The following is a 53384-nucleotide window of genomic DNA, read 5'->3' on the forward strand; positions in this document are numbered from 1 at the left end:
CGCAGGCGCGGCAGGTCTTCGGCGATGGCGGACCGACCGGCCCGCCCCATCACGTCTCCGAGAAAGAGTAGTCTCATGGGGCCACCGTTAGGCCTCTGGCGGCCCCGGTGCAAGCGCGCTTATGCGCGCCCCGGCCCTAGAGGCGCAGGAGCCTGGTCTCGGTCACCAGCCCGTCCAGCGGTTGGTCCGTTGCCTCCCGGGGCAAGGGCTCGGGCGATTCCTGCGCCGCGTAGGCCAGACCGATGGCCCGCACCGGCCCCGCCGCCCGCAAAAGCGCCAGCGTCCGGTCATAGAACCCGCCGCCATAGCCCAGACGCCCGCCCGCGCGATCAAAGGCCACGAGCGGCACGATCACCACGGCTGGCTGCACGGGGTCGGGCACGCTGGGCACCTGCGCCCCGAAGGATCCGGCCACCATGGGCATCTCCGGCGTCCAGCGGTGAAAGGCGAGCGGTTGCCCCTTGCCCCGGATCACCGGCACACAGAGCGTCCGGGTCGCGGCCAGAGCGGCCATGGTCGGCAGCGGCGACATCTCACTGCGGATTGGCATATAGCCCGAGACCGCGCCTTCGGGCGCATCGCCCAGTACCGCCAGCAACGCCTCGGTGGCCGCGGCGACCGCCGGAAACCCCTTGGCGCGATCTGCTTCGAAAGCCGCCTTGCGCCGGGCAAAGGCGGCCTTGCGCGCGGCCGATTTGGCCTCGGCCATCGGGTCGGCGGGCGTGGTCACAACAGGATCATCGACGCAAAGCCAAGGAAGACGAAGAAGCCCACCACATCCGTGACAGTCGTCACGAAGGTGCCGGAGGCCAGCGCGGGATCGATCCCCAGCTTGTCCAGTGCCAGGGGGATGAGCAGCCCTGCAAACCCGGCCACGGCAAGGTTCACGACCATCGCCACCGCGATCACCAGCGCCAGAACCGGCGTGCCGAACCAGACCAGACTGACCGCCCCCATTACCGCCGCAAAGACCACCCCGTTCAGCGTGCTGGCCATGACCTCGCGCCTGAGCACCCGCCAGGCGTTCGAGCCCGTCAGGTCCTTGGTGGCAATCGCGCGCACCGCTACGGTCAGGGATTGCGTACCCGCATTGCCGCCCATGGAGGCCACGATGGGCATCAGAACTGCAAGGGCGACGACCTGCGAAATCACATCCTCGAAGAGCGAGATCACCAGCGAGGCGATGATCGCCGTCAGAAGGTTCACGCCGAGCCAGGGGAAACGCTGCTTGGTGATATCCCATGTGGTGTCCGACACCGACTCATCCCCCACACCGGCCAGACGCAGGATATCCTCGTTATGCTCTTCATCGAGCACGACCATGGCGTCATCAATGGTGATCACCCCCACCAGCCGGTCATCCGCATCGACCACCGGCGCCGAGATCAGGTGATACTGGTTGAACGCATAAGCCACGTCGCTTTCGGGCTGGGTCACCGGGATCGTGCGGAACGTATCCTCGGTCAGATCCAGAAGCGGCACCTCGCGCCGCGCGCCAAGCATCCGGCCCAGGGTAACATAGGCCGTGGGGCGCATGCGCGGGTCCACCAGAATGATGTGATAGAACTGCTCGGGCAGATCCTCTTCGGCGCGGATATGGTCGATAGCCTGCCCGACGGTCCAATGCTCGGGCGTCATGACAAGCTCGCGCTGCATCAGGCGGCCCGCGGAATACTCGGGGTATTGCAGCGATTGTTCGACCGCGACCCGGTCCGGCGCCTCCAGCACATCGAGGATCGCGCTCTGCTGTTCGGCGTCGAGATCCTCGAGCAGGTCGACCACATCGTCGCTCTCGAGATCGCGCACCGCATCGGCCAGAACGGTCTTGGGCAAGGCGTCGATCACCTCTTCGCGCAGACCCTCGTCCAGCTCCGACAGAACCGCGCCCACCTCATCCGAGGTCCAGATCTCCAGCAGGGCGCGCAGGCGCTGCGAGCCGATCTGCTCGAAGAGGTCGGCGATATCGGCGGGGTGCATGGGCTCGAGGATCTCGGCGACCAGCGCCGGATCATCGGCATCAAGCGCGTCATAGAGGGTCGTGACCACGTCCCGGTCGAGGGCGTAGTCCTCCTCTTGCATCTCTTCGATGAGTTGCGGGCCGTCCGCCATGCCTGCCTCCAGACCTGCGCGGGCAGAAGCGGTCCCGCGCTGCCCGGACCATAGACAGCGCGCGCCGCGAAGGCGAGCGGGTCTGAGCGGAAATTCGACATTTACCCCGCCGGTGGCCATGCCTACGGTGCTGCACATGCAGCATCATCTCGTGACCGGGCAAACGCTCGAATTTTTGGACAATCCCTTGCGCGCCCCCTGGCAGGACTGCGTGCGGATCGACAGCGCCGGCGCGCTGCGGATCGAGGGCGGCAAGATCGCCGAGATCGGCCCCGCCGCGGCCCTGCGCGCGGCCCATCCCGTCCTGCCCGTGACCGATATGGGCGATGCGCTGCTGCTGCCCGGGTTCGTGGATGCCCATGCCCACTATCCGCAGACCGCGATGATCGCGAGCTGGGGCAAGCGGCTGATCGACTGGCTCAACAGCTACACCTTCCCCGAGGAGTTGCGCTTTGCCGATCCGGCCTATGCGGCGCGGATAGCGGCGCGCTATTTCGACCTGACCCTCGCCCATGGCACGACCACGATCTGCGCCTATTCCACGGTTCATCCCGAGAGTGTCACCGCATTTTTCACCGAGGCGCAGGCGCGTGGGCTGCGAGCACTGACCGGCAAGACCTGCATGGACCGCAACGCGCCCGAAGGGCTGACCGACACCGCCCAGAGCGCCTATGACGACAGCAAGCGCCTGCTGGAGACCTGGCACGGGGTCGACCGGCTATCCTATGTGATCACGCCCCGGTTCTCGCCCACCTCGACCCGCGCGCAGCTCTCGGCGCTCGGGGCGCTTTACGCCGAGCATCCCGATTGCCTGATGCAGACGCATATCTCCGAGCAGACCGACGAGATCGCTTGGGTCGCCGAGCTCTTTCCCGAGGCGCGCGACTATCTGGATACCTACGAGGTCGCCGGGCTGCTGGGGCCCACGGGGCTTTTTGGCCATGCGATCCACCTGACCCCGCGCGAGAGTGACCGGCTGGCCGAGACCGGCGCGGCGGTGGTGCATTGCCCGACCTCGAACACCTTCATCGGCTCGGGCCTGTTCGACATGGCGGGCCTTGCGCCGCGCTTGCCCGTGGGACTGGCCACGGATACGGGCGGCGGGTCGAGCTTTTCCATGCTGCGCACCATGGCCGCCGCCTATGAAATCGCGCAGCTGCGGGGCACCGCGCTGCATCCGGCACAGCTTTTGTGGCTGGCCACGTCGGGTTCGGCAGAGGCGCTCCATCAGGGGGACAGGATCGGGCGGCTCGCCCCGGGAATGGAGGCGGATCTGATCGCCCTCGATCTGGCCTCGACCCCCGCGATCTCCCAAAGGGCCGCCGAGGCGGATGATCTCTGGGAAGCCGTGTTCCCGACCATCATGATGGGCGATGACCGCGCCATTTCAGGGGTCTGGATTACCGGGGATCGCCGGATCTAGCGCACGGGGTCAGCAGGCCCGCGCATAGGTCATCACCCAGATATCGCCCGTCCCGCGCGCGGTTCCAGCCGCCTTGGGGTCGGGGCTAAGAAGGTTGCGGCGATGCCCGTCCGACCCCATCCAGTCGCGCAGCACCGTGGCCGCGTCGCGCTGGCCTTTGGCGATGTTCTCAGCCGCGTAGCAGGCGTCAAACCCGGCGGCGCGCATCCGGCGCAGCGGGGTCGATCCATCCGGGGCCACATGATCGAAATAGCCCTTGGCGGCCATATCTTCCGCATGGGCCATGGCCGCGCGGTCCAGCGCCGGATCAGCGCGCAGGGCCGCAAGGCCCCCTGCACCGCGCTCGGCATTCACCGCCGCAAGCAGGTCCGGCGCGGGGCGGGCCACCACATCGCCCTGCGGCGCGATGTCGGGGCCGGTGGTCGCGCAGCCCGCAAGGATCAATGCGGCCACGCACAGCGCCCGCTTCATGCCATCAACCGTGCGAGGCAGCGCGACTGTTCCGCGATCAGCGCGGCGGCATCCCGGCGGACCAGACGGCTCTCGCGTACCACCGGGCGCCCCTCAACAAAGAGGTCCCGCACCTGGCTCGGCCCCGACAGCAGAAGCGCCGCCACCGGATCCCAGGCCCCGGCCGCCTCGAGCCCCGAGACATCCCAGACCGCGATATCCGCGCGCATGCCCACCGCCAGTTGGCCCAGATCATCGCGTCCCAGCACCTGGGCCCCGCCCCGCGTCGCGATCTCGAGCATCTCGCGCACGCTCATGGCGTCGGCGCCGTTCTGGACCCGCTGCAGCAGCAAGGCCATACGCGCCTCGGCGATCATCCCGTTGCCATCATTGGAGGCCGAGCCATCGACACCCAGCGCCACATGGACGCCCGCATCCCGCATGGCCCGCACGGGGGCGATGCCCGATCCGAGCCGGCAGTTGGAACAGGGACAATGGGCCACGCCCGTGCGACTGCGCGCAAACAGGTCGATCTCGCTCTCGTCGAGCTTGACGCAATGGGCGTGCCAAACATCCTCGCCGGTCCAGCCCAGCTCTTCGGCATATTGCCCGGGCCGGCAGCCGAATTGCGCCTCGGAATAGGCGATATCCTCGTCATTCTCTGCCAGATGGGTGTGCAGCATCACGCCCTTGTCCCGCGCCAGAAGCGCCGCATCGCGCATCAGCCCGCGGCTGACAGAGAACGGGGAACAGGGCGCGACCCCCACCCGCACCATGGCGCCGGGGGTCGGGTCGTGGAACGCGTCGATCACCCGGATCGCATCGTCGAGGATCGCCGCCTCATCCTCCACCAGACTGTCCGGCGGCAGGCCGCCATCGCTCTCTCCGATACTCATGGCGCCGCGCGTTGGGTGAAAGCGCAGCCCGATCGCCGCCGCAGCCTCGATCGTATCCTCGAGCCGCACGCCATTTGGGTAGAGATAGAGATGATCCGAGCTCAGGCTGCAGCCCGACAGCGCCAGCTCCGCAAGCCCGACCTCGGCCGAGACGCGCATATCCTCGGGCGTCATGCGCGCCCAGATCGGATAGAGCGTCTGCAACCACCCAAAGAGCAGCGCGTCCTGCGCGGCAGGCACCGTGCGGGTCAGGGTCTGGTAGAGATGGTGGTGGGTGTTCACGAGCCCGGGCGTGACCACGCAGCCCGAGACATCCAGCGTCTCGGCCCCGTCAAGGGCCAGGTCCGGGCCGATCGCCGTGATCACCCCGCCCTCGATCCGCAGATCGCAATCGGCGATCTCGCGGCGCGTGTCATCCATGGTGACCAGCACCCGGGCCTTGCGGAGGATCAGCGCGCTCATGCGGGCACCTGCCGCAGGATTTCGAGGGCTGCGGCGTGGATCTCGGGGCTGCCTGCGGCCAGCGCGCGTCCGCCGCCATGGGCCGGTCCGCCCTGCCAGTCGGTGACGATGCCGCCGGCGGCCTCGATCACCGCAATGGGGGCGCAGATGTCATAGGATTGCAGCCCGGCCTCGATCACCAGATCGACCTGCCCCGCCGCGAGCAGGCCGTAAGCGTAGCAATCCATGCCGTAGCGGGTCAGACGGCACTGGCGCGCGACCTCCTGAAAGCCGCGCTGTTCCTCTGCGCTGCCCAGTTCGGGAAAGGTCGTGAAAATCGTGGCCTCGGCCAGGGTCGCGCAGGCACGGGTCCGCAGAGGTGCTGTGCCATGGGGGCCGTCGACCCGCGCACGGCCCGGGCCACCGGAAAAGCGTTCGGCAATATAGGGCTGGTCGATCAGGCCCAGACGGGGACCCTGCACGTCATTCACCGAGATCAGCACGCCCCAGGTGGGCGTGCCGGACATGTAGGCGCGTGTGCCGTCAATGGGGTCGAGCACCCATGTCAGGCCGGAGGTTCCTGACACGGGGCCGAATTCTTCGCCGAGAATACCATCCTGCGGACGACGCTCCGCCAGAACGGCGCGCATGGCCTGCTCGCTTTCGCGATCCGCCTCGGTGACGGGATCGAACGCGGCCACCCCAGCCTTGTTTTCGATCCCGAGCCCCTGTTGACGAAACCGCGACAGGGTCGGCGCGCGTGCCGCATCGGCCAGCGCATCCGCCACAGCCCAAAGTTCTTGCGCGGGGAAATCCCCGTCCTCAACTGACCTGTTCATCGGGTCTCTCCCGCGGTTACGAAACCGCGCTACAGACCCCGATGGCTCAGGTCAAGATCAGGCCGCGTCGCTCAGAACGCGTGCAAGGTCGAACAGTCGGCGGCGTTGGGTCTCGGGGATCGCGTAGTAGGAGCGCACAAGCTCCAGCGCTTCCTTGTCCGAGAGCAGATCGCCGGGCATGTCCATGTCATGGGCATCCGCAACCTGCGCTGCACCGAGACCTTCGAAAAAGAAGCTGACCGGAACCCCGAGGGCCGACGCGATTTCCCAAAGACGGGACGCGCTGACGCGGTTCATGCCGGTCTCGTATTTCTGGATTTGTTGAAACTTGATTCCAACCTTGTCGGCCAATTGCTGCTGGGTCATACCCACCATCCAGCGGCGGTGACGCACGCGTTTGCCCACATGGACATCAACGGGATGTTTCATAGAACGCTCCTTTTCTCCTGTGGGTTTATCAAGCTAGTTTCGTGCCAAGTGGATCATATGCGGACAAAGAATCTGCGGACACATCACAAAAAACCGACTCGCCTTTGGAAAACCTAGCAAGTTCCTAAACATGAAGTGCTAACGCATATTTCCCCAAGCGGGTTATTGCCGGTGGCAGCGAGTCTCCTTATAGGTGTTTTGCATTTTGCAACGCATTTTGCAATACATCCCTCGGTAGATTCCTATTTTGCACTGCATTCCGCCAAGATCCGCGTCAGCCCCGGCCTGACACAGGCCACGGGACTCTGCTGGTCGTCCCCGCGCGCGCCCGCTAGAATCGCAACACCAGTCAGATCCGGGCCCCTTGGCCCCAGCCGGAGAGTTTCATGCGCGCGTTCCGTATCCAATCCTACGATCAGCCCCCTCAGATCGAGGAGACGCCCCTGCCGGAGCCGACGACCGGTGAGGTGCGCCTGAAGATAGAGGCCTGCGGTCTCAACTTCGCGGATCTGCTCATGTCGAAGGGCAAGTACCAAGAAAAGCCCGCGCTGCCGACGACCCTCGGGATGGAGGTCGCGGGGACCATCGACGCCATAGGCCCCGAGACTTCGGCCCCACCGGTCGGGACGCGGGTCGCGCTTTTTGGCGGGCGCGGCGGGCTGGCGGAGTATGGCTGTTTTCCTGCCGATCGCTGCGTGCCCCTGCCCGAGGGGATGCCGGCCGCCGATGCTGCCGGGTTCCAGATCGCCTATGGCACCTCCCATCTGGCGCTGGAACACACGGCCGGGCTGAAACCCGGCGAGACCCTTCTGGTGCTCGGCGCGGCCGGGGGCGTCGGCCTGACGGCGGTCGAGATCGGCAAGCTCATGGGAGCCACGGTCATTGCCAGCGCGCGCGGCGCCGAAAAGCTGCAAAAGGCCAAGGAGGCCGGGGCCGATCACCTGATCGACAGCGATGCGGGCGACCTCCGCGACGCGGTCAAGGCGCTCGGCGGGGCGGATGTGGTCTATGACCCGGTGGGCGGCGATGCCTTCACCGAGGCCATGCGCGCCTGCAATCCCGAGGCACGGATGCTGATCATCGGCTTCGCTTCGGGGGATCTGCCGCAGATCAAGCCGAACCACCTGCTGGTCAAGAACATCTCGGTGCAGGGCTTCTACTGGGGCGGGTTTCTGACCTTCAACCCCAAGGCCCTGACCGATAGCCTCGCGACCCTGTTCGACTGGTACCGCGAGGGGAAGATCACGCCCCATGTGAGCCATGTCCTGCCCCTGGATCAGGCGGCGGACGGGCTGGAGCTGCTGCGCTCCCGCGCCTCCACCGGCAAGGTCGTGATCGAAATCTGAGGCTCAGAGCTGCGCGTAGGCCTGCCGCAGCAGATCCGCAAGCGCGTCCCGCACCGGGTCCCCGCCCGTGCGGTGACCATAGAGCACGATCTGCTTGGTGGTGAGCTTGGGCAGCTCGCCCCCATGGGAGATCCGCTCCAGATGGGCGGGCTCTGTCCCCTCGATCACCGCATGCACGGCCATATCGGCGGCCACGATGGGCTCGATGGTGCGGGCAGATTCGGCCTGCACCGTCATGGACCAGTCGATCCCTTCGGCATCCAGCGTCTGCTGGACGGTGTCCTTGAACAGGCAGCTTTGCTCAAAGGCCAGCGGCAGGGGGCGGCGACGCCAGGCCTGCCCGCCAATCGCGCCGATCCAGACCAGCGGCAAGGTGACGAGCGTCTCGCCACCGCGCTCGGGATGATCCTCGGTGGTCAGGATCAGGTCGCATTCGCCATTGGCCAGAAACTCCTTCAGCCGCATGGTGAAACTTGAGATCAGATCGACCTTCACCCGCGGATAGTCCTGCGTAAACCGGGCGAGCACCTGCGGAATAGCCGGGTAGACGATGTCATGGGGCACACCGAGGGCGATCTTTCCCTCGAAGGCCTGATCGGTCATCCGCGCATAAATCTCGTCATTGAGCGCCAGCATCCGCTTGGCATAGGACAGAAGCTGGTCCCCCGTGGGCGTCAGCGCAATCCCCCGCCCGGAGCGGTCCAGCAGCGCAAGCCCGAGGCTGTCCTCCAACCGCTTGAGCTGCATCGAGACTGCCGATTGCGTCAGGTTGAGAAGCCCGGCCGCCTTGGTCACGCCCCCCGCCTCGGCAACCGAGACAAAGGACCGAAGCGCCGTCAGATCGAGATTTCGGGGCATACATCACCATTCATGATTCCGGACATCACAATCATTCGTTTTCAAAATGTGTCAAGAGGCAGCATATACATCAGCAAGGGTGATGAAACCTAGCCCACTCATCTCAGATCAGAAAGGATTGACCCATGCGTGCCTCCTTCCCCATGTCCATACCCCTTGATGAGCCCCGCAAATCCCGCTTTGCAGGCACGCGCCTTGTTGACCTGCTGACACTGGGTCGTTCGCGCAAGCAGTTGCGGGATCTCGACGCGCGGATGCTGCGCGATATCGGCTTGACCCGCATCGCAGCCGAGCGCGAATCCGAGCGTCCGTTCTGGGACGTGCCGACAACCTGGCGCAGATAATATGCGTCAAAAAAACAGGTTTCGCGATCTGCCATTAAAATGAAGGGGAAACTCGGTCCGTCCGGGCCGGTTTCCCGGCCACTTGCCCTTGAAAACCGCGCCATGTTCGCCAATATCAGTGGCAATCCGGGCCGCGCCATCGGCTCGTCTTTTTTCAAGGAGGGTTCAATGGCACAATACGATACGATCCGCACTGCTGGCGTTGGCGCCCGCTCTGCGCAGATCGACGAAGGGCTCCGCGCCCATTTCAACAAGGTCTATGGCCTGATGTCCGTCGCCATGGTGCTTACCGGCGCTGTGGCTTGGGCTGTTGGCACGAATGAGCAGATGCTGGCCGCGATCTTTGCGACGCCGCTGAAATGGGTCGTGATGTTCGCCCCGCTGATCATGGTCTTTGCCTTCAGCGCGATGATCAACAAGATGTCCTCGGGCGCCGCACAGGTGTTCTTCTACGCCTTTGCCGCCGCGATGGGCCTCTCGATCAGCTATATCTTCGCGATCTATACCGGCGTCTCCATCGCGACCACGTTCCTCGTGACCGCCATCGCCTTCGCGTCGCTCAGCCTCTTCGGTTACACGACCAAGAAGGATCTGAGCAGCTGGGGCCGCTTCCTCTTCATGGGGGTGATCGGCCTGATCGTTGCCTCGATCGTGAATATCTTCCTCGGCTCCCCGGCGATTGCCTTCGCCGTGTCCAGCCTCGGGGTTCTGATCTTCGCGGCTCTGACCGCCTATGACACTCAGCGCATCAAGACCGAGTATATCGAGCATGCGCAGTATGGCGATCAGGAGTGGTTGGCAAAGTCGGCGATCATGGGCGCACTGAGCCTCTACATCAACTTCATCAACATGTTCATGTTCCTGCTGCAGTTCCTCGGCAACCGCGAGTGATCGCAGGACCATCGACAGACAGGAAAGGCCGGCCTCGCGCCGGCCTTTTTCTTTGCGCTCAGAGCACCGCCTCCATCCGCACGGCCCGAAAGGGCAGCCCCGCCGGGCCGATCGGTACATCCACGGCCTCCCGCGCCTCGAAGCCCATGGCGGCATAGAACGGCTCCGCTGTCAGGGTCGACAGAGCCTCGAGGCGGCGCATCCCCGCCGCGCGTGCCTCGGAGATGATATCCCCCATCAGACGCCGCCCCAGCCCCTCTCGCGTGCGGGTATGATCGGTCACCACGTGGCGGATATGCCCGAGCCCCGGCGTCACCGCCCCGCCCCTGGGCGCGCCACGGGTCCACCCTCCGGCGGCGAGGATCGCCCCGCCCTCCTCCACCACGTGATAGGTCCCACAGGTCACCAGAGACGGCTGGGCCCGCGAGATCAGCGGCAGGATCGTGACCAGAACCGAGGGCGGGTAATCGGGCTTCAAAAGCACCGGATAGCTGCGCGCGAGCAGGGCATCCACCGCTGCAACATCCCGCGCGGTCGCGACACGTCTGATCAGGGTCATCCGGAACCTCCTGCGCCATGGGGATTGGACAAAGAAAAAGCCGCGCTCGAAGGCGCGGCTTGGATCGTAACGTCGGAAGGGGCAGATTACTTGATCTTGCCTTCCTTGTACTCGACATGCTTGCGCGCAACCGGGTCATACTTCCGGACGACCATTTTCTCGGTCATGGTCCGGGCGTTTTTCTTGGTCACGTAGAAATGGCCGGTATCCGCGGTCGAGTTGAGGCGGATCTTGATGGTCGTCGGCTTCGCCATGTTGCGGTCTCCTGGCAGATTGCGGGCGAGAGTCGCGTCAGACCCTCGATCAACTTTGAACCCCGGCTTTTACTGGGACCTGCGCCCCTGTCAACCGCGATTCGACACGGAATGCGCGGCAAGCACGTCGCGGCCCGGCACCGATGCTCGCAGCACGGGCCGAGCACCGGTCAGGATCACCGGGCGCGCTGTTTCATCCCGGCCACGCGCGTCGCCGATGTCACATCCTGCAGCGACAGCAGGACCAGCCTGCGGGACAGGGCCAGAGGGACATCCCGGGGGCTTGCGGGTTGCAGGGGCGTGATCGTCGCCTCCCAGGTCTGGGGCCCGACCTCTCCGGGAACGCAAGCCACCACGAAGCTGAGCTCGCGTGCATCGGTCAGCGCGGCATCGAGCGCGCCCTGAGCGAGGCTACGGCTCTCGCGCGGCCAGAGGGCCGCGAAACTGCCGCCGACGCAGGCCTGGGCTGTGCCGAACTGGCGTCCGGCGGCCACGAGGATCTGCCCCGTGGCGGTCACCACGAAAAGGGACTGATCCAGCTTGCCCGCAAGCGTGCCCAGCAGATGTTCGAGGATGTCCGTGCTGAATAGAGCCGCCTTTGAATTGGCGGTTTGATCAAAGGAGAACGCGCTTGTTCCAGCGCTGAACGTATTTGGAAGGTCTTCCATAAAAATCACTATGGCGGTTACCGATCTCCCAATGTGTAACACAATCTAGACAGTTTTACAGTCACAAAATAATTACAGAAACGCGCGGAGAGCCTGTAAGCCGGATTTTGTCCGAGACGGCACGCCGTCTCTGGATGACCATTCCTCTGGGCGCCCTGTTGCCAGAGCACTCTAGCTGCCAACCCGGATCCCTGGGTTGAAGCCACCCTGCCCCCGAAGGCGCAGCGGGATCCCTATTTGGCATTGCTCCCGGTGGGGCTTGCCGTGCCGGTCCTGTTGCCAGTCCCGCGGTGGGCTCTTACTCCACCGTTTCACCCTGACCCGTCCAGAGACGGGCGGTCTGATCTCTGTGGCGCTTTCCGTCGGGTTGCCCCGCCCGGGCGTTACCCGGCACCGTTGCTTCGTGGAGTCCGGACTTTCCTCCCGGACAGACAGGTCTGTCCAAGCGGCCATCCAGCCCTCCGCGCGACTGCGCTGTTATCCTTGCCCAAGGGTCGGGTCAACGGGCCACCTGCGCGCGAGCGTGGCGGCGAGGCACATATCCTGTTCCGCAAGCGGTCCGGTTGCTCCGGGCCGGAACCGGGCGCGCAGGGCCGCAAGCCGGGTTTCGGGGTCTACCGGATGGGTCATCCCGAACGTGGCCAGATCAGAGGCGAAGCGCGCGGCATCCACGGGCACCGCGCCCGTAGCGGCCAGATCTTCGGCCGAGGGCCAGATCGCATGCCCGCCACGGGCGAGACGCCGCCAGTCAAACCGCGGCCCGGGATCGATCTTGCGCCCGGGGGCGAGGTCGGAATGCCCGATCACCTGTGCCGGACCGAGAGCCCAGCGGGTCATCATCTCGGCCAGGAGGGCTTCGAGCGACGCCATCAGAGGGGCGGCAAAGGGGCTGACCCCGTCATTGTCGAGCTCGATCCCGATCGAGGCGCTGTTCACATCCCAACAGCCACCCCATTGCCCCCGCCCCGCATGCCAGGCGCGCAGGTCTTCGGGGACAAGCTGGGTGACGGCGCCATCGCGCGCGATGACGTAATGGGCCGAGACCTGCGCCTCGGGCGCGCAGAGCCAGTCAATGGCCCCGGTCGCGCTCTGCATGGCTGTGTAGTGCAGCACGATCAGGCGCGGCGTCAGACCGTTCTTGCGCGGCCCGCAATTGGGCGAGCGCTGCTCATGGATCGGGATCAGTTGCGCACCGCGAGGCGGAACGGGCTCGGATCCCAGCGGCAGGCATAGCCGTCGCCATCGGGATCGAGGCCGCTGCGGTCACGCTCGGGCCCGCCGGCATTGAGAAAGGCCTGCTGGGCGGCATTGGCGTCGCTGTAGCGATCGCAGGCCCGCGAGCTCAGCCGGATCGGGCTGCGCGAATAGACCGGCTGGCCCACCGGGTGCGAGGTCGACAAGGCAAACTCGACGATCGAGGCCAGATCCCCGGAGGGTCGGTCCGGCAGGGCGGTGGGTTCGATCACCTGAAAGGCCTCGCGCTGTGCGGCGAGCCGCTGCCGGTCGCTTTCAATGGTCACCCGCTCGGAGACCGCGTCAAAGCTGTTCTCATCCGAAATGCCCGGACCGCGGCGCAGAAGGTTCGGATCTGGATCCTCACCGGCGGCCACGGCCTCGGCCACGGCCAGATCGGTCGGGTCCGCGCCTTCGGGCAGAATGATCGACTCGCCGCTGGAGAGCGCTGCATCGCGCGCCTGCTGCTCGGCCCCGTAGGCACCATAGCTGGTGCCAAACCCCGGACCGGCCCCGGCGACGTCATTGGGCGGCACGGATGTGCAGGCCGCAAGGATACTTGCGAGACCTAATGCTCCGACTGTCGAAACGAGACGCATACCAAACCTCTTCACTGCCCCTGGGGGCGAGCCTACCACCAGCGCTGCGGCTTGGCCACAAAGCCCGCAGCCTCTTCAAGCGCATAGGCGGTGTTGAGCAAATCGCCCTCTTCCCAGGGACGCCCGATCAGCTGCAGCCCCAGGGGCAGGCCCTGCCGGTCGAGCCCGGTGGGCACGGCGATCCCCGGCAGCCCGGCGAGGTTCACGGTGACCGTGAAAACGTCGTTGAGATACATCTGCACCGGATCCGCGTCGATCATCTCGCCCAGACCGAACGCCGCCGAGGGCGTGGCCGGGGTCAGGATCGCATCGACCCCATCGGCAAAGACCGTTTCGAAGTCGCGCTTGATCAGGGCGCGCACCTTGCGGGCCCGGTTGTAATAGGCGTCGTAGAACCCGGCGGAGAGCACATAGGTCCCGACCATCACCCGGCGCTGCACCTCGGGGCCGAAACCCTCGGCGCGGGTTTTTTCGTACATCTCGGTGATGCCGTCGCCCTGCCCGAGCTGCGCCCGGTGGCCAAAGCGCACACCGTCATAGCGCGCGAGGTTCGAGGACGCCTCGGCGGGCGCGATCACGTAATAGGCCGGCAGGGCGTATTTTGTGTGGGGCAGTGTAATATCGCGCAGCTCCGCCCCGGCGGCCTTGAGCATTGCGGCACCTTCGGACCAGAGCGTCTCGATCTCTTCGGGCATGCCGTCCATGCGGTATTCCTTGGGGATCCCGATGACCTTGCCGCGAATGTCCCCGGTGAGCATGGCTTCGAAATCCGGCACGGCGAGATCCGCGCTGGTGCTGTCTTTGGGATCATGCCCGGCCATGGTGCCCAGCATGATCGCCGCGTCGCGGACATCCTTGGTCATCGGGCCCGCCTGATCGAGCGAGGAGGCAAAGGCCACGATGCCCCAGCGCGAGCAGCGCCCATAGGTGGGCTTCAGCCCGGTGATCCCCACAAAGGCCGCAGGCTGGCGGATCGAGCCGCCCGTATCGGTGCCGGTCGCCGCGAGGCAGAGATCTGCCGCCACGGCACTGGCCGAGCCGCCCGAGGACCCGCCCGGCGTGAGCGCCGTGTCCTCATTGCCGCGCCGCCAGGGGTTCACCGCGTTGCCATAGGTCGAGGTCTCGTTCGAGGACCCCATGGCAAACTCGTCCATGTTCAGCTTGCCGAGCATCACCGCGCCCGCATCGAACAGGTTCTGGCTGACGGTCGATTCGTATTCCGGCTTGAACCCTTCGAGGATCGCCGAGGCCGCCTGGGACGGTACGCCCTTCGTGCAGAAGAGATCCTTGATCCCCAGCGGGATGCCGCACATGTCGGGGGCATCGCCCTCGGCAAGCCGTGCGTCTGCGTGGCCGGCTTGCGTCAGCGCCAGCTCGGGGGTTTTGTGCACAAAGGCGCCAAGCGCGTCAGCGCCTTCCACAGCGGAGAGGCATGCCTCGGTCAGCTCGGTGGCGGTGATCTCCTTGCGGCGCAGCTTGTCGCGCGCGGCCGCAATGGTCAGGGAGGACAGGTCAGACATGGGTTACTCCACAACCTTGGGCACGGCGAAAAAGCCCTCGCGGGCGTCGGGGGCATTGCTCAAGACCGCGCCCTGCTGATCGCCATCGGTGACCACATCCGCGCGTCGCTTGAGCCGCTGAGGCGTCACGGAGGTCATCGGCTCGACCCCCTCCACATCCACTTCATTGAGCTGCTCGATGAAGCCCAGGATCGTGTTGAACTCACCTGCCAGGGCAGGCAGCGCGTCGTCTTCGACCTTGATCCGGGCGAGTTTGGCGACCCGGCGTGCAGTCTCGGTATCAATGGACATCCGTAAGGGCTCCGCTCAGCGTGGTTTTGCCGGGTTTAGCCTTGGCGCACGGGGCCTGCAAGCATGTGACGGCGGTAAAGCTCGATCATCCAGCCCAGCATGAGCGCGTTGAGAATATGCCACAGGAAATGGGTGCCCAGCGGCAGCGCACCGCAGACCGGCATGTCGAGAGAGCGCGCAACCAGCGACAGGCACAGCATGCCCGCGCCAATCGTCAGACCCCGCGCCGTCGCGGGCGCGCGCCGGCTCAGCAGAACCGCATAGCCGAAGATCAGCACCGGAAGCGGCCAGTAAAAGCTCGAGATCCCGAAGAACGGCAAACCGGCAAAGACCGGCGTCAGCAGCGCCGAATATGGCAGATAGGCCAGCGCCCCCAGCGCCGCGGCCCAACCCGGCCAGCCCCAGAAGTGCCGGTTGGCGACATAGATATAGAGCAACGAGAACCCGACAATCGGCACCACATCCGCGATCGCCGCCCAGACCTGCGCATGGGTGTGAAACAGAAAACTCCCCATCCCGATCAGGGCCAGCACCAGGCACAGCAACTCCGCCAATGGCAGGCCCTGCCCCCGCACCCGACGCCACATGACCCAGGCCACCAGCACGAAGGCCGCATTGGTCACCGCATTGACCGGCTCGGCCCAATACCCCGGATCCAGCCGCTCGCAATAGCCGTCGATCTGCCGCCACAACCCTTCCATTTCACCCTGCCCTTGCTACTCTTGCCCGCGATCATGCGGCGAAAGGGAGAGCAGATGAAGATCACATGGATGGGACATTCCGGCTTTCGGATCGAAATTGGCGACCAGGTCTTGCTCATCGACCCCTGGATCACCGGCAATCCCGTCTTCCCCTCAGATCAGCGCGCTGCGGCAATCGCCGGGGCCACCCATATCCTGATCACCCATGGCCATGGCGATCACAGCCCGGACGCGGTGGCCCTGTCCCAAGAGCTCGGCGCGCCCATCGTGGGGATCTATGACCTGATGACCTACTGGGCCGAAAGCGCCGGGGTCGAGGTCGTGGGCTTCAACAAGGGCGGCACGGTGCAGCTCGGCAATGTGGCCGTGACCATGGTGAACGCGGCGCATTCCTCCTCCATCGGGACGGATCATGGGCCGCTCTATGCCGGGGCTGAGGCGGGTTACATGATCTCGGGCGAGGATCGGGTGATCTATGTCTCGGGCGACACGGACGTCATGGCCGACATGAAGATCTTCAACGACCTGCACCAGCCCGAGATCGGCATCCTCGCCTGCGGTGGCCACTTTACCATGGATATGGAACGGGCCGCCTATGCCGCCCGCAGCTTCTTTGACTTCAAGACGGTGATCCCCTGTCACTATAAAACCTTCCCGCTACTGGCCCAATCGGCGCAGCCGCTGATCGACGCCCTGCCCGGCACGGATGTGCGCACCCCCGAGATCATGGAGACGATCACACTCTGACACCCGCGCGACCCGCGCCCCGGGGCGCGCAACAGCTCATCTTAAGTCTGCAAATATCCTCGCCGAAGGCATCCCGCCCCCGCCACAGGCGCGCCACCCGATCAGGGGCGCCGCGCGGCAAAGAAGGTCTTGAGCAAGGCCTCGGCCTCCACCGCGCCGATCCCGTCCACCACCTCGGGCGCGTGGTGGGATTGCGGCTGGGCAAAGACCCGCGCCCCATGGGCCACGCCACCGGATTTCGGATCCGCCGCGCCATAGACCACCCGCGCCACCCGGGCCGCGGCAATCGCGGCGGCGCACATGGCACATGGCTCCAGCGTCACATAAAGCACCGCCCCCGGCAGCCGTTCTGACCTGGCCGTGGCACAGGCCGCCCGCAGCACGAGGATCTCCGCATGGGCGGTGGGGTCCGACAGCTCCCGCGTGCGATTGCCTGCCCGGGCCAGCTCGGTCCCATCGGGCCCCAACAGCACCGCCCCCACAGGCACCTCGCCCCGCGCAGCGGCGGCGCGAGCCTCGGAAAGGGCGATATCCATATGGCGAGCAAAGGGGCGCATGCCCTCTCATGCCGCGCCCCATGGCCCGAGGGCAAGGGCGCAAAGGGCTTTCCCGCCGCCCCCGTCTTCGCTAAGCCCGGGTCATGAACACCACCCCTCCTCCCGGCGACCGCATCGCCAAGGTCCTCGCCCGCGCGGGCATCGCCTCGCGCCGCGAGGCCGAACGCCTGATCGCCGAGGGCCGGGTCACCGTGAACGGCAAGACCGTCGAGAGCCCCGCGCTCAACGTCACCGAGACCGACAAGATTACCTTTGACGGCAAACCGCTGGAGCCTCCGGCGCCGCCGCGCCTCTGGCGCTATCACAAGCCCACGGGGCTGGTGACGACTGCCAAGGACGAGAAAGGGCGCGAGACCGTGTTCGACGCCCTGCCCCCGACCCTGCCCCGGGTGATGAGTGTCGGACGGCTCGACCTCAACTCCGAGGGTCTGCTGCTGCTGACCAATGATGGCGGGCTCAAGCGCAAGCTGGAACTGCCATCAACGGGCTGGCTGCGCCGCTACCGGGTCCGGGTCAAGGGCGCGCCCGAAGACACGGATCTCGCCCCGCTGCGGACGGGAATCGAGGTCGAGGGCGAGCGGTTTCAGCCGATGGAAGCCCGGATCGACCGCCAGCAGGGCGCGAATGCCTGGCTGACCATTGGGCTGCGCGAGGGAAAGAACCGCGAGATCCGCCGCGCCATGGGCGCGCTGGGTCTCACGGTGAACCGGCTCATCCGGATCAGCTACGGCCCTTTCCGCCTCGGCGAGTTGAAGGCGGGCGAGGTCGAAGAGATCAAGGGCCGGATCCTGCGGGACCAGCTCGGGATGGAGGACGAGACCCCACCGCCCGCGCCCAAACCCCGCCCGCGCCGCCGCCGCAATCCGCCCCGGCGCTAACCCCGGCAGAGCCCGCCCGAAATCGGCAATAATCCTGATAGTTGCGCCTGCGCCCTAGGCTAGACCCGCGGAACACCATATATTGGGGCGAGGAACGGTGTGGGGATCCCGGATGAGTGGAAGTGGCCTGAGACTTTTGGCGTTTTGCCTGCTGGCGGCGCTGATCCTCTATGCGGGCTTTGGCGGAGGGCTGTCATGAGCCGCCGCTACGGGGGCAAATACAGCCCCGACGCCTCCGGGTCGGGCCCCGATGCCGAGCCCACCGCCGCCCCGCGTCCGCGCATGCCCGCAAAACGCAGCCGCACCGGCGCGCGGGTCAATGCGATGTTCTTTCTGCCCCTGCCCCTCGCCCTGACAGCCTTCGGCAAGGATGCCACGGGCATGGTGCTGAGCCTTGTCGCGCTCGGCCTGCTTCTGGGCGGGGCGTGGATGCTGCGCGAGGGGCTTCTGGCCGAGGAAGCCTATGACGCGCGCAAGGTCGCAAAGCGCCCCGCCCTGCCGCGCAAGATCTTTGCCGCTGTGCTCGCCGGCGCGGGCCTCGCCTTGGCGGGCCTGTCGAACGAGATCGGCGTGCTGGGCGCAGGTCTTCTGGCCGTCGCGGGGGCGGGCCTGCATCTGGCCGCCTTCGGGATCGACCCGCTGAGCGACAAGGGTGCGGAGGGGGTCGACGCCTTCCAGACCGAGCGCGTGGCCCGGGTCGTGGATGAGGCCGAGGCGTATCTCAAGGCGATGTCGGACGCGATCCTGCGGGCGGGCGACCGGGCGCTGGAGCTGCAGGTCGACCAGTTCGCTGCCACCGCGCGCGACATGTGCCGCCGGGTCGAGGAAGACCCGCGCGACCTGACCGCGGCACGCAAGTATCTGGGCGTCTACCTGATGGGCGCCCGGGACGCGACGGTGAAGTTTGCCGATCTCTATGGCCGGACCCGCGATGCCGGGGCGCGGCAGGATTACGTGGCGCTGCTCAAGGATCTGGAGGCCAATTTCGCCTCCAAGACCGATGCGCTGCTTCTCGAAGACCGCACCGATCTCGATGTCGAGATCGAAGTGCTGCGCGACCGGTTGGCGCGCGAAGGCGTCCGCGCCTGAACCCGCAACACCAGACGATTGAAGGGATACACCCATGTCAGACACCGTTCGCGCCAAGGCTGAAGCCGCGCTGGCAGAGGTTACCGAAGTGACCGAGACCCTGTTGCCCACGCCCAGCAACGCCCTTGTGCCTCTGGCCGAGGCCGACGCCCCGGTCGCCGAGAATATCCGGCGCGCCATGGACGAGATCGATATGGGCGACACCCAGTCCATCGTCCGGTTTGGCTCGGGCGCGCAGGCCGAGTTGCAAGAGATCAGCCAATCCATGCTGGACGGTGTGCGCAACAAGGATGTGGGTCCGGCGGGCGACAGCCTGCGCAATATCGTCACCACGATCCGCGGCTTCTCGATCTCGGAGCTCGATGTGCGCCGCGACCGCAGCTGGTGGGAAAAGCTGACGGGCAAGATGGCCCCCATGGCCAAGTTCGCGGCCCGCTACGAAGAGGTGCAGGGCCAGATCGACAAGATCACCGATGACCTGCTGAACCACGAGCATGTGCTGCTCAAGGACATCAAGTCCCTCGACAAGCTCTATGGCAAGACGCTGGATTTCTACGACGAGCTGGCCGTCTACATCGCCGCCGGCGAGGAGAAGATCGCCCAGCTCGATGCCACGACCATCCCCGAGAAGGTCGCCGAGGTCGATGCCGCCCCCGAAGAGCAGCAGGTGATGAAGGCCCAGGAACTGCGCGATCTGCGCTCGGCCCGGGATGATCTGGAACGCCGGGTCCATGACCTGAAGCTGACGCGGCAGGTGACCATGCAATCCCTGCCTTCGATCCGGCTGGTGCAGGAAAACGACAAGTCGCTGGTCACCAAGATCAACTCGACCCTGGTGAACACCGTGCCCCTCTGGGAGACCCAGCTCGCCCAGGCGGTGACGATCCAGCGCTCGCGCGAAGCGGCAGAGGCCGTGCGCGGGGCCAATGACCTGACCAACGAGTTGCTGACGGCCAATGCCGACAACCTGCGTCAGGCCAACCAGATCGTGCGCGAAGAGATGGAGCGCGGCGTGTTCGACATCGAGGCCGTCAAGCAGGCCAACGCCACCCTGATCGCCACGATCGAGGACAGCCTGCGCATCGCCGATGAGGGCAAGTCCAAGCGCGCTGCCGCCGAAGAGGATCTCGAAAAGATGGAAGCCGAGCTGCGCGACACGCTGGCCGCGGCCAGCTCGCGGGGTGACGGCACAGGCTACAATGCCGGGAGCGCTGTGCCGAAGGGATGACGACACCGGGCATCAGACGGGGACGCGCCACCGGGGCGCTGGCCGGGCTTTGCCTGGTCCTGTTGGGCTGCGTTCCGCTGGACGTGGCCGACCCGGGCGCGACCTCGCCCCAGCCCACGCCCCGGGCCGCGGCGCCCGAACCCTCGCAGGCCTCGCGCGATCTGATGACCTTCTATGCCCGCTACGAGCAGCGCCAGCTGACCTCGGGCCTGTTGCGAACCGATGGCGGTGGGGTGGACACGCCCTATTCCGCCCGACAGCTGGCGGAAAACTTCGAGCGGATCGCGCTTTACGACGAATACACCCTGCGTGGTGGACGGTTCATCGCCCAGCAGAGCGAGAGCCGCCTGCGCCGCTGGAAAGAGCCGGTGCGGATCCGCCCGGTCTTTGGCCGCTCGGTTTCCGAAGAGCAAAAGACCGGCGACCGGGCCGATCTCGACGCCTATGTGGCGCGACTGGCACGGGTGACGGGGGCGGATATCAAAACCTCCGTCAGGGGGGCGAATTACCATGTGCTCTTTCTCAACACGGATGAACTGCGGGCTGCGGGGCCCATCCTGCGGGATTTGGTTCCCGGGATCGACGATGCGATCGTGCGCGACATCACCGAGATGGACCGGCTGACTTTCTGCTCGGTCTATGCGATCTCGGACCCGGAGACGCCGAATGACTACGAGACCGCCGTGGCGATCATCCGCGCCGAGCATCCGGACCTGCTGCGCCTCGGCTGCATCCACGAAGAGATTGCCCAGGGCCTCGGGCTTGCAAATGACAGCCGCGATGCGCGGCCCTCGATCTTCAACGATGATGACGAGTTCGCCCTGCTCACCAGCCATGACGAACAGCTGCTCCGCATCCTCTATGACCCGCGCCTGACCCCCGGGCTCACCCCGGACGAGGCACGCCCCCTTGTCCAGCAAATCGCCGCCGAACGCATGGGCGGCGGCAGCTGACGCCTGCCAAAAGGACCGATTTCATGAGTATCCTCGACTTTCTCTCCGGCCAGTTCATCGATGTCATCCACTGGGTGGATGACAGCCGGGACACCATGGTCTCGCGGTTCGAACGGCAGGGGCACGAGATCAAATACGGCGCCAAGCTGACCGTGCGCGAAGGCCAAGCGGCGGTGTTTGTCCATGAGGGGCAGCTGGCGGATGTATTCACACCGGGGCTCTATTTCCTCGAGACGAACAACATGCCGGTGATGACCTCGCTGCAGCACTGGGATCATGGCTTCAAGAGCCCGTTCAAGTCCGAGATCTATTTCGTCAACACGACCCGGTTCAACGACCTCAAATGGGGCACGAAGAACCCGATCATGCTGCGCGATCCGGAGTTCGGGCCGACGCGGATCCGGGCCTTTGGCACCTATTCGGTGCGGGTGACGGATCCGGCACGCTTCCTGTCCGAGATCGTCGGGACCGATGGCGAGTTCACCATGGACGAGATCAGCTTCCAGATCCGCAACATCATCGTGCAGGAATTCAGCCGCGTGATCGCCGGATCCGGGATCCCGGTGCTCGACATGGCGGCCAACACCGCCGAGCTGGGCAAGGGGATCGCCACGGCGATCTCGGGCACGATCGCGGAATACGGGCTCAGCCTGCCGGAGCTTTACATCGAGAACATCTCGCTGCCCCCGGCGGTCGAGGCCGCGCTCGACAAACGGACCTCCATGGGGCTGGTGGGCGATCTGGGCAAGTTCACCCAGTATTCTGCCGCCGAGGCCATGACCGCCGCCGCGCAGGCGGGCGGGGATAGCGGCATGGGTGCCGGTCTCGGCGCGGGCATGGGCATGGCCATGGGCGCGCAGATGGCGGCGGGGCCTTGGGGCGCCCGCCCTGTGGCGGCGGCCACTGGCCCGGTCGCAGCCGCGCCGCTCGCGCCGCCCCCTCCGCCGGTCGAGCATGTCTGGCACATCGCCGAGAATGGTCAGACCAAGGGGCCCTTCTCGAAGGCCGCACTTGGTCGAATGGCCAGCGAAGGCTCCCTGACCCGCGAGACCTATGTCTGGACGCCCGGGCAGGATGGCTGGATGCGCGCCGAGGACGTGACAGAGCTCGCACAGCTTTTCACCATCCTGCCGCCGCCCCCGCCGCCGCCGCCCATGGGCTAAGCCAGACCGATGACCGACACGCCCCCCCCAGCCCCCGCGCTGGAAGAGCACCGCTTTCCCTGCAACAATTGCGGCGCGGATTTTCGATTTGACCCGGCGGGCAACCGGCTGGTCTGCGACCATTGCGGCACGGTGGAGGAGATCGAGGGGCTGGCCCCGCCGCCCTCGGGCATCACCGAGCAGGATTACCGCGCCGCGCTCAGCCGTCCGGAGACGCTGGACCTCGAAGAGACCCGGGTGCTGAACTGCCCCAATTGCGCGGCACAGATCGAGTTCACGCCCGAACTGCATGCCGCCGAATGCCCCTATTGCGCGACGCCCGTGGTGACCGATACCGGGCGGCACCGGCATATCAAACCACAGGCCATCGCGCCCTTTGCCCTCGACGAGGGGGCGGCCCATGCGGCCATGACCACCTGGCTCGGGCGGCTCTGGTTCGCGCCCTCGGGCCTGTCGGACTATGCGCGCAAGGGGCGCAAGATGACCGGGGTCTATGCGCCTTTCTGGACCTATGACGCCGCCACGCGCAGCCAGTATACCGGCGAGCGGGGTACAGTGTACTACACCTCGCGCACGGTGATGCGGGACGGCAAGCCCACCACGGTCCGGGTGCAAAAGGTCCGCTGGCGGCGGGTTTCGGGCCGGGTGGCGCGGGCCTTTGACGACCTGCTGGTCCTGGCCGCGACCTCGCTGCCGAAACGCTTTACCGAGGCCCTGCCGCCTTGGCCGCTCGCCGATCTTGTGCCCTATACACCCGAGCTTCTGGCCGGGTTCCGGGCCGAGGGGTACACAATCGCGCTGGAGGATGGGATGACCGATGCGCGCGCGCAGATGGACGCGATGATCGCCCGGGATGTGCGGTTCGACATTGGCGGCGACCGGCAACGGATCCACGGCATCCAGACCCAGGTCTCGGACGTCACCTTCAAGCATATCCTGCTGCCGATCTGGGTGGCGGCCTACAAGTATAACGGCAAAAGCTATCGCTTCGTGGTCAATGGCCAGACCGGCAAGGTGGCGGGCGAGCGCCCCTATTCGGTCTGGAAGATCGCCGCGGCGGTGCTGGTGGGCGCGATTGTGGCCGGGGCCATCGGCTATCTGGGCGCAACACAGGGCTGATCGCAGCGGACAGGCCCGAATTTCCGGCCTCGGAGGCAATGTTACCGCTAGCATTTCGGGCCAAACTGCGTAGTGTCCGGCGCGAAGACGGAGGAGGACCGAGATGATCCTATGCGCGGGCGAGGCCCTGATCGACATGCTGCCGCGGGAAACCGGAGACGGGGCCGCGGCCTTTGCCCCGGTGGCGGGCGGCTCGGTGTTCAACACGGCCATCGCCCTCGGGCGGCTCAGCGCGGATGTGGGGCTGGTCACGGGGTTGTCCCGGGATCTCTTTGGCGAGGTGCTGTCCAATGCGCTGGCGGCCTCGGATGTAGACAGTCAGCTGGCGATCATGTCGGACCGCCCGACGACACTGGCCTTTGTCACCCTGACCGACGGGCACGCGAAATACGCCTTTTACGACGAGAACACGGCCGGGCGCCTGCTGGAACCCGCAGACATGCCCGATCCGGGCCCCGAGGTCGGCACCCTGTTTTTCGGCGGAATCAGCCTCGCGGTGGAGCCCTGCGCCGCAGCCTATGAGGCGCTCTGCCTCAAGGCCGCCGAAGGCCGCGTGGTGATGCTCGACCCGAATATCCGTCCGGGCTTCATTCAGGATGAGGCCGCCTTCCGCGCGCGGCTCGACCGGATGCTGGCCGTGGCCGATATCGTCAAGGTTTCGGATGAGGATCTCGCCTGGATCGTGGGCGAAGGCCCCCTGGACGAGAGCGCCACCGCCCTGCGCGCGCGTGGCCCGTCGATCATCTGCGTCACCCGCGGTGCCGAGGGCGTCGAGGCCCACCGCGCGAGCGGCGTGACCCGTGTCGCGGCCCAAGCGGTCTCGGTCGTGGACACGGTGGGCGCGGGCGATACGTTCAACGCGGGCTTTCTCGCCGGGCTCTCCGAGGCCGGGGCGCTGTCGCCCGAGGGGCTTGCCAGCCTCTCCGAAGACACCCTGTCCGCGGCGCTGAGCCTCGGCGCGCGGGCCGCTGCGATCACCGTCAGCCGCGCGGGGGCAAACCCGCCCTGGCGCGATGAGCTTCCATGAAGGCCCTGATCCAGCGGGTCTCTGAGGCCTCGGTCACGGTCGATGGCGCGGTAATCGGGACAAGCGGTCCGGGCCTGTTGATCCTAGTCTGCGGGATGCCCGAGGACACGCCCGAGACCGTCGCGGCGCTGGCGACCAAGATCTCAAAGCTGCGGATCTTTCGCGATGAGGGCGGGCGGATGAACCGTTCGGTTCGCGACACGGGCGGCAGCGCGCTGGTCGTGAGCCAGTTCACCCTGGCCGCCGATACCTCGCGCGGGAACCGCCCGGGCTTTTCCGGGGCCGCCGCCCCCGAACAGGGCGAAGCGCTCTATCTCGCCTTTGCCGAAGCCCTGCGCGACAGTGGCGTGGCGGTCGAGACCGGGCAATTTGGCGCGGATATGAAAGTGGCCCTGATCAATGACGGGCCGGTCACGATCTGGATGGAGGGCTAGGGGCTAGAAAGCCGCCGCCTCCTCCGCGATCTCGGACAGAAGGGTCTGCACCGCCTGCATCGGCCCGTCGGGATAGCTGCGATGGCCGATCACCACCGTGCCGTCACGATCCGCCACGAAGACGCCGTAAGGGCAATGGCCGATATTCATCGGATCCGCCTCCATGACCTCACGCGACAGCCGCGCCGAGCAGAACAGAAACACCTGCGCCTGATCAAAAAGCACCACATCGCTGCCCACATCCGCGCCGGTACGGGCCAGCATCTCGCCCACATGGCTCACATAATCGATCACCAGCCCCCGATCGAGGATCGCGCTCTCGACCCCGAAGAGCGCGTCTTCATAGTCGCCATCGGTGGGATAGGTGAGGATGTCATCCCCGGCCTGCGCAGCCGTCGCAGCCGCAAGCGACACCGCGAAAATCAAGGGGCGGAGCGCGGTCATGGGACCACCTTTCTCAGCAAATGACGCGCGGCGGACCTGATCCGGCCCGCCGCGCTGTGGATCAGCCGAACATATCGGTCGTGATGCCCGCGTACCAGCCGAGGCTTTCCTCGTAGGTGGCCTTGCGCAGGGCGGCATCCTCGCCGGTATTCGAGATGAACCCGGTGGTCTTGGCGATCTTCTCTTCCGTGGCCTCGTAGGAGGCCCCGACCTTCACACCATCTTCGGTCGCGATGAGCGACCAGCAAGTGTTCGAGAATTTCGCCGGGAAGACGCGGCTGTCGGTCAGCGCACCGCGCACGGCCATGGCGGCCACCTTGGCCTGGCTGTTGGCGGAATAGCCCGATTTCGGCATGTCGCCCTGCTGGCTCGCATCGCCGAGGACGTGGATATTCTCGTCCTCCTTGCTCTGCATGGTGGCCGGCACGACGGGCGCCCAGCCCGCCTCGTTGGTGAGGCTGGCCATATCGGCGATGCGCCCGGCTTTCTGGCCCGGGATCACGTTGCAGACATCGACCTTCTCGACCTCGCCGTCGATCACGACTTCCATCGCATCCGGGCGCACTTCGACACTGTCGCCGCCGAAATCCGGGCCGATCCGGTCGATCATGCCCGCATAGTGGTTTTGCCAGCCTTCCTCGAAGAGGCCCTGCTTCGAGAACTTCTCCTTCGGATCCACGATCAGGATCTTGGCCGTCGGGTTCACCTGGCTGAGCGTATGGGCGACCATCGAGATCCGCTCATAGGGGCCAGGCGGGCAGCGATAGGGGTTGGGCGGTGCGACCATGCAATAGGTCCCGCCCTCGGGCATCGCCATGATCTGCGCCTTGAGCAGTTGCGCCTGGGTCCCGCCCTTATAGGCGTGGGGCATGACATCCTGCGCGCTGAGGTCCCACCCCGGCACGGAGCCGTCCTTGAAATCGATCCCGGGGCTCAGGATCAGCCGGTCATAGGGCAGCATCGCGCCCCCGGCCAACGCCACCATCTTGGCGTCGCGATCCACGCCCACGGCCCAGTCATGGACCACGTTGATCCCGTAATCCGACGCCAGCGTGCCATAGGAATGGCCGAGATCGTCATAATCCTGGAACCCGCCGAGATAGAGGTTCGAGAAAAAGCAGGTGTAATAGGTGCGCGTCGGCTCCACGAGGGTGACGTCAATCGCACCCTTGCTGTCCTTGGCGATATAGCGCGCCGCGGTCGCCCCACCGGCCCCGCCGCCCACCACGACCACCCGTGGCTTGCCCTGCGCGCGCACCATGGGCGCCGCGAGGCTCGCGGACACCGCCGCACCGGTCGCAATGAAGTTCCGTCTTGAAATGGTCGTCATGGTCTCTCCTCCCCGATCAACCTGAGCCCCGGTCGGATCAACCGGGATTCTCGAAAAACGCTGCGAGCGCGGCAATCTCTTCGTCACTGAGACGCCCCGCGATCATCTGCATCACCGGATGCGGTCGCAGCTTGGTCTTGTATGCGTGCAATGCGAGCACAAAATCCTCTTTCGGCCAATAGGCAATAGACGGAATGCCCTGATCCGACCCATCAATCTGGTGACAGGCCGTGCATTCCGACGCGAGATACGCGCCATATTCCGCATCCCCCTGCAGCGCGAGGATATCCGGCGGCAGATCCGGGACCGAGGCCGTGGCCGTGGGCTCGGCCTCGGGGATATTGGCGGGGCTGGCGGTGAAGTCGCGCATATAGGCCAGCACATCGGCGCGATCCTGCGGGTCCTTGAGCCCGCGAAAGCTCATCCGCGTGCCCGAGACCAGCGCGCGCGGATTGGCCAGATAGGCATCCAGCGTGCGCAGATCCCAGACCAGCCCGTCATTGCCCGCGCGGACCATGGATTTGGAATAGGGAAACCCGTCCAGCGCCGCCGCGTCCCGTCCGAAAATCTCGTTCAGATGGGGCCCGATCCGGTTCAACGCCTCGGGCCCGATCTGGTGGCACCCGGTGCATTGCTTGAAGATCCGCGCCCCGCGCTCCGGGTCCCCGATGGAATCCGCAGCAGCGGCACTGGCCCATCCGACCAGAGCCGCCGCCCAGAGCAGGGGTGTCAGCTTCCCCTGCATCCGATCACTCCTGCGCCTCGAGATAGGCGACAATCGCCGCGAGATCCTCATCCTTGCGCAGGCCCGGGAAGGACATCTTGGTGCGTGGCAGGAACTCCTTGGGCTTGGCGAGGAAGGCCTTGAGATTGCCCGCATCCCAGACGAGCCCTTCGCCCGCGCGCTCGGCCAGCGCCTTGGAATAGCGGAACCCCTCGACTGCGCCAGCGGGGGCGCCGACGATCCCGTTCAACAGCGGGCCGGTGCGGTTCTTGGCGCTCTCGCCCACCTGATGGCAGGCCTTGCACTTCTTGAAGACCTTCTCGCCAGCGGCGACCAGTTCCGGATCAAGCTCGGGCTCGGGCGGCGCTGCGGGGGCCGCGACTTGCACGACCTCGGGCTCGGCCTCGGCCGTGGCGGGGGCCGCAGAGGCGCTCTCATCCTCGGGGGTGACGTCCAGAACACGGGCTCGCATGGTGATCTCGACGCTGTCCTTGCAATCCGCCATGCAGGGCTCGCCGGCAAAGATCGGATACTCGGTCTCGGCCCGGTCATCGAGGATGAACCCGTCCGTATTGGTCATCTCGACCTCGAGGAAGTTTTCGTTCGAGAGCACGAAATCATCCTCTACGAGGAAGTTCGAATAGAGGATATAGGCGACGATCGCATAGACTTCGTCCACTTCCAGCGACTGGGCGTTGCCGAACGGCATGGACCGGTTCACATAGTCCCAGGCCGTGGACAGATGCGGCCAATAGGACCCCACCGTCTTCAGCGGATCCTCGTCGGCCAAGGTCCCGTCACCACCAGCCAGCTTGGGCCAATTGCCCGCGCCCTCGGCAAACTCGCCATGGCAAACCGCGCAGTTCTCCGAGAACAGCCATTCGCCATCCTCAACCGAGCCAGAACCCGCAGGCAGGCCCCTGCCATCGGGGCGCACATCGATATCCCAGGCGGCAATCTCTGCCTCGGTGGCCGGGCGGCCCAGGCCGAACCCGTCGGCCAGGCTGGGACCCGCCAATGCGCTGCTCGCCAATGCGGCCAGGATCAACCCTTTAGGAAACTTCAACATTTTCCGCCTCCCCATTGGCGCGCACCCACCATGTCTGGATCGCATTGTTGTGGTAGATCGAGTTTAAACCGCGCACCTCGCGCAGCTGGGTCTTGGTCGGCTGGACATAGCCGGTGCTGTCATGGGCGCGGGCCTGCAACAGCATCTCTTCGCCCTGCCAGTCGTGATCGAGATAGAACCGGGTCAGCGCCTTGTCGGTGCCGGGCGCGCCGAGGCGGGCCTCCTGCCAGTTCTTGCCGCCATCGAGGCTGACATCCACGCGGGTGATATGCCCGCGCCCGGACCAGGCCAGACCGGTGATCACCAGCGGGCCATGACCATGGGTGATCGGCGCTTGCGGGCTGGGCGAGGTGACGACGGATTTCGCGTCCATCTCCCATGTCCATTTCCGCGCGATGCCGTTTTCCAGCACATCCGTGTATTTCGAGGTCTCTTCGCGGCTCTCCACCGGGCCATCCATGACCTCCACGCGGCGCAGCCACTTGACCCACATATTGCCTTCCCAGCCCGGCACGACGAGGCGCACGGGATAGCCATGCTCCTTGCGCAGGGCCTCGCCATTGGCCTTGAAGGCGACGAGCACATCGTCCAGCGCCTTGTCCATGGGGATCGAGCGCCCGTTCGACGAGGCATCGGCCCCTTCCACATAGACCCACTTGTCCGAAAGGTCCCCGGCTGCGTCCAGCCCCGCCTCTTCGAGTAGCGTGCGGAGCGAGACACCGGAGTATTCCATGTTGTGGATCATGCCATGGGTGAATTGCGCCCCGTTGAGCTGCGCCCCGGCCCATTCCATTCCGGAATTGGCGGCGCATTCGCAGAAATACACGCGGTTCTCGCGGGGGAAGCGCTCCAGATCGGCATAGCTGAAGACCAGCGGCGTATCGACAAGACCGTTGATCATCAGCCGGTAGTCTTCCTTGCGCAGGTCGATCGCCCCGGAGTGATGCCGCTCGAACGCGCAGCCCTGGGGTGTGATCGTTCCGTCCAGCGCGTGGATCGGCGTGAAGTTGATCGAGCTGATCGTATCCGCGGTCAGCCATTCGACATTGCGGCGCACCACGTCGGCTTCATACTCGATGGGCAGACCGTAGGGGGTGGCATCCACCCCGTCGCCCAGGCCCTGGGCCCAGGGCTGCACCTCGGTGATCAGCGGATCGCCCGCCGCCTGCGCGGCGCCCGCGCTGGCCGCGCCTGCCGTGACGGCGGCGGCGCCTTTCAGAAATCCCCGGCGGCCGGGATCAGTGGGTTTGGAATTGCTCATGCTGTCCTCCCGAAAACACTGATGTCATCATATTCAAATGTGTGAATAAGTAAAGCGACAAGCCGTCTCATCTCAGGCCCCGATCACTTTCACCGAGGCGTTCGGATCGACGCTGACCGTGCCCTTACGCTTGATGTAGCTCTCGACCACATCCCAGATTGCGGGGCCTTCGGTATCCTCGTTCACGCTGGCCCAGCCCGAGACCACATAGGTCTTGGCCGGATCGATCGCTTCGCCGGTCTTGAGCAGGGTCATGTTGGTGATCCGCTCGCCCTGAGGCTTGGTGATGTCGATCTGGTAGCCCATGCCACCGACCCGCACCATATCGCCGCCCTGCTGGTAATAGGGGTCCGGATTGAACAGGTTGTCGGCCACGTCCTCGAGAATGACATGGAGGAATTCCCCTGTCATCTCAGAGCGATAGGCATTCGGGTACGACATGGAGACCGCGTTGAACAGATCCTCGCGCGTGATGTCATCCCCCGGCAGCAGGCTCGGTCCCCAACGGAAGCCGGGGCTCAAGGCGATATCGGCTTCGCGTTCATCGATCAGCGCGTTGCAGATCAGGTCATCCCAGGTGCCGTTGAAATTGCCCCGGCGGTACAGAAGGCTGTCGGTCTTGCCCAGCACCTCGCGCAGATCGGCCTCGAAGGGCGCGCGCTCGGCATCGATCATCGCGGTCATCTCGGCATCTGGCGTGATCACATCCGAGAAGACCGGGATCAGCTTGTAGGCAAAGCCCTGGATCCCGCCATCGCGCACATCCAGATCCAGACGGCTGACAAACTTGCCGTTCGAGCCCGAGGCGATCAGCATGGTCTTGCCGACCTGAACCGGCTCGGGCAGCGCATCATGGGTGTGCCCGGTGAGGATCACGTCGATCCCCTCGACCCGGCTGGCCATCTTCTTGTCCACGTCAAAGCCGTTATGGCTGAGCACGACCACCACATCCGCGCCCGCATCGCGGACCTCGGCGACCACCTCGCGCATCCGCTCTTCGCGGATACCGAAGCTCAGGTTCGGGAACATCCAGCCGGGATTGGCGATGGGCATATAGGGGAAGGCCTGACCGATCACGGCGATCTTGGCCCCGCCCCGCTCGAACATCTTGTAAGGCTCGTAGGCAGGCTCGTCCCATTCCGCGTCGAAGATATTCGCGCCGAGGAAGGGGAAATTCAGGTGGTTCTCGACGATCTCGTTGACCCGGTCGATGCCGAAGGTGAATTCCCAATGGCTGGTCATGGCGTCGGGCTTGAGGGCGTTCATGATGTTCACCATGTCCTGCCCGTCCGTGCGATGGGCCGTGTAGGACCCGTGCCAGGTGTCGCCGCCATCCAGCAGCAGCGCGTCAGGGCGGTCAGCGCGGATCGCCTTGAGAATGGTCGAGACGCGGTCCAGCCCGCCCATCTTGCCATAGGTTTTGGCCAGCGCGGTGAAGTCCGGATAAGTCAGGGCATAAGCCTCGGGCGTGCCGGGCAGGATGTTGAACAGCTTGCGGAAATCCTCGCCCGTCACATGGGGCGGCAAGCCGGAATTGTCGCCGACGCCGAGATTGATCTCAGGCTCGCGGAAATAGATCGGCTTGAGCTGTCCATGGATGTCGGTGATGTGCACGAGGGTGACATTGCCGGTCGTCTCGAAATCCAGCAGGTCGGCCTGGCTCATGCGCTGCTGCGCGGCCAGACGGGACCAGTTGCCGACGCCGGATGCGCCATAAATGGCCGAAGCGGCCACGGTGGCCTGGAGAAAATCGCGGCGGGAAATCATCGTTGCAGCTCCTGCAATAGCGTCGGGTCGTCGTGTCGGCGGGCAAACCTGTCCTATTGGGTGCAGAGGGCATCCTCCGCGCCCCGCATCCGGGTTCGCAGTCTTGGAAAGTCGTCGGGGTGGCAGGCGCGACCGGAGCCGCGCCCGCCGTCTGGTCTTAGTTGCGGACAGACGGTCCTTCGACCGTCAGGCCGTTGCCGCGCGAGGCGACGTAAAGCTCAAGCGCCACGAATTCGGGCGAGCCCACGGGGAAGGTCTCGGCGCGGGTGTCGCGCACGCAGCCCCGGAACCGCGAATGCGCGGCGTTCAGCTTGGCATTCTTTAGGCGGTAGACCGGGAAGCCGTTGATCTGCCCCTGGGACAGGTGGTCGGCCCGGATCATGTTGCCGTAATTGTCCTCGTGGCAGTTAGAGCAAGCCAGTTCGAGCTGCCCGTAACGGGTGTAGTAGATCTCCTTGCCCTTTTCCCAGGTGGACTGGGCCGGACCGTCGATCGCCACATTCACAGGCATGCCGCGGGACACGGACGAGATCAGAGCGGTCATGTTGACCATATCGCCGCTCGCATAGCCCCATTTCTCGGCGCCCATGCGGTTCTCGCGGCAATCGTTGATCTGCATCTCCATGGTGCGGACCTCACCGGCGGCCTCGTTCCACTTCGGATAGACCGCGCGGACACCGGCCATGTTTTCGGGCGCCTCGTGACAGCTCGCGCAGGACTTGCCCTCGGAGCCATCCGCCGTGTCCCAGACCTCGGCGGCCTGGTCGACCCAGATCATGCCCGGATTGTCGAAGTCATCCATCTGCAAAGACTGCGTCTCGGTCGAGCGGAACACCCAGCCGGAATAAATGGTATCGACATTCTCCATATGCTCGGGCGCTGCGGTGCGCACGACCATCTCGATCTCTTCGTTGACGACCAATTCGGCGTCTTCATTGGCCCAGGCAGCAACGCCCAGACTTGTCACTACGGTGGCGATACTCAGAGCGGCCTTAAGCGACAGTGTCTTCATTTGTTTCCTCCCAAACATGCGCGACCGCGGGGAAACGGTCGCGCCTTGGCCGTTCAGCCGATGGCGATCGACTTGCTGGTCTCGTAGACCGAACCGTCATCGTCGTACCATGTGAAGGTGAATTCGCCGGCTTCCGGCACCTTCGCATCGAACTCGAAATACGGGTTGGTCGAAATCGCGGGCGCCAGCTCGACATCGATCACGGTCTCGCCGTTGAAGCTGGCGACGAAGCGATTGATGATCGAACGCGGGATGGTGTTGCCATCCTTATCCTTGCGCTGCCCGGATTCCATCTTGTGGCTGATCAGGGTCTTGATCGTGATCACGTCACCCGCCGAGGCCGACTTGGGGACTTTTACGCGGGGTTTTACACCTTTTGCCATGTTCCTCGTCTCCTCTGATTAGCCGCCGCAGCCGCCGATGGTGACTTTGACCGTCTTGCTGTCCTGCACGAAGCTGCCATCGGCCATCTTGGCGATCGCGACCACGTCCTGGGTACCGGCGAGGCGGATACGGGTGGAGGCAGACTGATCGCCTGCCAGCGCACCGAACTTGAACTGCGCCACGGGCGGGGTCGGATTGCCCAGCGCCAGAACGAGGATCTCGGTCGCGCCCGGCGCGTCCACCTCGATCGGCACGGTGTTGCCGTTCTCGGCAATCTCGGGCGCGGTCAGCGTGACACCGCCGCCACCGACAGAGGCACCACCGGTGAAGGCTTCGATCTCGGCCTCTCCGGCGGCATAGACCACCCCCGGCAGAGCCGCGGCGAGGGCAGCACCTGCACCGACCGCCAGCGTTTCACGTCTCGTGAAGTTCATTGCAAGTCTCCTTGTCTGGGGGCAATCCCGCAGGATTACTCCGTAAGGGTCAAAAGATAGGCCACGACATCCTCGACCTGCTGAGCGGTCAGGAGCGTGCTGAGCTGCTCGGGTGCAGCCGCCTTGCCCGTGTAGGCATTCCCGGGCCGGATATAGCCCGCTTTCTTGTAGAACGCGGGCATGATGGAGCCCTCGAACGTCATTTTGGCATTGGCCACGATGCCGCGCAGCTGCGCCTCGGACCAGCGTTCGCCCGCCCCGTCGAGGCTGGGGCCAACCTCGCCGTGGAACGGCACGTCTTCCATGTCCGTCACCGCGTGGCAGGCCACGCAATTGCCCAGACCGCGGGTCGACATCACGACACGGCCCGCAGCAGGGTCGCCGGGCGCGCCCGACAGGGACTGCTCGATTTCGCCATATTCCGTAAATGAAACCTGGTCTGCCATGGTCTCAGCCGTGGCGGCACCAGTAACGAAGGCAAGACCAGCCAACGTGCAAATCAGTGCGGAGCACTTCATGCGTTTCCTCCCAAGATTGTCCTCGCCGACGACCATACGCTTGGCATACACGCGTATGCAACAAAAAATTCAATTTTTTGCATATGTTGCTCTTGCAGCATGGGCAACGCGTTCTAATTACTGCGGGTTTTGCTCCTGGAACTTGCGGGCATGGTACTTCTGGAAGGGTTCATCGCCGTCATAGCCCTCCTCCAGAACCCAGGTCAGCATGTTCAGAGTCGTCCACTTGCCGAATGCGCCCGGGACGGTGGCCACCGCTGCCTGTGGCGCGGTCTGCCCCTCGTCGACATCGGTCGGAAAGAACATCAGGGTCGGCGTGAAAAGCGCGTTCCATTTGCGCACGATGTCCTTCTCGGCCAATGTCTCGCCGTCGAAATCCGTCACCTCCACATCGCCGAACATGTTGATCTGGACGACGAAGAACCGGTCGGTCAGCAAGGCATCGATCTCGGGCTCGGGGAAGACATCCTCATGCATGCGCGCGCAATAGATACAGCCGCGCTGTTCGATCAGGATGGCGAGGCGCTTGCCCTCCGCCGCGGCCTCGGCGAGATCCTCGCGCAGGTCCTTGAACGTATCGTGCATCCAGGCCGCCTTGTGCAGGCCGTCATCCCCGATTTCCGCCGCCTGAAGCGGCACCGCGGCCAGCATCGCCGCCGCGACCATACCCATCCATTTGCCCATCCCGATCTCCTCCCTCGTTGGATGCCTCAGCCCAGCGCGGGCATGTAGTTCAGCATCCAGTTTGCAATGACATTCATGCTGTTCGTGCCGATCAGCACGGCGAAAACCACCAAGAGCACGCCCGTCGCCTTCTCGATCCGGCCCAGGTGGCGGCGGAATCCGCGCATCCAGCGCAGGAACGGGCCGATGAACACTGCCGCCAGCACAAAGGGCAGCGTCATACCGACGCCGTACACCGTCAGCAGCATCATGCCCCGCCCGACCCCGGCGCCTTCGGTGGCCACGGTGAAGAGGATCGCGGCCAAGACCGGCCCGACACAGGGCGTCCAGCCAAAGGCGAAGGCCAGTCCGATCAGGTAGGCTCCGATCAGGCTCATATTGCTGGTGGACCCGCCCTCGACCCGGAACTGCCGGTACAGGATCCCGATCCGGATCACGCCGAGAAAGTGCAGCCCCATCAGCAGGATCACCGCCGCCGCGACCCAGCGCAGCACGTCCATATAGGCCCCGACCGCCTGTCCCAACGCCGACGCCCCTGCCCCCATCGCCACGAAGATCGTGATCACGCCGGCGGAAAACGCCATGGAGGACAGGATCGCGCGGGAGCGGATCGCCGGGGTGATCTCGGCCTCACTCTCGAGCTGGTTCATGCCCACGCCTGCCATGTAGGACAGGTAAAATGGCACGATGGGAAGGATACAGGGGGACAGGAAGGACATCAGACCCGCAAGCCCGGCCCCGAAGATCGACACATCGAACATGGGCGCGCTTCCTTGATCAATTCACATATTCAAATTAAGTTATTTGTATGAACTGCGTCAACAGGGAAGCCTGATGCCCCGCCTCGCGATCCTTCTGAGCCTGCTCGCCCTTGTGCTGAGCCCCCTGTCCCTGCGCGCGCAATCCCTTGAACTTGTCATGGTCGAACAGACCGGCTGTCACTGGTGCGCTGCCTGGCATGCCGAGATCGGCCCGGCCTATCCCAAGACCGCCGAAGGCCGGAGCGCACCGCTGCGCATGGTCGATCTGCGTGCCCTGCCCGAGGACCTCGATCTGGTGTCGCGCCCGCGCTTCACCCCGACCTTTATCCTGGTGTCGGACGGGCGCGAGCTGGCCCGGCTCGAAGGCTATCCGGGGCAGGATTTCTTTTGGCCCGTGCTGGCGCAGATGCTGGATACGGCCCAAACCGACGCGCTTAAGGAGGCCGCGAAATGATCAGAACCTTTTGTAAGAAAACCCTTTTGACGGCTGGCGCCCTGGCCCTGCTGGGCGGGTCCGCGCTGGCCGATGAGGACAGCGCCTTTGTGGAGTTCAAAGTGCTCAAGCCCGAACTGGCCATGACAGCGGCCACTGCCGCGCTCGAGTATTGCCGCGCAGGCGGGTATCAGGTGGGCGTCACCGTTGTGGATCGCTTCGGCGTCCCGCAGGTCTTTCTGCGCGACCGCTTCGCAGGTGCCCATGTCTGGGAAACCGCAACCCGCAAAGCCTGGACCGCCGTGAGTTTCCGCAGTGGCACGACCGAACTGGATCAGGCCACGAAGCCCGGCACGCTGGCCGAAGGCATCCGCCATATCACCCAGGCCCTGCCCCTCGGCGGTGGCCTGATGATCGAAGAAGGCGGCGGCTCGCTCGTCGGCGGGATCGGTGTTTCGGGCGCGCCCGGACCCGATATCGACGATGAATGTGCGCAGGCAGGCATTGACGCGATCGCGGACGACATCGCATTCTAGCGCAAACGAAGGCTCACATCATGGCGCTGCCCCAAGTCACCGACGATCTCAACGACGAGGAAATGGACAAGATCCTCGCCAATGCCACGGTGGCCGCGAACTTCCTCAAGGCCATCGGCCATGAGGGGCGCCTGATGATCCTGTGCCATCTCGCCTCGGGCGAGAAGTCGGTCCATGAACTCGAGCTGCTTCTGTCCGCGCGGCAGGCCGCTGTATCACAACAGTTGTCGCGATTGCGGCTCGAGGGTCTCGTGACCCCACGCCGCGACGGAAAGACCATATTCTACAGCCTGACCGATGAGCGCTCTCGCGCCATTATCGAGCTGGTCTATGAGCTATTCTGCCGGGACTCCGACACCGCCTCCTGAGGCGGCCGGTCCCGGTTCACATCCATGGAGGGCGGCCCGCCGCCTGGGAGGAGACCATGGACGCAATCCCGGGCGCTGTTCTGGCGACCCTCATCGGCCTTCTGGGCGGCATTGCCCTTGGATATGCCGCGCGTGTCGGGCGGTTCTGCACGCTGGGCGCGATCGAGGACGCGCTTTACGGCGGCAGCTATGAGCGGTTGCGCATGTGGGGGGTGGCCCTTGGGCTGAGCATTCTGGGCTGCGCCGCGCTCAGCGGGACCGGCGTGCTGGTGCCCGCCGACGTGTTTCTGGTTCGGGACGGGTTTTCCCCGGTCGCGATCATCCTTGGCGGCGGGCTGTTCGGCTATGGCATGGCGCTGGCTGGCAATTGCGGCTACGGCGCGCTGGCCAGGCTTGGCACAGGAGATCTGCGCGCGCTGGTTCTGGTCGTCGTGATGGGGATCGCCGCCTACGCAACCCTGTTCGGTCCGCTGGCCCCGGTGCGGCTCTGGCTGTTTGGGCTGCCGATCTGGCGGGTGAACGACGCCATCACGCTGGACCAGTTGCTGGGCGCGGCACTGTCGATCCCCCCTTGGTTGATCGGCGGTGGGATCGGGCTTGCCCTTCTGGCGGTGTCCCTGCGTAGCTCGACACGCGTGCGGCGCACCGGGTTCTGGGGCGCTGTTGTGGGCCTCGCGATCCTGTCCGGTTGGGCCGGAACGGCCTATCTGGCGTCCACGAGCTTCGACGTGATCGGTGTTCGCTCCCATAACTTCTCTGCCCCGCTTGGCGAAACGCTGGCCTATGCGATGATGTCGAGCGTGCGCCCGATCTCCTTCGCGGTCGGATCGGTCTGCGGGGTGGTACTGGGCAGTGTCGTGGGAAGCCTAAAACTCAAACAGTTTCGATGGGAGGCCTGTGAAGACCCGCGTGAGTTGAAACGGCAGCTTCTTGGCGCTGTTCTGATGGGAAGCGGTGCAACACTGGCCCTGGGATGCTCGGTGGGCCAGGGACTGTCGGCCTTCGCACTGCTGACGCTGAGCGCGCCTCTTGCGACCCTGTCCATGGCAGCAGGAGCGGCCCTCGGCCTGAGGGTGCTGATCATGGGCTGGCGTCCGGGGCGCAGCCAAAACCCCTGAACACTCAGGCGATCTGAGCCGACGGGCTGCGCATGGCCTTGCGCAACACCCAGAACGCCCCGCTTCCGGAGCGTTCCTGGTGAGATCTCAATGCAAATCCCGGGCAGGTTCCGGCGCCGGCCGCTTGGCGGGCTTGAACACCGTGTGCTGGGCGCGTCCGGCATTCTTGGAGGCATAGGTCGCCTCATCCGCATCCGAGAGCATTTTGTCGATCTCCACCGGGTCGTAGTAGTCGGAGATCGTAATCCCGATGCTCGCGGAGATCCGGCACGGCTTGCCTTCGTAATGCACCGGTTGTTCGAGACGCGCGATGATCCGATCCGCGATCCGGGTCATGAGGTCGAGGTCGTTGCAGTTCCGAAGGACGAGGACAAACTCATCCCCCCCAACCCGGAAGACCTTGTCATCTGCGCGAACTTCCTCACGCAGCACCTTGGCCACCTCGAGCAGGACAAGATCGCCCGCCGCATGGCCCAGCGTATCATTGACGGATTTGAAGTAATCGAGATCGATCAGCATCAGCCCGAACCCGTCCTGAGGCGGATGCGCCACCAGCTGGCCAAAGGTCATGTCCATCGCCCGACGGTTGTTCAAACCGGTCAGCGTATCGGTGAGCGCGCGGCTCTCGGCGTCGGTCTTGGCATCCTGCAAACGGTCCACCAGATCGCGCGATGCGTTCATGGCCGCGGCGTTCGCTTCGATCAGGTAGAGCACCTCCACCGCCAGATCCGAGGCCGCGAAATCCGTGAGGCTGAGATCGAACCGGCGCACGGCATCCTGTACCGAGATCCCGAAGGACAGATTCAGAAAGGCCCCCGTGCCACCGGGCAGGGCCACGACCGTGCCCTTGAGATGCATGTTCGGCAGACTCTCGAGCCCAATTTTCAGCTGTGCGCCGTTCATCTGGAGCAGTTGCGACAGGTCCTTGACCTTTCGCGGGCGAACGATGGTGAACTTGTCAAAGAACATCGCCCCCGGGAACGGATCCTCGGGCAGCAGCTTCTGCAGGGTGCAGCCGCATTGCAGGATGTGACCGCTTGGCCCGATCCAGATATGCATCGGCATCAAGGCATCCAGCGTGCGGGCAGAAAGCCCGAGAATACGAGTGTTTTCCGTCATGTCGGCACGGCTCCCAAGCTGAATTCGCGGCCTTCGGAGAAATCCTGGTCCAAAAGTGTCACGGTGATGCCGGGGTTCTCGGTGTCTTCATCGGTCTCGAAGAACGCGAGCACACCGTAATCATCCGCCATGGCCCGGAGCACGCCGAGGATAACGGGCAACCCGTAATCCCGGTGCCAGATACATCGCACCCTATAGGCGTTGCGGCCATCCGGATCGACCTCGAGCACGGGCATGTCCAGATCGGGCACGGCGAGGCGCGAACGGCCGTGCAAGTCATCCAGCGCGTCGACAAACTCGCGAAAGGACGCCCCGTTGAACCGCAGCAATCGGCGCAGGGCCGTCACGGAAGGGTGTGAGACGAGAAATGTCCCCAGATCTTCGAGAAATCCGTCGCGTTCCTTGTCGAGCACCTTGATCGCGGTTTCGAGCACCCGATCGGTCACCGCATCCGGGTAGGTAAGCATCGACTCAAAGGCCCCTTCCGGCACATCGGCCTGGCCCGCGATCATCTGCCATTTTTCCGGCCCGTAGGTTTCACGCACAAAAACCTCGAGCGACTTGTTGATCAATCCGTGCATCGGCAAGTCTCCTGTTCGCAGAAGACTAGGCCGTCAAACCTTAAGAATTGCCCAAAGGTCAATCACTGGACGGAAAGAAAACTTCGCCCCCGACGGTCAAGGCATTGCGGGCGGGTGGGGCGAGGGAAAACTGCCCCTCCCGGACACTGCGGATCAGCGCGCGGGGATCCTCCAGGCGCTTGCCGGGACTTGTGCCCTGCGCAAAGGCCCCGGCCTCGTCAAACCCGACCATCTGGGTCATCACATAGTTCTGCCCCCGCACCAGCATCACCAGAGCCTCGGGTCCGGGCCAATCCGGCTCGACCTCGCCGATCACGGCGACACAGCTATCGGGTGCAAAGCGGCAGGCATCCAGCCAATCGCGCACAATCTCGGGTGGAAGTGCCTGCCAAAGCGCTTCGGGCCAGGCCGCATCCTCCGGAGCCAGCGGCAGAAGCTGCGCAAGGGCTGCGACGCGATCCTCGGGCGCGTCGGGCGCGGTGACCCGGGCCACCTCTCGGCGCAGGGCATCATCGATCAGGATCTGCAGATCGCGATCCGCCTGTGCGCGCAGGCTCTCAAGCCCCGATTGCCCCGCCAGCCCCCAGTCCCGCGCCATGGCCCGGATCGGCAATTGCGCCGTATCGATCTGCCCCGCCTCGAACAGGGCGAGCTGGCTCTGGGTTGATATCCTCTGCGGATTGAGGACGGGCGTCAGGGCCAGCGCAGCCAGCGCCAACCCCACCAAGGCGGTTTGAATATTCGCGCGTCGGATCCCGTGATCCCAATTGCGCCGCAGAAGCACCGGCAGGGAATAGAGCGCCGCATAGGTCAGGGCGAGCGCGCAGAAACACGCGGCCGTCACCCGCTCCGGCGTCCAGCCATACTCTGCCACCCGCAGCCAGACCGCATAGCTGCCCAGCCCCGCAAGGACCGGCATCAACAGGCAGGCAATCTGCAACGTCCAGCGATAGAGCGGGCTCGGCCCGGTCTCGGCAGGCTCGCAATCCAGCGAGGCGGTGATCAGCGTGGCCAGCCCAAAGACCATGGCGAGCAAGGTGGCCGCCGCACTCAGCCCGGAAAAGACCTGATCCAGCCCCTCAATCGGCACCCGCACAACGAAGACCAGCACCACCGCTGTCACCGGGATCAGCAGAAGCTGCAGAAGACGCAGCAGCAGGAGCGGCGACAGGTAGTTCCGCAGCTCGAAAAGCACCGCCAGCGCCACGCCCCCAACTAGACCGGACATGCCCAGCAGGAAGACCTCTTCATCCACCAGCCTGTCGAGCAGGGTTACCCCCACCAGCGACAAAAGCAGGCTGCAGATCATGTAGACGCCCCAGAACACACCGAGGAAGATCACCGCCGAGATCGCGCGGATCACCAGTCGCCAGGCCTCGTTGAACAGGGTCGGGTAGTGAAAAAGGGTTGTCCGGGTCGCAGCAATGAAAAACGGCAACGGCACGCTCAGCAGGACGCCATAGGCCACCAGCGCCGCGGGACTGTCGCCGAAGCCTTCGAGCGTGGCAAAGCGCAGGCTCGCCCAGAGGAGCAGCCCCGTGGGCACCACCGCCATCAGGCCGGCCCAGCCCAGCGCGCGCGGGACCGAAAGCGGCCCGGAGAGCAAAAGCCCCGCCGAGCAGAAGCCCAGTGTGGCCGAGGCCAGTGCCAGTTCGAGCCGGGGCTGGCCCAGCTCGTCGATCACGTATTCGCCCAGCCCCCAAAGCGCCAGGCCCGTCATCAAACCGAACAAACCGAGCGTCGCGCGGAAGCCGGTGGGATCATGTTGTGCCGCCATGGCCCAGTCCTAGCGCGCGCACCGCCCCGCCGAAAGCTCAGAAATCCGTGGGGGCCCCGCCTTCGGCCTTTCGCCGCTCAACAAAGTCGGTGAGTGCGTCGCGCCGGGCCGGATCCAGCGGCGGCGGCGTGAATTCCGCGAGGATCTCCTTGTAGATCCGGTGCGCCCGTTCCACGGTCCAGACCGCCCCGCCCGCTTCCCATGCCTCGTGGTTGCGCCAATCGCTGAGAAAGGGCTGGTAAAAGGCGGTCTCATAGCGCTCCTGCGTGTGCTGGATGCCGAAGAAATGGCCCTCCCCGCCCACCTCGCGCACCGCATCGAGGGCAAGATCCTCGGATCCGGTCGCTGTCAGCGCAGGTTCGAAATAGCGCTGGATCTGCTGCAGCAGCTCGCAATCCATGATGAATTTCTCGGGGCTCGCGATCAGCCCGCCCTCCAGCCAGCCCGCCGCGTGATAGACCATGTTCGTGCCCGACTGCACCGCCGACCACAAGGAGTTCGAGGTTTCCCACATGGCCTGCCCGTCGGGGATGTTCGCCGCGCAGGTCCCGCTTGCCCGCAGGGGCAGCCCGTAGAACCGCGCCATCTGTCCGGTCATCTGGGTCGCGCGGATGTATTCCGGGGTGCCAAAGGCGGGCGCGCCGGATTTCATGTCCACATTCGAGGTGAAGGTCCCCATGGCCACGGGGCAACCCGGCATAACGTACTGCGCCAGCGCAATCGCGCTGAGCGCCTCGGCGAGGGATTGCGCGACCGCCCCCGCAAGGGTCACCGGCGCCATGGCCCCCGCAAGCGTGAAAGGGGTCACGATCAGGGCCTGCCCCTTGCGGATGCAGCGCAGGGCCCCGTCAATCATCGGCTCGTCATGCTTGAGCGGCGAGGTCGAGTTGATATTGGTGTACATGCGCGGGCTCGCAGCGAACTCCGCCGGGGTCAGCCCACAGGCGATGCGCACCATCTCCATCACATCTTCGACCCGCTCGCGCCCGAGGCTGTAGGCATGGGGCACCTTGTCCGTGAGGGTCAGCTTCTCGTAGAGCACGTCGAGGTGACGAACCGAGGCATGCACATCCACCGGCTCCACCGGATAGCCCCCGGCCACATGGATACAGTTGAAATACTGGGTGAGCTTGAGAAGGTTGCGACATTGCTCCAGCGTGCCGGGCGTCTTGCCGGTCTCCATGTCCCAGTAATTCGGCGGGCTTGAGACATTGACGAAGACCATATGTCCATCGCCGATGGTGATGCGGTGATCGGGGTTGCGCGGGGTCAGTGTGAAAGAGGACGGGGCCTTTCCCACCATCTCCATCACGAAGGCGCGGTCCATGCGGACCACCTGACCTGCCACGTGGCAGCCCGCCTGTTTCAGGATCGCGCGGGCCTCGGCATTGAGAAACGCGATCCCGATTTCCTCAAGGATCCGCATCGCCGTATCGTGGATCGCGGCAACGCCCTCGGGGCGCAGGGGTTCGGTGGGGCGGTCGGTGTTGACCGGCACCTTGAACGGCATCTGGGCGATCGTCTGGCTGATGGCGCGCCGGGTATTGCCGGCCCGGCCGCCACTGCGACGCCGCCGCGGAGAGACTGCTGGTGTCACTTCAGGATCCTCCTTGGGATGACCCCATTGGAGGACAGCGCTCCGGCTTGGGCGGGCTTATCCGCGACGCGAAGTGTCGTTTTCTGCTGGGTCGCGCGCCCGGCTCGGCCGGCGCGCGGTCAGGCGCTGGCGCGGCGGCGGCGCAGGGGCAGGCGCTGGGTATCGAGCCACGCGGGCAGATGCCCGACATCCTGCAGGATCAGATCCGCATGGGGGGCAAGCTCGGGCGTCTCGGCAACCCCGGTGAGCACGCCGACGGTCTGCATCCCCGCCGCCCGTCCCGCGCGCAGGTCGTGGGTGCTGTCCCCGACCATCAGCACCTCATCCGGCGACAGGGTGAAGTGATCACAAAACGCCAGCAGCATCCCCGGATCCGGCTTTGCGCCGAACCCACTATCATAACCGAGCACCAGATCGACATCCTCGGCGATGCCGGCATCGGCCAGCTGGCGGCGCGCGCCCTCCTCGGAATCATTGGTCGCCACGCCGAGGTAGAGGTTGCGCGCGCCCAGCTCCGCCATGAGCGGCTTGAGAGGCGTCGCCTCGGCCAGTGTGACGGTCTCGGCCAGAAGGTTCAGCTCCAGCAGGAGCGCCTCTTCCTCCCAATCGGGCAGGTATGGGGCCAGCAAGACGGCAATCTCGGCGCTGGTCCCCGCGATCGCCGGGCTGTCGGAACGGAAATGCCCCAGCACCAGATCATAGCCGATGGCGTCTGACAGCTGCGCCACCAGCGCCCGATCCCCCTTGGCGAGCGTGTCGAGCGCGGTCGCGGCCCAGCCGCTCCAGGTTTCGTGAAAATCAAACAGCGTTCCGTCTTTGTCGAACACGATTGCGCGCAGCATCGTCTGCCCCCTCGATCCCGATATGGCCACGCCGTCCCGCGCCCACCGGCCCCAATCCGTAGACAGACGCTCCCCCGTAACCCGTTGGGGTCACACGTCTCTCCGATGACCGGAACACGCCGCTCCCGAGGCGGTCCCGTGCGCAACTTGCCCGCCTGGCCGGGTGGCTGGGTACAAAATGGTCTCAAAGCGGCCGTTTGCCGCAACTTTCCATCGCGCTGGACCCAGACCTACCGGAATTTGCACTGTGCAACAAGCGCTCTGCCCAAGTCTTGGGCGCTGCCTGTCGGAGTCGCCCTACCGGAGGGGCCTGCGAAAAGGTTAACCGCGCCATGGCGTTAACCATGTTTCGGGCTCCGATCACAGCTTTGTCAGGTCCAATGCATCTCCGCCCCGCCGGGCAGGGCCGCGCGGGCCCGCATGGGCGTGTCATACCCGACCCCGGCAGCGTCGCAGAACCCGACCACCCACTCGTCATCCATGGTCAGGAATTCCAGAACGGAAACAAGGAATTCCGGCTCTTCGGCCCGCGCCCGCACGGTCGACAGGTCAGCGCCCGTTGCGCCCAGAAAGGTGCCCATGAGATCGTCCTGCCCGGCAATCCAGCCCAGCGCCTGGAGCGCAATCGCCTCGGCTGTTTCTTGCTTCATTTGATCTCGTCCCCTGCTCTGGAAACCCTTTGTTAACCATACGAGCGCTAACACACATCACCATAACGTAAAGCGGAGGTCCTCATGTCGGGCAAGATCCTTGTGGTCGACGATGTTGCAACGAACCGGATCGTGATGAAGGTGAAGTTGGCGACCGCTTGCTACGATGTGATTCAGGCCGATAGTGGCCGGGCCGCGCTCGACATGGCCCGGGCCGAGACACCGGATCTGATTCTGCTCGATGTGCTGATGCCGGATCTCGACGGGTTCACGGTCTGCGAACGGCTCAAGGCCGATCCGCGCACGGCGGATATTCCGATCATCATGATCACCTCGCTGGACGATACCGAAGCGCGGCTGCGGGGTCTGTCCTGCGGCGCGGACGAGTTTCTCTCCAAACCGGTGACCGAACTGACGCTGCTGGCCCGGGTGCGCAGCCTGTTGCGGGCCAATTCGCGCAATGCTGAACTGCGCATGCCGATGCAATCACAGGCAGCAGCAGGGTTCGCCGATGCGCCCATGCCCTTCAAGCAGGCACAGACCGAATGCGTGGGCCTGTTGATGGCGCAGGACGGCGTCGGGCACCGCTGGGCCCATGGTCTCGCCGACCGGATCCGCGAGGATGTGAAGTTTTTCACCCGCGCTCAAGCGCTCGAGGCCAGCAAGGATCAGGCGGCGGTCTTCGTGATCGAAGCGGATGCCCACAGGCCCGAAGCCGCGCTGGAGATCCTGACGGACCTGCGCTCCCGTCCTGCCACGCGCCATGCCCAGCAGATCTTTATGCTGCAACAGAGCCATCCGGAACTGGCCGCCCGTGCGCTGGACCTCGGGGCCGATGACGTGGTGATCGCGCCGATCTCGGTGCAGGAAATGGCCCTGCGCCTGCGCGCGCAACTGCAGCACAAACGGACCAGCGACCGACGCCGGAACGAGGTGACCGACCGGCTGCGTCAGGCGGTGATCGATCCGCTCACCGGACTCTATAACCGCCGCTTCGCTTTGGGGCAGCTTGCCACCATCGCGCGCGAGGCCGAAGGGTCCACCCGCAGCTTCGCGGTCCTGCTTCTGGATTTCGACCATTTCAAACAGATCAACGACAAGTTCGGCCATGCGGCAGGCGACAAGGTACTGACCGATACGGCAAAACTGCTTCAGGCCCGGCTGCGCTCGCTGGACGTGATCGCCCGGATCGGTGGCGAAGAATTCCTGATGGTCCTGCCCGACACGGATCTGGACGAGGCGCAGCGCGTCGCAGAACGGCTGCGCGCGGGCATCGATCAGGCCAAGATCACCCTGCCCGACGGGGTGACGCGGGTGCCGGTCACGATCAGCATCGGCCTGGCCATTGGCGGGCACCGGACCCCCGATGCCAGCGTGTCGGACCTGCTCGAAACGGCGGATCGCGCGCTCTACGCCGCGAAGTCCGACGGGCGAAACCAGGTATCGGTGGGCACGATCAGCTCCGCCGCGTGAGACCCCCCGGGTGCTGCCGGATGGCGGCAACCCCAAGCAGCGCGCAGCACCATCCCCTTGCGCGCCACACGACAGGGGCCGGATCCCATTTCGAATCCGGCCCCCCTTTCGTCAAATCCGGCGCGTGTCAGTCCTTCGGGGGCTTGTCCCCACGGCGCGGCCGGTTCGCGCGTTCGCGCAGCACCTCTTCGACCCGGTCCGCATAGGCGACGCGTTCGGCATCGCTCATCTGGGCAATCGCGCCGATCAGGGCGTTCCGGCCCACGGCATTGCGCGCGGACATGGCCTCTGCCTGGGTCGTGAGCAGAGCCTCGAACTCCGCCGGATCGAAAGGCGCATTGCGCAGGCTGTCGAGCAACGCGCGGGTATGACGCCCGCGGGAGCGGGGGCCCTGTGAGGTCTCGGCCCGGTGCTGATCGAGCGCCTCTTTCAAGACATCCCGGCGTGTGTCATCCAGCGCCCGGATCAGCGGAAAGGGGCTGTCGATCGAGAGCGGTTTGCCCCCCGGCCCACGCGGCCCGCCCCCCAGCACGGCGCCGAGCACCAGCCCGACCACGAGCAGGTTGAGCGCCAGCGACCCGTAGAGCAGCCAGCGCTGCTTGCGGCCCGGAGCCTTGGTCTGTGTCTCAGCTTCGGTCATCAGACCCCCTCCTCCAGCGCCAGATCGAAGGACCAGAGCACCGTTTCCGTCGTCGTCTCGCCGCTCAGCAGATCCGCGCTCAGCGAACTCAGTTCGGGCGCGAAGCCTGCGCCCAGCCCGATGCCGAGCACCAGCGAGGCTGCCAGGGCCGTCAAAGGGGCCAGAGCCCAGCCTCCTCCGCGCGCGGTCTGGGCCTGCGGGCGGTGCAAGGGCACGACATTCGGCGCGGTCTGGTCCGACGCCGCCTCGGCCTGAACGGCGAGCCCATCGGCGGCGATGCGGTCGAGAAAGCCCGTGTCCAGCATCGGCGGCCCGACCCGCGCCTCAGAGAGCAGCGCGTCCAGCTCAGCCTCGGGGATCGGGTCGATGTCACGTCTCCGGGTCATTCCGTAAATCCCAATTCTGCGCGGCGATGGCCCAGGGCCTTTGCCAGCATACGTTTGCCCCGGGAGGTCAGGCTTTCCACCGCCTCCACGGAGATCTCCATGATCCCGGCGATCTCGGGGTTCGACAACCCTTCGAGATGGCGCAGGACCACCGCCTCGCGTTGCCGCACCGGCAGATCCCCCAGCGCGGCCTGCAGGGCCTCGGCCCGTTCCGCCTGGCTGAGGATCCGGTCCGCCGAAGGGGCCGGGTCTGGCATCTCGCCCGCCTCGTCCAGCGGCACCGAGCGTTTGCGGCGCAGCCGGTCCATGCAGGCATTGCGCGCCACGGTGTAGAGCCAGGTGCTGGGCGCAGCACCATCCAGGCGCCACTCCGGTGCGATCTTCCACAACTTCATCATGGCCTCCTGCGTTATGTCTTCGGCCTCCGCCCGGTCGCCGAGCAGCCGGTAGCACAACCGGAACACCCGGGGCGCGAGCCGGTCGGTCAGCCGCCGTGCCGCGCGCGGGTCCCCGGCCGCGAATTGCGCCAGCAACTCCGCGTCCGAAACCGCGGTCACCGAAAGAGAAAGGTCGGTCATGAAACGTGCCTAGCGCGTGCGGCGGGTCGGGGCCAGTGCGCGCGGCACTGGCCCCTCTGCCCAGTCAGATCCGGCTCAGCGGTCCATGTGACCACGGCCCGGGCCGCGCTTGCGCGCTGCGAATTCCTCTTCGCTGATGGCGCCGTCCCCATCGGTATCCAGCCCGGTGAACATGCGGCTGCCGCGCTCGGGCGTGCCGAATTCCTCGAGGCTGACCTGCCCGTCGCCATTCGCATCGACCCGCTCCAGCATCGCGTCGAGCCGACGTTCGGCCCGCTCGGCCTTGCGCGTCTCGGCGGCGGCGGCCATTTCTTCGCGGCTCACCTGACCATTGCCGTCGGCATCCAGTGCGGCAAAGCGCTCGGCAGTGGCCGCCTGCAGGTCGGATTGGGTGATCTGGCCGTCTCCGTTGGTATCAAGCTCCGAGAAATCCGGAGCGCCGCGATGGCCTGCACCTTCACCGCGCGGCGCGGCCATGGCGATGGAGCCAGCGGTCAGCGCCACGAGCAACAGGGCGGTGGTGGGGACTTTTGCGGGGATCAAGGTTTTCATTTGGGTCTCCTTCTTTGTCTGCTCGGCCCCGGCATCTCCGGGACGTCTGTATGTAAAACGCGCCCCGGGCGAAGTTCCGTCGCGGGTATTCGCAAAAAATGGAACAGGCCTTTTTTCGCGACATCCCGACGCAAGGCAATCTGTCAAAGGGTGTTTGGGCGACCAGCTTGGTAAGCTGAGGTCCGCGAACAGGGGTTGGGAGCTCCGCTATGACATTCGAAACACCGACGACGGAGCGTTTGCTTCGGCCGTCCCTCATACGTGGCTGGCGTCGTCGCTGTCCCAAATGCGGGTCCGGGCCGATGATGCGCAGCTATCTGCAGGTCCGCGAGAGCTGTGCGGTCTGCGGGCAGCAGCTGTCGGGACACCGAGCCGATGACGGCCCCGCCTATCTGACCATTCTCGTGGTGGGCCATTTGATGGCGCCGCTGCTGCATTGGTACTTCGTTACGTTGCGACCCGACCCTCTCAACATCATCGCCGTCTTCTCAGTGGGCTGCGTGGCGCTCTCGCTCTACTTGTTGCCGCGGCTCAAAGGGGCCATGGTCGGGTATCAGTGGGCCAAGCGGATGTATGGTTTCTCGGGATCGGAAACACCGGTCTCCTGACCTTCCGCCCCGGCCAGCGGCGGAGGAAGAATGGACAAAAGCGCGATCCGGCATGCGGCCACGGTGATCCTGATCCGGGATGCGGGGACGGCCCGTCCCAGCGTGCTCATGGGGCAACGGGGTGCCAAGGCCGCCTTCATGCCGTCGAAATACGTCTTTCCGGGGGGCGCGGTGGATCCGGAGGATCGGTTCGGCACGACCCTCGCCCAAACCAACCCGGCCTGTCAGGGCAAGCTGGCCAAGGACGCCCGCGGCTGCTCGCCCGGCGCGATCTTTGCCGCCGCCATCCGCGAGCTGTGGGAAGAGACCGGGCTGCGCCTGGGGCGTCAGCTGGCTGCACCGGCAGAGCTGGATGCAGAGCTTGGCGACAGCTGGCAGGCCTTTCTGCAGAGCGGCGCGGAGCCGGATGCGCGCGCGCTGCGGTTCATCTTTCGCGCGATCACGCCGCCGGGACGGCCCCGTCGCTTCGATGCGCGGTTCCTTCTCGCCCCGGTCTCGGCCCTGATGGATGACCCGGATGATTTTTCCAAGGCCTCCGATGAGTTGAGCCATCTGCACTGGGTGCCGCTGGCCGAGGCGCGCGCCCTCGATCTGCCCTTCATCACCGAGGTGGTTCTGGGCGAGGTGACCGGGGCCCTGCCCGCGCTTGAAGCGCCGGAAACGGTGCCGTTCTTTCACCATGACGACAGCCTGTCGCGCTTCGAACGGCTTTAGGCATTGATAGGGTCGGAGCGGACGCGTCCCCGGTCGCAAGGGATCCGGGGGCCGCGTCTGGCGTGCCAGACGCGGCGGTCGCGCGCCGCTTTCAAGGGATGCGGGTTTGAGATGCGGTCGGGTTACGCGCCGGTGAACGGCACGCCCGGGAGCCGCGCCCAAAGGCGCAGCCTGATCCGCCTTTAATAGGGCATGGGATGCGCCTTGTGGGCCGCATCGATCTCGGCCACGACCTCATCGGACAGGGTCAGATCGAGCCCGTTGAGGATATGCTCAAGCTGGGTCACCGAGCTGGCCCCGAAGAGGATCGAGCCCATGAAGGGCCGCGTCTTGCACCAGGCCAGGGACATCTGGGTCAGATCCAACCCATGGGCCTGCGCGATCCCCGCATAGGCGTCCACGGCGTCCCAGACCCGGGGCGAGACCCGCCCGCCCAGATTGCCATTGATCGCCATACGCGAACCATCCGGCACCGCGCCGCCCTGATACTTGCCGGTCAAAAGCCCTGCGGCGAGAGGCGAGAAGGCCATCAACCCCACCTCTTCGTTCACGCATAGCTCGGCCAGATCCGTATCAAAAAGCCGCGCCAGCAGCGAGTATTCGTTCTGGATTGACACCACACGCGGTAACCCCTTGTCCTCGGCCATGCGCAGCCATTGGGCCGTGCCCCAGGCGCTTTCATTGCTGAGCCCGAAATGGCCGATCTTGCCTGCCGTCACGAGCTCATCGATGGTCACCAGCACCTCTTCCATATGCGCCATGGTGTCGGCACGGGACTGGCCACTGGGGTCAAAGCTCCAGTTCTGGCGGAAATGGTAGGAGCCGCGATTGGGCCAGTGTAGCTGGTAGAGGTCGATATGATCGGTCTGCAACCGCCGCAGGGAGGCCTCAACCGCCTCGAGGATCGTCGCGCGCGAGATCGGCGCGCCATCCCGGATCGCCCCGAGCCCCTCGCCCGCAACCTTGGTGGCCAGCACATACTCGCCCCGCCGCCCGGGATTTGCGGCGTTCCACTCCCCGATGATCGCCTCGGTATCGCCCGCGGTCTCGGCGCTGATCGGGTTCACCGGATAGGCCTCAGCCGTGTCGATGAAGTTGATCCCGGCCTCCAGCGCCATCGAGATCTGGCGGTGCGCATCCGCGGTATCGGTCTGGGTGCCGAAGGTCATCGTCCCGAGACAGAACTCCGTGACCTGCGGGGCGCCGCGTCCAAGTGCATGTGTTTTCATTGCCGTCTCCTTGTCGGAGCGTCAGCCTAGCGCCCCGGGCGCGACGCGCAAGCGCGCGCTGGCCCGGCGCATCGGTCGCGTTGCGCGCGGGGGCGCGGCCTGCGACAGCTGGGCCATGCCCCTTTGGATCCCCGTCACGCTCTTTGCGGCCTTCGCCCAGAACCTGCGCTTCATGCTGCAGCGTCACCTCAAGGTCACGGGCCTGTCCACGGCCGGCGCGACCTTTGCCCGGTTCTTTTACTCGGCACCGCTCGTCGCGCTGATCGCCATGAGCTACGCGACCTTGCGCGACCTGCCCTTCCCGGAGCTGTCCGCCCGCTTCTGGATCGCCGCGACCCTCGGCGGCTCCTCGCAGATCCTCGCCACCATGTGCGTCGTAGCACTCTTTGCCCATCGCAGCTTCGGCGTGGGCATCACCTTCAAGAAGACCGAGGTGATGCTGACCGCGCTGGTGGGCTTTGTCGTCCTGGGCGAGGCCGTGACCTGGGGCGGGGCGGCGGCCATCGCCGTGGGCTTTGTCGGGGTGGTGATCCTGTCGGACCCGCCCGATGCCAGCGGCGACTGGCGGCGCCTGTTGAACAAGGGTGTGGCGCTGGGGCTGGCCTCGGGGCTGCTCTTCGGGTTCTCGGCAATCGGCTATCGCGCGGCCTCCCTCGCGATCGACAGCACGGATGTCTTCCAGCGCGCCTCGGTCACCCTGATGTGCGTCACCGCCTTTCAAACCGCGCTCATGGCCGCCTATCTCGGCTGGCGCGAACGGGGCGAGATCACCCGCGTGGCCGCCTCATGGCGCGTCTCGTCTCTGGTCGGGCTCACCTCGCTGGCGGGCTCGCTGGCCTGGTTCACCGCCTTCACCCTGCAGAACGCGGCCTATGTCAAAGCGCTGGGACAGATCGAGCTGGTCTTTTCCTTCCTCGCCAGCACCTTCGTCTTCCGCGAGACCACCACCCCGCGCGAAATCCTCGGGGTCTGTTCCATCGTGGCGAGCGTTCTGCTGCTGGTGCTGACACTTTAGCGTTGCAGCCTCCCGCATGCGCCGCCACCCTGCGCAAAACGGGGCAGGATCGGGGCGCATATGACGGGCACGGCAGCGATCATCGGCAGTGGTGTGGTCGGCAGCGGATGGGCCGCGCGCTTCCTGCTGGGCGGGTGGCATGTGCGGGTCTTCGATCCGGATCCCGGGACCGAAGCGCGCCTGTCGGACACCATTGCCCGCGCCCGGATCAGCCTGCCCGGGCTCTATGATACGCCTTTGCCGCCGCCCGGACGGCTGAGCCTGCATGACACGATCGCCGAGACCGTCGCCGGGGCTGACTGGATCCAGGAGAGCCTGCCCGAGAGGCTGGATCTGAAACGCAAGGTCTTCCAGACGATCCAGGCGGCCTGCCCACCGGAGGCGATCCTTGCCTCGTCCAGCGCGGGCCTCACGCTCGACGCGTTGCACGGGTGTGCAACCCGGCCCGCCCAGATCTGCAGCATCCGCCCCTGCGATCCGGTCTACCTGCTGCCGCTGGCCGAGCTGACCTGTCCCGATCCCGCGATGGAAGCCCGGGCCCATGCGGTACTGACCGGGCTGGGCATGTCCCCGCTGGGCGGATCGATAGCGCAGGAGCTGCAGGCGGCCCTGCTGCGCCGCGCGCTGGACCTGGTGCATGCGGGCACGGCCACGCCGGATCAGATCGATGAGGCTTTGCGGCTGGGCCTTGCCCCCCTCTGGTCTCAGAGCGGGCCCTTTGCCACCGCCGGAATGGGCGCGGGCCCTGCCCGGTTTGCCGTCGGGCCCGACCCCGCGTCCCCGCCCTGGACGGACAGCCCAAGCCCGGCCGACATCCCTGCCCTGACCCGCGCGCCCAACGATACGCCCTCGGGGGCGAGCGCGCTGACAGCGCGGGACGCGGCGCTTGTGGGCGTTCTGCGTGCGCTCAAGGCCGAGGCGGTCGGGGCCGGAGCCGGGCTGGCCGCAACGGACCGGGCGCGGGTTCCGGCGCAGGGCGCGGATACAGCCCCCCTGCTGACCGCAGCGCGCACCGTGCCCCGGGATTGGGCCGACTATAACGGGCATATGACCGAGGCCCGCTATCTGCACGCCTTCGGCAATGCCACGGATCGCTTCATGGAGATCCTCGGCGTCGATGCCGCCTATCTGGCGTCAGGCGGGAGTTTCTTCACCGCAGAGACCCATATTCGCCACCTTGCCGAGCTGCGGATCGGGGCGGCGTTCGAGATCCGAACGACCTGCCTCGACGGGGCGGGCAAGCGCATGCATCTGTGGCACGAGATGCGATGCGACGGGGTTCTGGTGGCCACGGGCGAGCATATGCTGATCCATGTGAGCCTCGAGACACGGCGCCCCGCGCCCCCCGCCCCGCCTGTGTCCGAAGCCTTGGCGCGGATTGCCCGTGCCCATGCCCGGCTGGCCACCGGTCCCGGGGTGGGCCGGGCCATCGGCGATCCGCGCTAGGTGCGGATACCGGTAAAAGCCGCTTGAGAACAAATAAGGAACAAATTATCCTCATCCCATGGCGACTCGCAGTTTGACAAAAGCCGGGCTGCAGGCGGGCAGTCTGCATCAGCCCCCCCGCCCGGGGGTCGAGGTCCTGCCCGAGATGACCCTTGCCCTGAACCGGGTGCATGAGTTGACCGGCCCGGCCCGCTGGTGTCTGGCCGCTCTGGTGGCCCGGGCGCGCACGGGGCCGGTGATCTGGATCACGCCAAGCTGGCACGCGGATCAGCTCAACCCCCAGGGGCT

General features: G+C 65.6%; 63 protein-coding genes and 1 other RNA gene (2 of these 64 cut by a window edge). 23 read left to right on the top strand and 41 right to left on the bottom strand.

Going from position 1 to position 53384, the window contains the following annotated elements; genetic code table 11:
• The 3 genes in view from ACP15I_RS13280 to mgtE are tightly spaced (at most 59 nt apart) and all read right to left on the bottom strand, a layout consistent with a single transcriptional unit that may run on beyond the window.
• Positions 1-77: the start of a TIGR00282 family metallophosphoesterase gene (locus ACP15I_RS13280; RefSeq protein ID WP_424965010.1), read on the bottom strand. The gene continues 763 nt to the left of window position 1, outside the view; 77 of the gene's 840 nt are visible here — the first part of the coding sequence; it begins with the start codon at positions 75-77; its stop codon lies off the left edge, out of view.
• 59 nt (positions 78-136) lie between these two features.
• Positions 137-709, bottom strand: coding sequence for a 5-formyltetrahydrofolate cyclo-ligase (locus ACP15I_RS13285; protein WP_424975753.1), 573 nt, complete (start codon positions 707-709; stop codon positions 137-139).
• Between the two features lie 17 nt (positions 710-726).
• Positions 727-2109: a magnesium transporter gene (mgtE, locus tag ACP15I_RS13290; RefSeq protein WP_424975470.1), complete on the bottom strand. Its 1383-nt coding sequence runs from the start codon at positions 2107-2109 to the stop codon at positions 727-729.
• A 118-nt stretch (positions 2110-2227) separates the two neighbouring features.
• On the opposite strand from mgtE, the gene guaD reads away from it, so the two are divergent.
• Positions 2228-3532, top strand: a complete 1305-nt coding sequence (gene guaD, locus ACP15I_RS13295) for a guanine deaminase (protein ID WP_424975471.1) — start codon at positions 2228-2230, stop codon at positions 3530-3532.
• 9 nt (positions 3533-3541) lie between these two features.
• On the opposite strand, the gene ACP15I_RS13300 is transcribed toward guaD, so the two are convergent.
• The 4 genes from ACP15I_RS13300 to ACP15I_RS13315 are packed head-to-tail and all read right to left on the bottom strand — an operon-like array spanning position 3542 to position 6587.
• Entirely contained in the window at positions 3542-4003 is a 462-nt protein-coding gene (locus tag ACP15I_RS13300; RefSeq protein WP_424975472.1) for a CAP domain-containing protein, read from the bottom strand.
• Positions 4000-5340, bottom strand: coding sequence for an 8-oxoguanine deaminase (locus tag ACP15I_RS13305; RefSeq protein WP_424975473.1), 1341 nt, complete (start codon positions 5338-5340; stop codon positions 4000-4002). Before ACP15I_RS13305 ends, ACP15I_RS13300 begins: the two co-directional genes overlap by 4 nt.
• A complete protein-coding gene (hisN, locus tag ACP15I_RS13310; RefSeq protein WP_424975474.1) occupies positions 5337-6158 on the bottom strand; it encodes a histidinol-phosphatase in 822 nt (273 codons plus the stop codon). The genes ACP15I_RS13305 and hisN overlap by 4 nt, the downstream gene beginning before the upstream one ends.
• 57 nt (positions 6159-6215) lie before the next feature.
• Positions 6216-6587 carry a helix-turn-helix domain-containing protein gene (locus ACP15I_RS13315; RefSeq protein ID WP_424965017.1) on the bottom strand — a complete coding sequence of 124 codons (372 nt, stop codon included), beginning with the start codon at positions 6585-6587 and terminating at the stop codon, positions 6216-6218.
• Positions 6588-6973: 386 nt separating this feature from the next.
• Here ACP15I_RS13315 and ACP15I_RS13320 point away from each other — a divergent pair, with 386 nt between their 5' ends.
• Entirely contained in the window at positions 6974-7933 is a 960-nt protein-coding gene (locus ACP15I_RS13320) for an NADPH:quinone oxidoreductase family protein (protein ID WP_424975475.1), read from the top strand.
• A 3-nt stretch (positions 7934-7936) separates the two neighbouring features.
• On the opposite strand, the gene ACP15I_RS13325 is transcribed toward ACP15I_RS13320, so the two are convergent.
• Positions 7937-8791: a LysR family transcriptional regulator gene (locus ACP15I_RS13325; protein ID WP_424975476.1), complete on the bottom strand. Its 855-nt coding sequence runs from the start codon at positions 8789-8791 to the stop codon at positions 7937-7939.
• Positions 8792-8934: 143 nt separating this feature from the next.
• Between ACP15I_RS13325 and ACP15I_RS13330 the strand changes: the two genes are divergently transcribed.
• Together ACP15I_RS13330 and ACP15I_RS13335 are read left to right on the top strand one after the other, a co-directional pair.
• Positions 8935-9135 carry a DUF1127 domain-containing protein gene (locus ACP15I_RS13330; protein ID WP_424975477.1) on the top strand — a complete coding sequence of 67 codons (201 nt, stop codon included), beginning with the start codon at positions 8935-8937 and terminating at the stop codon, positions 9133-9135.
• 168 nt (positions 9136-9303) lie between these two features.
• Positions 9304-10026 (top strand): Bax inhibitor-1/YccA family protein, encoded by a 723-nt coding sequence (locus ACP15I_RS13335; protein ID WP_424965021.1) that lies wholly within the window; start codon positions 9304-9306, stop codon positions 10024-10026.
• 58 nt (positions 10027-10084) lie between these two features.
• On the opposite strand, the gene ACP15I_RS13340 is transcribed toward ACP15I_RS13335, so the two are convergent.
• The 9 genes from ACP15I_RS13340 to ACP15I_RS13380 all read right to left on the bottom strand — a co-directional run bounded on the left by ACP15I_RS13340 (position 10085) and on the right by ACP15I_RS13380 (position 15851).
• A complete protein-coding gene (locus tag ACP15I_RS13340; RefSeq protein ID WP_424975478.1) occupies positions 10085-10585 on the bottom strand; it encodes a GNAT family N-acetyltransferase in 501 nt (166 codons plus the stop codon).
• A gap of 86 nt (positions 10586-10671) precedes the next feature.
• On the bottom strand, positions 10672-10839 hold the full coding sequence (gene rpmG, locus ACP15I_RS13345; RefSeq protein WP_012179442.1) for a 50S ribosomal protein L33: 168 nt from the start codon (positions 10837-10839) through the stop codon (positions 10672-10674).
• A 176-nt stretch (positions 10840-11015) separates the two neighbouring features.
• Positions 11016-11507 (bottom strand): hypothetical protein, encoded by a 492-nt coding sequence (locus tag ACP15I_RS13350; protein WP_424975479.1) that lies wholly within the window; start codon positions 11505-11507, stop codon positions 11016-11018.
• Between the two features lie 80 nt (positions 11508-11587).
• Positions 11588-11972: RNase P RNA component class A (rnpB, locus tag ACP15I_RS13355), an RNA gene on the bottom strand.
• A 12-nt stretch (positions 11973-11984) separates the two neighbouring features.
• Positions 11985-12683: an N-acetylmuramoyl-L-alanine amidase gene (locus ACP15I_RS13360; protein ID WP_424975754.1), complete on the bottom strand. Its 699-nt coding sequence runs from the start codon at positions 12681-12683 to the stop codon at positions 11985-11987.
• Positions 12684-12688: 5 nt separating this feature from the next.
• Positions 12689-13339 carry a hypothetical protein gene (locus tag ACP15I_RS13365; protein ID WP_424975480.1) on the bottom strand — a complete coding sequence of 217 codons (651 nt, stop codon included), beginning with the start codon at positions 13337-13339 and terminating at the stop codon, positions 12689-12691.
• A gap of 32 nt (positions 13340-13371) precedes the next feature.
• Positions 13372-14859 carry an Asp-tRNA(Asn)/Glu-tRNA(Gln) amidotransferase subunit GatA gene (gene gatA / locus ACP15I_RS13370; RefSeq protein ID WP_424975481.1) on the bottom strand — a complete coding sequence of 496 codons (1488 nt, stop codon included), beginning with the start codon at positions 14857-14859 and terminating at the stop codon, positions 13372-13374.
• A 3-nt stretch (positions 14860-14862) separates the two neighbouring features.
• The gene (gatC, locus tag ACP15I_RS13375; protein WP_424975482.1) at positions 14863-15150 is read right to left on the bottom strand and encodes an Asp-tRNA(Asn)/Glu-tRNA(Gln) amidotransferase subunit GatC; all 288 of its coding nucleotides are present in this window, start codon (positions 15148-15150) and stop codon (positions 14863-14865) included.
• Positions 15151-15185: 35 nt separating this feature from the next.
• Complete coding sequence (locus ACP15I_RS13380) at positions 15186-15851, bottom strand: ceramidase domain-containing protein (protein ID WP_424975483.1); 666 nt, start codon at positions 15849-15851, stop codon at positions 15186-15188.
• A 54-nt stretch (positions 15852-15905) separates the two neighbouring features.
• Here ACP15I_RS13380 and ACP15I_RS13385 point away from each other — a divergent pair, with 54 nt between their 5' ends.
• Entirely contained in the window at positions 15906-16598 is a 693-nt protein-coding gene (locus tag ACP15I_RS13385) for a metal-dependent hydrolase (RefSeq protein ID WP_424975484.1), read from the top strand.
• A gap of 101 nt (positions 16599-16699) precedes the next feature.
• Here the strand turns inward: ACP15I_RS13385 and ACP15I_RS13390 are convergent, their stop codons facing one another.
• Complete coding sequence (locus tag ACP15I_RS13390; protein WP_424975485.1) at positions 16700-17155, bottom strand: nucleoside deaminase; 456 nt, start codon at positions 17153-17155, stop codon at positions 16700-16702.
• An 83-nt stretch (positions 17156-17238) separates the two neighbouring features.
• On the opposite strand from ACP15I_RS13390, the gene ACP15I_RS13395 reads away from it, so the two are divergent.
• The 8 genes from ACP15I_RS13395 (at position 17239) to dtd (ending at position 25046) form a co-directional block, all read left to right on the top strand.
• A complete protein-coding gene (locus tag ACP15I_RS13395; RefSeq protein ID WP_424975486.1) occupies positions 17239-18033 on the top strand; it encodes a pseudouridine synthase in 795 nt (264 codons plus the stop codon).
• 195 nt (positions 18034-18228) lie between these two features.
• Positions 18229-19122 carry a 5-bromo-4-chloroindolyl phosphate hydrolysis family protein gene (locus ACP15I_RS13400; RefSeq protein ID WP_424975487.1) on the top strand — a complete coding sequence of 298 codons (894 nt, stop codon included), beginning with the start codon at positions 18229-18231 and terminating at the stop codon, positions 19120-19122.
• Between the two features lie 34 nt (positions 19123-19156).
• Entirely contained in the window at positions 19157-20350 is a 1194-nt protein-coding gene (locus ACP15I_RS13405) for a toxic anion resistance protein (RefSeq protein WP_424975488.1), read from the top strand.
• The gene (locus tag ACP15I_RS13410; RefSeq protein ID WP_424975489.1) at positions 20347-21303 is read left to right on the top strand and encodes a DUF2927 domain-containing protein; all 957 of its coding nucleotides are present in this window, start codon (positions 20347-20349) and stop codon (positions 21301-21303) included. The genes ACP15I_RS13405 and ACP15I_RS13410 overlap by 4 nt, the downstream gene beginning before the upstream one ends.
• Positions 21304-21326: 23 nt before the next feature.
• Positions 21327-22466: an SPFH domain-containing protein gene (locus ACP15I_RS13415; protein WP_424975490.1), complete on the top strand. Its 1140-nt coding sequence runs from the start codon at positions 21327-21329 to the stop codon at positions 22464-22466.
• Between the two features lie 9 nt (positions 22467-22475).
• Positions 22476-23585: a primosomal protein N' (replication factor Y) - superfamily II helicase gene (locus ACP15I_RS13420; protein ID WP_424975491.1), complete on the top strand. Its 1110-nt coding sequence runs from the start codon at positions 22476-22478 to the stop codon at positions 23583-23585.
• A 103-nt stretch (positions 23586-23688) separates the two neighbouring features.
• Positions 23689-24612, top strand: coding sequence for a carbohydrate kinase family protein (locus ACP15I_RS13425; protein ID WP_424975492.1), 924 nt, complete (start codon positions 23689-23691; stop codon positions 24610-24612).
• The gene (dtd, locus tag ACP15I_RS13430; RefSeq protein WP_424975493.1) at positions 24609-25046 is read left to right on the top strand and encodes a D-aminoacyl-tRNA deacylase; all 438 of its coding nucleotides are present in this window, start codon (positions 24609-24611) and stop codon (positions 25044-25046) included. Before ACP15I_RS13425 ends, dtd begins: the two co-directional genes overlap by 4 nt.
• Positions 25047-25049: 3 nt before the next feature.
• Here the strand turns inward: dtd and ACP15I_RS13435 are convergent, their stop codons facing one another.
• From ACP15I_RS13435 to ACP15I_RS13490, 12 genes are all read right to left on the bottom strand, one after another.
• On the bottom strand, positions 25050-25490 hold the full coding sequence (locus ACP15I_RS13435) for a DUF302 domain-containing protein (protein WP_424975494.1): 441 nt from the start codon (positions 25488-25490) through the stop codon (positions 25050-25052).
• A gap of 61 nt (positions 25491-25551) precedes the next feature.
• Positions 25552-26820 (bottom strand): FCSD flavin-binding domain-containing protein, encoded by a 1269-nt coding sequence (locus ACP15I_RS13440; protein ID WP_424965039.1) that lies wholly within the window; start codon positions 26818-26820, stop codon positions 25552-25554.
• Between the two features lie 37 nt (positions 26821-26857).
• Positions 26858-27565, bottom strand: coding sequence for a c-type cytochrome (locus tag ACP15I_RS13445; RefSeq protein ID WP_424975495.1), 708 nt, complete (start codon positions 27563-27565; stop codon positions 26858-26860).
• Positions 27566-27569: 4 nt separating this feature from the next.
• Complete coding sequence (locus tag ACP15I_RS13450) at positions 27570-28613, bottom strand: c-type cytochrome (protein WP_424975496.1); 1044 nt, start codon at positions 28611-28613, stop codon at positions 27570-27572.
• Entirely contained in the window at positions 28597-29874 is a 1278-nt protein-coding gene (gene soxC / locus ACP15I_RS13455) for a sulfite dehydrogenase (RefSeq protein ID WP_424975497.1), read from the bottom strand. The genes ACP15I_RS13450 and soxC overlap by 17 nt, the downstream gene beginning before the upstream one ends.
• A 72-nt stretch (positions 29875-29946) precedes the next feature.
• On the bottom strand, positions 29947-31641 hold the full coding sequence (gene soxB / locus ACP15I_RS13460) for a thiosulfohydrolase SoxB (protein WP_424975498.1): 1695 nt from the start codon (positions 31639-31641) through the stop codon (positions 29947-29949).
• Between the two features lie 157 nt (positions 31642-31798).
• Positions 31799-32653, bottom strand: a complete 855-nt coding sequence (gene soxA, locus ACP15I_RS13465; RefSeq protein ID WP_424975499.1) for a sulfur oxidation c-type cytochrome SoxA — start codon at positions 32651-32653, stop codon at positions 31799-31801.
• A gap of 53 nt (positions 32654-32706) precedes the next feature.
• Positions 32707-33036 carry a thiosulfate oxidation carrier complex protein SoxZ gene (gene soxZ / locus ACP15I_RS13470; protein WP_424965045.1) on the bottom strand — a complete coding sequence of 110 codons (330 nt, stop codon included), beginning with the start codon at positions 33034-33036 and terminating at the stop codon, positions 32707-32709.
• An 18-nt stretch (positions 33037-33054) separates the two neighbouring features.
• A complete protein-coding gene (gene soxY, locus ACP15I_RS13475) occupies positions 33055-33471 on the bottom strand; it encodes a thiosulfate oxidation carrier protein SoxY (RefSeq protein WP_424975500.1) in 417 nt (138 codons plus the stop codon).
• Between the two features lie 35 nt (positions 33472-33506).
• Entirely contained in the window at positions 33507-33989 is a 483-nt protein-coding gene (soxX, locus tag ACP15I_RS13480; RefSeq protein ID WP_424965047.1) for a sulfur oxidation c-type cytochrome SoxX, read from the bottom strand.
• A gap of 117 nt (positions 33990-34106) precedes the next feature.
• On the bottom strand, positions 34107-34673 hold the full coding sequence (locus ACP15I_RS13485; protein WP_424975501.1) for a SoxW family protein: 567 nt from the start codon (positions 34671-34673) through the stop codon (positions 34107-34109).
• 26 nt (positions 34674-34699) lie between these two features.
• Positions 34700-35434 (bottom strand): cytochrome c biogenesis CcdA family protein, encoded by a 735-nt coding sequence (locus ACP15I_RS13490; protein ID WP_424965049.1) that lies wholly within the window; start codon positions 35432-35434, stop codon positions 34700-34702.
• Positions 35435-35507: 73 nt separating this feature from the next.
• On the opposite strand from ACP15I_RS13490, the gene ACP15I_RS13495 reads away from it, so the two are divergent.
• The 4 genes from ACP15I_RS13495 to ACP15I_RS13510 are packed head-to-tail and all read left to right on the top strand — an operon-like array spanning position 35508 to position 37889.
• A complete protein-coding gene (locus ACP15I_RS13495) occupies positions 35508-35888 on the top strand; it encodes a thioredoxin family protein (RefSeq protein ID WP_424975502.1) in 381 nt (126 codons plus the stop codon).
• Positions 35885-36403 carry a GlcG/HbpS family heme-binding protein gene (locus tag ACP15I_RS13500; protein ID WP_424975503.1) on the top strand — a complete coding sequence of 173 codons (519 nt, stop codon included), beginning with the start codon at positions 35885-35887 and terminating at the stop codon, positions 36401-36403. Before ACP15I_RS13495 ends, ACP15I_RS13500 begins: the two co-directional genes overlap by 4 nt.
• A gap of 20 nt (positions 36404-36423) precedes the next feature.
• Positions 36424-36771 carry an ArsR/SmtB family transcription factor gene (locus ACP15I_RS13505; protein WP_424965052.1) on the top strand — a complete coding sequence of 116 codons (348 nt, stop codon included), beginning with the start codon at positions 36424-36426 and terminating at the stop codon, positions 36769-36771.
• 56 nt (positions 36772-36827) lie between these two features.
• Complete coding sequence (locus tag ACP15I_RS13510) at positions 36828-37889, top strand: YeeE/YedE family protein (RefSeq protein WP_424965053.1); 1062 nt, start codon at positions 36828-36830, stop codon at positions 37887-37889.
• Between the two features lie 87 nt (positions 37890-37976).
• Here the strand turns inward: ACP15I_RS13510 and ACP15I_RS13515 are convergent, their stop codons facing one another.
• The 6 genes from ACP15I_RS13515 to ACP15I_RS13540 all read right to left on the bottom strand — a co-directional run bounded on the left by ACP15I_RS13515 (position 37977) and on the right by ACP15I_RS13540 (position 44455).
• Entirely contained in the window at positions 37977-39008 is a 1032-nt protein-coding gene (locus tag ACP15I_RS13515) for a diguanylate cyclase domain-containing protein (RefSeq protein ID WP_424975504.1), read from the bottom strand.
• Entirely contained in the window at positions 39005-39589 is a 585-nt protein-coding gene (locus ACP15I_RS13520) for a heme NO-binding domain-containing protein (RefSeq protein WP_424965055.1), read from the bottom strand. The genes ACP15I_RS13515 and ACP15I_RS13520 overlap by 4 nt, the downstream gene beginning before the upstream one ends.
• A 58-nt stretch (positions 39590-39647) precedes the next feature.
• On the bottom strand, positions 39648-41366 hold the full coding sequence (locus ACP15I_RS13525) for a hypothetical protein (RefSeq protein WP_424965056.1): 1719 nt from the start codon (positions 41364-41366) through the stop codon (positions 39648-39650).
• Between the two features lie 37 nt (positions 41367-41403).
• Positions 41404-42963 (bottom strand): trimethylamine methyltransferase family protein, encoded by a 1560-nt coding sequence (locus ACP15I_RS13530; RefSeq protein ID WP_424975505.1) that lies wholly within the window; start codon positions 42961-42963, stop codon positions 41404-41406.
• Between the two features lie 119 nt (positions 42964-43082).
• Complete coding sequence (locus tag ACP15I_RS13535; RefSeq protein ID WP_424975506.1) at positions 43083-43805, bottom strand: HAD family hydrolase; 723 nt, start codon at positions 43803-43805, stop codon at positions 43083-43085.
• A gap of 371 nt (positions 43806-44176) precedes the next feature.
• Entirely contained in the window at positions 44177-44455 is a 279-nt protein-coding gene (locus ACP15I_RS13540) for a DUF3572 domain-containing protein (protein ID WP_424975507.1), read from the bottom strand.
• Between the two features lie 84 nt (positions 44456-44539).
• Here ACP15I_RS13540 and ACP15I_RS13545 point away from each other — a divergent pair, with 84 nt between their 5' ends.
• On the top strand, positions 44540-45928 hold the full coding sequence (locus ACP15I_RS13545) for a diguanylate cyclase (RefSeq protein ID WP_424975508.1): 1389 nt from the start codon (positions 44540-44542) through the stop codon (positions 45926-45928).
• 127 nt (positions 45929-46055) lie between these two features.
• On the opposite strand, the gene ACP15I_RS13550 is transcribed toward ACP15I_RS13545, so the two are convergent.
• From ACP15I_RS13550 to ACP15I_RS13565, 4 genes are all read right to left on the bottom strand, one after another.
• Positions 46056-46568 carry a periplasmic heavy metal sensor gene (locus ACP15I_RS13550; protein WP_424965061.1) on the bottom strand — a complete coding sequence of 171 codons (513 nt, stop codon included), beginning with the start codon at positions 46566-46568 and terminating at the stop codon, positions 46056-46058.
• Positions 46568-46954: a hypothetical protein gene (locus tag ACP15I_RS13555; RefSeq protein ID WP_424965062.1), complete on the bottom strand. Its 387-nt coding sequence runs from the start codon at positions 46952-46954 to the stop codon at positions 46568-46570. The genes ACP15I_RS13550 and ACP15I_RS13555 overlap by 1 nt, the downstream gene beginning before the upstream one ends.
• On the bottom strand, positions 46951-47532 hold the full coding sequence (locus tag ACP15I_RS13560) for an RNA polymerase sigma factor (RefSeq protein ID WP_424975509.1): 582 nt from the start codon (positions 47530-47532) through the stop codon (positions 46951-46953). Before ACP15I_RS13560 ends, ACP15I_RS13555 begins: the two co-directional genes overlap by 4 nt.
• A gap of 75 nt (positions 47533-47607) precedes the next feature.
• Positions 47608-48084: an EF-hand domain-containing protein gene (locus ACP15I_RS13565; RefSeq protein WP_424975510.1), complete on the bottom strand. Its 477-nt coding sequence runs from the start codon at positions 48082-48084 to the stop codon at positions 47608-47610.
• Positions 48085-48293: 209 nt separating this feature from the next.
• On the opposite strand from ACP15I_RS13565, the gene ACP15I_RS13570 reads away from it, so the two are divergent.
• Together ACP15I_RS13570 and ACP15I_RS13575 are read left to right on the top strand one after the other, a co-directional pair.
• On the top strand, positions 48294-48692 hold the full coding sequence (locus ACP15I_RS13570; protein WP_424965065.1) for a DUF983 domain-containing protein: 399 nt from the start codon (positions 48294-48296) through the stop codon (positions 48690-48692).
• A gap of 30 nt (positions 48693-48722) precedes the next feature.
• On the top strand, positions 48723-49406 hold the full coding sequence (locus ACP15I_RS13575; RefSeq protein WP_424975511.1) for an NUDIX hydrolase: 684 nt from the start codon (positions 48723-48725) through the stop codon (positions 49404-49406).
• A 182-nt stretch (positions 49407-49588) separates the two neighbouring features.
• Here ACP15I_RS13575 and ACP15I_RS13580 read toward each other — a convergent pair whose 3' ends face one another.
• A complete protein-coding gene (locus ACP15I_RS13580; protein ID WP_424975512.1) occupies positions 49589-50635 on the bottom strand; it encodes an aldo/keto reductase in 1047 nt (348 codons plus the stop codon).
• 115 nt (positions 50636-50750) lie between these two features.
• Between ACP15I_RS13580 and ACP15I_RS13585 the strand changes: the two genes are divergently transcribed.
• The 3 genes in view from ACP15I_RS13585 to ACP15I_RS13595 are tightly spaced (at most 60 nt apart) and all read left to right on the top strand, a layout consistent with a single transcriptional unit that may run on beyond the window.
• The gene (locus ACP15I_RS13585; protein WP_424975513.1) at positions 50751-51650 is read left to right on the top strand and encodes a DMT family transporter; all 900 of its coding nucleotides are present in this window, start codon (positions 50751-50753) and stop codon (positions 51648-51650) included.
• A 60-nt stretch (positions 51651-51710) separates the two neighbouring features.
• The gene (locus tag ACP15I_RS13590; protein ID WP_424975514.1) at positions 51711-53096 is read left to right on the top strand and encodes a thioesterase family protein; all 1386 of its coding nucleotides are present in this window, start codon (positions 51711-51713) and stop codon (positions 53094-53096) included.
• Positions 53097-53154: 58 nt separating this feature from the next.
• Positions 53155-53384, top strand: the beginning of a protein-coding gene (locus ACP15I_RS13595; RefSeq protein ID WP_424975515.1) for an ImuA family protein. It continues 409 nt past the right edge of the window; 230 of the gene's 639 nt are visible here — the first part of the coding sequence; it begins with the start codon at positions 53155-53157; the stop codon falls past the right edge of the window.

It is taken from the genome of Dinoroseobacter sp. S124A (assembly GCF_049801015.1).
GTDB lineage: Bacteria > Pseudomonadota > Alphaproteobacteria > Rhodobacterales > Rhodobacteraceae > Dinoroseobacter.

Bases quoted from the DNA above. Each gene is read 5' to 3' on its own strand.
- ACP15I_RS13285 (WP_424975753.1), bottom strand. From the start codon at position 709: ATGGCCGAGGCCAAATCGGCCGCGCGCAAGGCCGCCTTTGCCCGGCGC.
- mgtE (WP_424975470.1), bottom strand. From the start codon at position 2,109: ATGGCGGACGGCCCGCAACTCATCGAAGAGATGCAAGAGGAGGACTAC.
- guaD (WP_424975471.1), top strand. From the start codon at position 2,228: ATGCCTACGGTGCTGCACATGCAGCATCATCTCGTGACCGGGCAAACG.
- ACP15I_RS13300 (WP_424975472.1), bottom strand. From the start codon at position 4,003: ATGAAGCGGGCGCTGTGCGTGGCCGCATTGATCCTTGCGGGCTGCGCG.
- ACP15I_RS13305 (WP_424975473.1), bottom strand. From the start codon at position 5,340: ATGAGCGCGCTGATCCTCCGCAAGGCCCGGGTGCTGGTCACCATGGAT.
- hisN (WP_424975474.1), bottom strand. From the start codon at position 6,158: ATGAACAGGTCAGTTGAGGACGGGGATTTCCCCGCGCAAGAACTTTGG.
- ACP15I_RS13315 (WP_424965017.1), bottom strand. From the start codon at position 6,587: ATGAAACATCCCGTTGATGTCCATGTGGGCAAACGCGTGCGTCACCGC.
- ACP15I_RS13320 (WP_424975475.1), top strand. From the start codon at position 6,974: ATGCGCGCGTTCCGTATCCAATCCTACGATCAGCCCCCTCAGATCGAG.
- ACP15I_RS13325 (WP_424975476.1), bottom strand. From the start codon at position 8,791: ATGCCCCGAAATCTCGATCTGACGGCGCTTCGGTCCTTTGTCTCGGTT.
- ACP15I_RS13330 (WP_424975477.1), top strand. From the start codon at position 8,935: ATGTCCATACCCCTTGATGAGCCCCGCAAATCCCGCTTTGCAGGCACG.
- ACP15I_RS13335 (WP_424965021.1), top strand. From the start codon at position 9,304: ATGGCACAATACGATACGATCCGCACTGCTGGCGTTGGCGCCCGCTCT.
- ACP15I_RS13340 (WP_424975478.1), bottom strand. From the start codon at position 10,585: ATGACCCTGATCAGACGTGTCGCGACCGCGCGGGATGTTGCAGCGGTG.
- rpmG (WP_012179442.1), bottom strand. From the start codon at position 10,839: ATGGCGAAGCCGACGACCATCAAGATCCGCCTCAACTCGACCGCGGAT.
- ACP15I_RS13350 (WP_424975479.1), bottom strand. From the start codon at position 11,507: ATGGAAGACCTTCCAAATACGTTCAGCGCTGGAACAAGCGCGTTCTCC.
- ACP15I_RS13365 (WP_424975480.1), bottom strand. From the start codon at position 13,339: ATGCGTCTCGTTTCGACAGTCGGAGCATTAGGTCTCGCAAGTATCCTT.
- gatA (WP_424975481.1), bottom strand. From the start codon at position 14,859: ATGTCTGACCTGTCCTCCCTGACCATTGCGGCCGCGCGCGACAAGCTG.
- gatC (WP_424975482.1), bottom strand. From the start codon at position 15,150: ATGTCCATTGATACCGAGACTGCACGCCGGGTCGCCAAACTCGCCCGG.
- ACP15I_RS13380 (WP_424975483.1), bottom strand. From the start codon at position 15,851: ATGGAAGGGTTGTGGCGGCAGATCGACGGCTATTGCGAGCGGCTGGAT.
- ACP15I_RS13385 (WP_424975484.1), top strand. From the start codon at position 15,906: ATGAAGATCACATGGATGGGACATTCCGGCTTTCGGATCGAAATTGGC.
- ACP15I_RS13390 (WP_424975485.1), bottom strand. From the start codon at position 17,155: ATGCGCCCCTTTGCTCGCCATATGGATATCGCCCTTTCCGAGGCTCGC.
- ACP15I_RS13395 (WP_424975486.1), top strand. From the start codon at position 17,239: ATGAACACCACCCCTCCTCCCGGCGACCGCATCGCCAAGGTCCTCGCC.
- ACP15I_RS13400 (WP_424975487.1), top strand. From the start codon at position 18,229: ATGAGCCGCCGCTACGGGGGCAAATACAGCCCCGACGCCTCCGGGTCG.
- ACP15I_RS13405 (WP_424975488.1), top strand. From the start codon at position 19,157: ATGTCAGACACCGTTCGCGCCAAGGCTGAAGCCGCGCTGGCAGAGGTT.
- ACP15I_RS13410 (WP_424975489.1), top strand. From the start codon at position 20,347: ATGACGACACCGGGCATCAGACGGGGACGCGCCACCGGGGCGCTGGCC.
- ACP15I_RS13415 (WP_424975490.1), top strand. From the start codon at position 21,327: ATGAGTATCCTCGACTTTCTCTCCGGCCAGTTCATCGATGTCATCCAC.
- ACP15I_RS13420 (WP_424975491.1), top strand. From the start codon at position 22,476: ATGACCGACACGCCCCCCCCAGCCCCCGCGCTGGAAGAGCACCGCTTT.
- ACP15I_RS13425 (WP_424975492.1), top strand. From the start codon at position 23,689: ATGATCCTATGCGCGGGCGAGGCCCTGATCGACATGCTGCCGCGGGAA.
- dtd (WP_424975493.1), top strand. From the start codon at position 24,609: ATGAAGGCCCTGATCCAGCGGGTCTCTGAGGCCTCGGTCACGGTCGAT.
- ACP15I_RS13435 (WP_424975494.1), bottom strand. From the start codon at position 25,490: ATGACCGCGCTCCGCCCCTTGATTTTCGCGGTGTCGCTTGCGGCTGCG.
- ACP15I_RS13440 (WP_424965039.1), bottom strand. From the start codon at position 26,820: ATGACGACCATTTCAAGACGGAACTTCATTGCGACCGGTGCGGCGGTG.
- ACP15I_RS13445 (WP_424975495.1), bottom strand. From the start codon at position 27,565: ATGCAGGGGAAGCTGACACCCCTGCTCTGGGCGGCGGCTCTGGTCGGA.
- ACP15I_RS13450 (WP_424975496.1), bottom strand. From the start codon at position 28,613: ATGTTGAAGTTTCCTAAAGGGTTGATCCTGGCCGCATTGGCGAGCAGC.
- soxC (WP_424975497.1), bottom strand. From the start codon at position 29,874: ATGAGCAATTCCAAACCCACTGATCCCGGCCGCCGGGGATTTCTGAAA.
- soxB (WP_424975498.1), bottom strand. From the start codon at position 31,641: ATGATTTCCCGCCGCGATTTTCTCCAGGCCACCGTGGCCGCTTCGGCC.
- soxA (WP_424975499.1), bottom strand. From the start codon at position 32,653: ATGAAGACACTGTCGCTTAAGGCCGCTCTGAGTATCGCCACCGTAGTG.
- soxZ (WP_424965045.1), bottom strand. From the start codon at position 33,036: ATGGCAAAAGGTGTAAAACCCCGCGTAAAAGTCCCCAAGTCGGCCTCG.
- soxY (WP_424975500.1), bottom strand. From the start codon at position 33,471: ATGAACTTCACGAGACGTGAAACGCTGGCGGTCGGTGCAGGTGCTGCC.
- soxX (WP_424965047.1), bottom strand. From the start codon at position 33,989: ATGAAGTGCTCCGCACTGATTTGCACGTTGGCTGGTCTTGCCTTCGTT.
- ACP15I_RS13485 (WP_424975501.1), bottom strand. From the start codon at position 34,673: ATGGGCAAATGGATGGGTATGGTCGCGGCGGCGATGCTGGCCGCGGTG.
- ACP15I_RS13490 (WP_424965049.1), bottom strand. From the start codon at position 35,434: ATGTTCGATGTGTCGATCTTCGGGGCCGGGCTTGCGGGTCTGATGTCC.
- ACP15I_RS13495 (WP_424975502.1), top strand. From the start codon at position 35,508: ATGCCCCGCCTCGCGATCCTTCTGAGCCTGCTCGCCCTTGTGCTGAGC.
- ACP15I_RS13500 (WP_424975503.1), top strand. From the start codon at position 35,885: ATGATCAGAACCTTTTGTAAGAAAACCCTTTTGACGGCTGGCGCCCTG.
- ACP15I_RS13505 (WP_424965052.1), top strand. From the start codon at position 36,424: ATGGCGCTGCCCCAAGTCACCGACGATCTCAACGACGAGGAAATGGAC.
- ACP15I_RS13510 (WP_424965053.1), top strand. From the start codon at position 36,828: ATGGACGCAATCCCGGGCGCTGTTCTGGCGACCCTCATCGGCCTTCTG.
- ACP15I_RS13515 (WP_424975504.1), bottom strand. From the start codon at position 39,008: ATGACGGAAAACACTCGTATTCTCGGGCTTTCTGCCCGCACGCTGGAT.
- ACP15I_RS13520 (WP_424965055.1), bottom strand. From the start codon at position 39,589: ATGCACGGATTGATCAACAAGTCGCTCGAGGTTTTTGTGCGTGAAACC.
- ACP15I_RS13525 (WP_424965056.1), bottom strand. From the start codon at position 41,366: ATGGCGGCACAACATGATCCCACCGGCTTCCGCGCGACGCTCGGTTTG.
- ACP15I_RS13535 (WP_424975506.1), bottom strand. From the start codon at position 43,805: ATGCTGCGCGCAATCGTGTTCGACAAAGACGGAACGCTGTTTGATTTT.
- ACP15I_RS13540 (WP_424975507.1), bottom strand. From the start codon at position 44,455: ATGAAGCAAGAAACAGCCGAGGCGATTGCGCTCCAGGCGCTGGGCTGG.
- ACP15I_RS13545 (WP_424975508.1), top strand. From the start codon at position 44,540: ATGTCGGGCAAGATCCTTGTGGTCGACGATGTTGCAACGAACCGGATC.
- ACP15I_RS13550 (WP_424965061.1), bottom strand. From the start codon at position 46,568: ATGACCGAAGCTGAGACACAGACCAAGGCTCCGGGCCGCAAGCAGCGC.
- ACP15I_RS13555 (WP_424965062.1), bottom strand. From the start codon at position 46,954: ATGACCCGGAGACGTGACATCGACCCGATCCCCGAGGCTGAGCTGGAC.
- ACP15I_RS13560 (WP_424975509.1), bottom strand. From the start codon at position 47,532: ATGACCGACCTTTCTCTTTCGGTGACCGCGGTTTCGGACGCGGAGTTG.
- ACP15I_RS13565 (WP_424975510.1), bottom strand. From the start codon at position 48,084: ATGAAAACCTTGATCCCCGCAAAAGTCCCCACCACCGCCCTGTTGCTC.
- ACP15I_RS13570 (WP_424965065.1), top strand. From the start codon at position 48,294: ATGACATTCGAAACACCGACGACGGAGCGTTTGCTTCGGCCGTCCCTC.
- ACP15I_RS13575 (WP_424975511.1), top strand. From the start codon at position 48,723: ATGGACAAAAGCGCGATCCGGCATGCGGCCACGGTGATCCTGATCCGG.
- ACP15I_RS13580 (WP_424975512.1), bottom strand. From the start codon at position 50,635: ATGAAAACACATGCACTTGGACGCGGCGCCCCGCAGGTCACGGAGTTC.
- ACP15I_RS13585 (WP_424975513.1), top strand. From the start codon at position 50,751: ATGCCCCTTTGGATCCCCGTCACGCTCTTTGCGGCCTTCGCCCAGAAC.
- ACP15I_RS13590 (WP_424975514.1), top strand. From the start codon at position 51,711: ATGACGGGCACGGCAGCGATCATCGGCAGTGGTGTGGTCGGCAGCGGA.